This is a genomic window from Pluralibacter sp. (assembly GCF_019237635.1).
Lineage (GTDB): Bacteria > Pseudomonadota > Gammaproteobacteria > Enterobacterales > Enterobacteriaceae > Enterobacter_B.
Map to the genome: position 1 here is coordinate 1 of NZ_JAFAGS010000106.1, position 50742 is coordinate 50742.

General features: G+C 54.4%; 53 protein-coding genes, 2 pseudogenes and 1 riboswitch. Of the genes and pseudogenes, 25 read left to right on the top strand and 30 right to left on the bottom strand.

The window, feature by feature from the left end:
• Positions 1–157: 157 nt before the first annotated feature.
• Together nhaB and dsbB are read left to right on the top strand one after the other, a co-directional pair.
• Positions 158–1714 (top strand): Na(+)/H(+) antiporter NhaB, encoded by a 1557-nt coding sequence (gene nhaB / locus JO226_RS12190; protein ID WP_293586007.1) that lies wholly within the window; start codon positions 158–160, stop codon positions 1712–1714.
• Positions 1715–1849: 135 nt separating this feature from the next.
• Positions 1850–2380: a disulfide bond formation protein DsbB gene (gene dsbB, locus JO226_RS12195; protein ID WP_293586008.1), complete on the top strand. Its 531-nt coding sequence runs from the start codon at positions 1850–1852 to the stop codon at positions 2378–2380.
• A gap of 72 nt (positions 2381–2452) precedes the next feature.
• Here dsbB and JO226_RS12200 read toward each other — a convergent pair whose 3' ends face one another.
• From JO226_RS12200 to JO226_RS12210, 3 genes are all read right to left on the bottom strand, one after another.
• Positions 2453–2899, bottom strand: coding sequence for a YcgN family cysteine cluster protein (locus JO226_RS12200; protein ID WP_013365989.1), 447 nt, complete (start codon positions 2897–2899; stop codon positions 2453–2455).
• Between the two features lie 94 nt (positions 2900–2993).
• Positions 2994–3653: a fumarylacetoacetate hydrolase family protein gene (locus JO226_RS12205; protein ID WP_293586009.1), complete on the bottom strand. Its 660-nt coding sequence runs from the start codon at positions 3651–3653 to the stop codon at positions 2994–2996.
• Between the two features lie 19 nt (positions 3654–3672).
• The gene (locus tag JO226_RS12210; protein WP_293586010.1) at positions 3673–3948 is read right to left on the bottom strand and encodes a YcgL domain-containing protein; all 276 of its coding nucleotides are present in this window, start codon (positions 3946–3948) and stop codon (positions 3673–3675) included.
• A 125-nt stretch (positions 3949–4073) separates the two neighbouring features.
• Between JO226_RS12210 and minC the strand changes: the two genes are divergently transcribed.
• Genes minC through minE form a run of 3 tightly spaced genes read left to right on the top strand, consistent with a single transcriptional unit; the run spans position 4074 to position 5881 of the window.
• Positions 4074–4772: a septum site-determining protein MinC gene (gene minC, locus JO226_RS12215; protein ID WP_293586011.1), complete on the top strand. Its 699-nt coding sequence runs from the start codon at positions 4074–4076 to the stop codon at positions 4770–4772.
• A gap of 23 nt (positions 4773–4795) precedes the next feature.
• Positions 4796–5608, top strand: a complete 813-nt coding sequence (gene minD, locus JO226_RS12220) for a septum site-determining protein MinD (RefSeq protein WP_293586012.1) — start codon at positions 4796–4798, stop codon at positions 5606–5608.
• Between the two features lie 3 nt (positions 5609–5611).
• A complete protein-coding gene (gene minE / locus JO226_RS12225) occupies positions 5612–5881 on the top strand; it encodes a cell division topological specificity factor MinE (RefSeq protein WP_013365984.1) in 270 nt (89 codons plus the stop codon).
• Positions 5882–5931: 50 nt separating this feature from the next.
• Here minE and rnd read toward each other — a convergent pair whose 3' ends face one another.
• From rnd to JO226_RS12250, 5 genes are all read right to left on the bottom strand, one after another.
• A complete protein-coding gene (gene rnd, locus JO226_RS12230; RefSeq protein WP_293586013.1) occupies positions 5932–7068 on the bottom strand; it encodes a ribonuclease D in 1137 nt (378 codons plus the stop codon).
• Between the two features lie 73 nt (positions 7069–7141).
• On the bottom strand, positions 7142–8827 hold the full coding sequence (gene fadD / locus JO226_RS12235; RefSeq protein ID WP_293592515.1) for a long-chain-fatty-acid--CoA ligase FadD: 1686 nt from the start codon (positions 8825–8827) through the stop codon (positions 7142–7144).
• Positions 8828–9032: 205 nt separating this feature from the next.
• Positions 9033–9620, bottom strand: coding sequence for a Slp/YeaY family lipoprotein (locus JO226_RS12240; RefSeq protein WP_293586014.1), 588 nt, complete (start codon positions 9618–9620; stop codon positions 9033–9035).
• A gap of 40 nt (positions 9621–9660) precedes the next feature.
• Positions 9661–10356: a tRNA (adenosine(37)-N6)-threonylcarbamoyltransferase complex dimerization subunit type 1 TsaB gene (gene tsaB, locus JO226_RS12245; RefSeq protein ID WP_293586015.1), complete on the bottom strand. Its 696-nt coding sequence runs from the start codon at positions 10354–10356 to the stop codon at positions 9661–9663.
• A gap of 67 nt (positions 10357–10423) precedes the next feature.
• Positions 10424–12334: an ATP-dependent DNA helicase gene (locus JO226_RS12250; protein ID WP_293586016.1), complete on the bottom strand. Its 1911-nt coding sequence runs from the start codon at positions 12332–12334 to the stop codon at positions 10424–10426.
• Between the two features lie 131 nt (positions 12335–12465).
• Between JO226_RS12250 and JO226_RS12255 the strand changes: the two genes are divergently transcribed.
• Positions 12466–12810, top strand: coding sequence for a RidA family protein (locus tag JO226_RS12255; RefSeq protein ID WP_293586017.1), 345 nt, complete (start codon positions 12466–12468; stop codon positions 12808–12810).
• 6 nt (positions 12811–12816) lie between these two features.
• Here the strand turns inward: JO226_RS12255 and JO226_RS12260 are convergent, their stop codons facing one another.
• Positions 12817–12996 (bottom strand): YoaH family protein, encoded by a 180-nt coding sequence (locus tag JO226_RS12260; RefSeq protein WP_293586018.1) that lies wholly within the window; start codon positions 12994–12996, stop codon positions 12817–12819.
• Between the two features lie 86 nt (positions 12997–13082).
• Between JO226_RS12260 and pabB the strand changes: the two genes are divergently transcribed.
• The 3 genes from pabB (at position 13083) to sdaA (ending at position 16561) form a co-directional block, all read left to right on the top strand.
• Complete coding sequence (gene pabB / locus JO226_RS12265; protein ID WP_293586019.1) at positions 13083–14438, top strand: aminodeoxychorismate synthase component 1; 1356 nt, start codon at positions 13083–13085, stop codon at positions 14436–14438.
• Positions 14439–14441: 3 nt separating this feature from the next.
• Positions 14442–15020: a CoA pyrophosphatase gene (locus tag JO226_RS12270; protein ID WP_293586020.1), complete on the top strand. Its 579-nt coding sequence runs from the start codon at positions 14442–14444 to the stop codon at positions 15018–15020.
• A gap of 176 nt (positions 15021–15196) precedes the next feature.
• Positions 15197–16561 carry an L-serine ammonia-lyase gene (gene sdaA, locus JO226_RS12275; RefSeq protein ID WP_293586021.1) on the top strand — a complete coding sequence of 455 codons (1365 nt, stop codon included), beginning with the start codon at positions 15197–15199 and terminating at the stop codon, positions 16559–16561.
• An 85-nt stretch (positions 16562–16646) separates the two neighbouring features.
• Here sdaA and yoaE read toward each other — a convergent pair whose 3' ends face one another.
• Positions 16647–18206 carry a CNNM family cation transport protein YoaE gene (gene yoaE / locus JO226_RS12280; protein WP_293586022.1) on the bottom strand — a complete coding sequence of 520 codons (1560 nt, stop codon included), beginning with the start codon at positions 18204–18206 and terminating at the stop codon, positions 16647–16649.
• Positions 18207–18657: 451 nt separating this feature from the next.
• On the opposite strand from yoaE, the gene manX reads away from it, so the two are divergent.
• The 5 genes from manX to mntP all read left to right on the top strand — a co-directional run bounded on the left by manX (position 18658) and on the right by mntP (position 22812).
• Positions 18658–19620, top strand: a complete 963-nt coding sequence (gene manX / locus JO226_RS12285) for a PTS mannose transporter subunit IIAB (protein WP_293586023.1) — start codon at positions 18658–18660, stop codon at positions 19618–19620.
• 60 nt (positions 19621–19680) lie between these two features.
• On the top strand, positions 19681–20481 hold the full coding sequence (locus JO226_RS12290; protein WP_013365971.1) for a PTS mannose/fructose/sorbose transporter subunit IIC: 801 nt from the start codon (positions 19681–19683) through the stop codon (positions 20479–20481).
• Positions 20482–20493: 12 nt separating this feature from the next.
• Positions 20494–21345 carry a PTS mannose transporter subunit IID gene (locus JO226_RS12295; protein WP_293586024.1) on the top strand — a complete coding sequence of 284 codons (852 nt, stop codon included), beginning with the start codon at positions 20494–20496 and terminating at the stop codon, positions 21343–21345.
• A gap of 54 nt (positions 21346–21399) precedes the next feature.
• Positions 21400–21858 (top strand): DUF986 family protein, encoded by a 459-nt coding sequence (locus JO226_RS12300; RefSeq protein WP_293586025.1) that lies wholly within the window; start codon positions 21400–21402, stop codon positions 21856–21858.
• Positions 21859–22056: 198 nt separating this feature from the next.
• Positions 22057–22248: riboswitch (yybP-ykoY riboswitch) on the top strand.
• Positions 22249–22251: 3 nt separating this feature from the next.
• Positions 22252–22812, top strand: a complete 561-nt coding sequence (mntP, locus tag JO226_RS12305; protein ID WP_293586026.1) for a manganese efflux pump MntP — start codon at positions 22252–22254, stop codon at positions 22810–22812.
• Here mntP and rlmA read toward each other — a convergent pair.
• The 6 genes and pseudogenes from rlmA to mgrB form a co-directional block, all read right to left on the bottom strand.
• On the bottom strand, positions 22809–23603 hold the full coding sequence (gene rlmA, locus JO226_RS12310; RefSeq protein WP_293586027.1) for a 23S rRNA (guanine(745)-N(1))-methyltransferase: 795 nt from the start codon (positions 23601–23603) through the stop codon (positions 22809–22811). The genes mntP and rlmA overlap by 4 nt on opposite strands.
• Before the next feature lie 61 nt (positions 23604–23664).
• A complete protein-coding gene (ftsI, locus tag JO226_RS12315; protein ID WP_293586028.1) occupies positions 23665–25398 on the bottom strand; it encodes a peptidoglycan glycosyltransferase FtsI in 1734 nt (577 codons plus the stop codon).
• A gap of 206 nt (positions 25399–25604) precedes the next feature.
• A complete protein-coding gene (cspE, locus tag JO226_RS12320; RefSeq protein WP_001062678.1) occupies positions 25605–25814 on the bottom strand; it encodes a transcription antiterminator/RNA stability regulator CspE in 210 nt (69 codons plus the stop codon).
• A gap of 12 nt (positions 25815–25826) precedes the next feature.
• Positions 25827–25971 (bottom strand): annotated as a pseudogene (locus JO226_RS12325) (DUF2627 domain-containing protein).
• Positions 25972–26559: 588 nt separating this feature from the next.
• Positions 26560–26850, bottom strand: a complete 291-nt coding sequence (locus JO226_RS12330; RefSeq protein ID WP_293592470.1) for a YebO family protein — start codon at positions 26848–26850, stop codon at positions 26560–26562.
• 73 nt (positions 26851–26923) lie between these two features.
• Complete coding sequence (gene mgrB / locus JO226_RS12335; protein WP_293592472.1) at positions 26924–27070, bottom strand: PhoP/PhoQ regulator MgrB; 147 nt, start codon at positions 27068–27070, stop codon at positions 26924–26926.
• 159 nt (positions 27071–27229) lie between these two features.
• Between mgrB and JO226_RS12340 the strand changes: the two genes are divergently transcribed.
• Positions 27230–27469, top strand: coding sequence for a YobH family protein (locus JO226_RS12340; protein WP_293592474.1), 240 nt, complete (start codon positions 27230–27232; stop codon positions 27467–27469).
• A 43-nt stretch (positions 27470–27512) separates the two neighbouring features.
• Here the strand turns inward: JO226_RS12340 and kdgR are convergent, their stop codons facing one another.
• Positions 27513–28304 (bottom strand): DNA-binding transcriptional regulator KdgR, encoded by a 792-nt coding sequence (kdgR, locus tag JO226_RS12345; RefSeq protein ID WP_293592476.1) that lies wholly within the window; start codon positions 28302–28304, stop codon positions 27513–27515.
• A 177-nt stretch (positions 28305–28481) separates the two neighbouring features.
• Between kdgR and JO226_RS12350 the strand changes: the two genes are divergently transcribed.
• Entirely contained in the window at positions 28482–29855 is a 1374-nt protein-coding gene (locus JO226_RS12350; RefSeq protein WP_293592477.1) for an MFS transporter, read from the top strand.
• A gap of 44 nt (positions 29856–29899) precedes the next feature.
• Here JO226_RS12350 and htpX read toward each other — a convergent pair whose 3' ends face one another.
• The 4 genes from htpX to JO226_RS12370 form a co-directional block, all read right to left on the bottom strand.
• On the bottom strand, positions 29900–30781 hold the full coding sequence (htpX, locus tag JO226_RS12355; RefSeq protein WP_293592479.1) for a protease HtpX: 882 nt from the start codon (positions 30779–30781) through the stop codon (positions 29900–29902).
• A gap of 194 nt (positions 30782–30975) precedes the next feature.
• Positions 30976–33024, bottom strand: a complete 2049-nt coding sequence (prc, locus tag JO226_RS12360; protein WP_293592481.1) for a carboxy terminal-processing peptidase — start codon at positions 33022–33024, stop codon at positions 30976–30978.
• 19 nt (positions 33025–33043) lie between these two features.
• Positions 33044–33742: an RNA chaperone ProQ gene (proQ, locus tag JO226_RS12365; RefSeq protein WP_293592483.1), complete on the bottom strand. Its 699-nt coding sequence runs from the start codon at positions 33740–33742 to the stop codon at positions 33044–33046.
• A 97-nt stretch (positions 33743–33839) separates the two neighbouring features.
• Complete coding sequence (locus tag JO226_RS12370; protein WP_293592485.1) at positions 33840–34337, bottom strand: GAF domain-containing protein; 498 nt, start codon at positions 34335–34337, stop codon at positions 33840–33842.
• A 143-nt stretch (positions 34338–34480) separates the two neighbouring features.
• Between JO226_RS12370 and yebS the strand changes: the two genes are divergently transcribed.
• The 4 genes from yebS to JO226_RS12390 all read left to right on the top strand — a co-directional run bounded on the left by yebS (position 34481) and on the right by JO226_RS12390 (position 40227).
• The gene (gene yebS, locus JO226_RS12375) at positions 34481–35764 is read left to right on the top strand and encodes a membrane integrity lipid transport subunit YebS (RefSeq protein WP_293592487.1); all 1284 of its coding nucleotides are present in this window, start codon (positions 34481–34483) and stop codon (positions 35762–35764) included.
• The gene (locus tag JO226_RS12380) at positions 35733–38369 is read left to right on the top strand and encodes a PqiB family protein (protein ID WP_293592489.1); all 2637 of its coding nucleotides are present in this window, start codon (positions 35733–35735) and stop codon (positions 38367–38369) included. The genes yebS and JO226_RS12380 overlap by 32 nt, the downstream gene beginning before the upstream one ends.
• An 84-nt stretch (positions 38370–38453) precedes the next feature.
• Positions 38454–39878, top strand: coding sequence for a 16S rRNA (cytosine(1407)-C(5))-methyltransferase RsmF (rsmF, locus tag JO226_RS12385; RefSeq protein ID WP_293592491.1), 1425 nt, complete (start codon positions 38454–38456; stop codon positions 39876–39878).
• 112 nt (positions 39879–39990) lie between these two features.
• On the top strand, positions 39991–40227 hold the full coding sequence (locus JO226_RS12390) for a YebV family protein (protein WP_293592517.1): 237 nt from the start codon (positions 39991–39993) through the stop codon (positions 40225–40227).
• 53 nt (positions 40228–40280) lie between these two features.
• On the opposite strand, the gene pphA is transcribed toward JO226_RS12390, so the two are convergent.
• Entirely contained in the window at positions 40281–40925 is a 645-nt protein-coding gene (gene pphA, locus JO226_RS12395; protein ID WP_293592493.1) for a protein-serine/threonine phosphatase, read from the bottom strand.
• 165 nt (positions 40926–41090) lie between these two features.
• Between pphA and JO226_RS12400 the strand changes: the two genes are divergently transcribed.
• The 4 genes from JO226_RS12400 to yahO all read left to right on the top strand — a co-directional run bounded on the left by JO226_RS12400 (position 41091) and on the right by yahO (position 43492).
• The gene (locus tag JO226_RS12400) at positions 41091–42050 is read left to right on the top strand and encodes a VirK/YbjX family protein (protein WP_293592495.1); all 960 of its coding nucleotides are present in this window, start codon (positions 41091–41093) and stop codon (positions 42048–42050) included.
• Between the two features lie 125 nt (positions 42051–42175).
• Positions 42176–42319 carry an Ecr family regulatory small membrane protein gene (locus tag JO226_RS12405; protein WP_293592497.1) on the top strand — a complete coding sequence of 48 codons (144 nt, stop codon included), beginning with the start codon at positions 42176–42178 and terminating at the stop codon, positions 42317–42319.
• A gap of 409 nt (positions 42320–42728) precedes the next feature.
• Positions 42729–42971: a DUF2545 family protein gene (locus JO226_RS12410; protein ID WP_293592499.1), complete on the top strand. Its 243-nt coding sequence runs from the start codon at positions 42729–42731 to the stop codon at positions 42969–42971.
• A gap of 242 nt (positions 42972–43213) precedes the next feature.
• Positions 43214–43492 carry a DUF1471 family periplasmic protein YahO gene (gene yahO / locus JO226_RS12415; protein ID WP_293592501.1) on the top strand — a complete coding sequence of 93 codons (279 nt, stop codon included), beginning with the start codon at positions 43214–43216 and terminating at the stop codon, positions 43490–43492.
• 60 nt (positions 43493–43552) lie between these two features.
• On the opposite strand, the gene JO226_RS12420 is transcribed toward yahO, so the two are convergent.
• The 3 genes and pseudogenes from JO226_RS12420 to JO226_RS12430 all read right to left on the bottom strand — a co-directional run.
• Positions 43553–45133 carry a cyclic diguanylate phosphodiesterase gene (locus tag JO226_RS12420; protein ID WP_293592503.1) on the bottom strand — a complete coding sequence of 527 codons (1581 nt, stop codon included), beginning with the start codon at positions 45131–45133 and terminating at the stop codon, positions 43553–43555.
• 178 nt (positions 45134–45311) lie between these two features.
• A complete protein-coding gene (locus tag JO226_RS12425) occupies positions 45312–45527 on the bottom strand; it encodes a DUF6500 family protein (RefSeq protein ID WP_293592519.1) in 216 nt (71 codons plus the stop codon).
• An 863-nt stretch (positions 45528–46390) separates the two neighbouring features.
• Positions 46391–46633, bottom strand: a pseudogene (locus tag JO226_RS12430) (helix-turn-helix domain-containing protein); the annotation flags it as partial.
• Positions 46634–46879: 246 nt separating this feature from the next.
• On the opposite strand from JO226_RS12430, the gene JO226_RS12435 reads away from it, so the two are divergent.
• Positions 46880–47962 (top strand): acyltransferase, encoded by a 1083-nt coding sequence (locus tag JO226_RS12435; protein WP_293592505.1) that lies wholly within the window; start codon positions 46880–46882, stop codon positions 47960–47962.
• 52 nt (positions 47963–48014) lie between these two features.
• Here JO226_RS12435 and JO226_RS23325 read toward each other — a convergent pair whose 3' ends face one another.
• The 5 genes from JO226_RS23325 to JO226_RS12455 all read right to left on the bottom strand — a co-directional run.
• The gene (locus tag JO226_RS23325) at positions 48015–48200 is read right to left on the bottom strand and encodes a tail fiber assembly protein (RefSeq protein WP_367273557.1); all 186 of its coding nucleotides are present in this window, start codon (positions 48198–48200) and stop codon (positions 48015–48017) included.
• Positions 48201–48428, bottom strand: coding sequence for a hypothetical protein (locus tag JO226_RS12440; protein ID WP_293592507.1), 228 nt, complete (start codon positions 48426–48428; stop codon positions 48201–48203).
• 1 nt (position 48429) lies between these two features.
• Complete coding sequence (locus tag JO226_RS12445) at positions 48430–49365, bottom strand: hypothetical protein (protein ID WP_293592509.1); 936 nt, start codon at positions 49363–49365, stop codon at positions 48430–48432.
• Positions 49352–49939 carry a putative phage tail protein gene (locus JO226_RS12450; protein ID WP_293592511.1) on the bottom strand — a complete coding sequence of 196 codons (588 nt, stop codon included), beginning with the start codon at positions 49937–49939 and terminating at the stop codon, positions 49352–49354. The genes JO226_RS12445 and JO226_RS12450 overlap by 14 nt, the downstream gene beginning before the upstream one ends.
• A 2-nt stretch (positions 49940–49941) precedes the next feature.
• The coding region (locus JO226_RS12455; protein WP_293592513.1) for a baseplate J/gp47 family protein at positions 49942–50742 on the bottom strand (801 nt) is incomplete at its 5' end.

Sequence of the window (50742 nt, forward strand, 5' to 3'; positions counted from 1 at the left end):
ATAGCACGCAACGTTAATTAAAAAGGGATCGCCGTTTCATTTTACCAAATTTGTTATTCCACTTTCTTGGGTTGATCCTGAAAGGTTCAGGCCTGATACTTACACGCTCATTTATCAGGAACGTTTGTTATACCGCCGACGGGATCGGAATACTGTCATGGAAATGTCTTACTCTCGTGCGCTGTGGCGCAATTTTCTCGGCCAGTCACCGGACTGGTACAAACTGGCATTACTGCTCTTCTTAATCATCAATCCGGTCGTTTTCGCCTTCAGCCCCTTTACCGCTGGGTGGCTGCTGGTGATTGAGTTCATTTTTACGTTAGCGATGGCGCTCAAGTGCTACCCGCTGCTTCCTGGCGGCCTGCTGGCTATCGAGGCGGTGCTTATCGGTATGACCAGCGCCGGGCATGTGCGTGAAGAGATTGCCAATAACCTGGAAGTCCTGCTGCTGCTGATCTTCATGGTGGCCGGGATTTACTTTATGAAACAGCTCCTGCTGTTCATCTTTACCCGCCTGCTGCTGACTATCCGCAGCAAGATGCTGCTGTCGATGTCGTTTTGCCTCGCTGCCGCCTTCTTATCCGCGTTCCTGGATGCCCTGACGGTGGTCGCCGTCATCATCAGCGTCGCCGTCGGTTTTTACGGTATTTACCACCGTGCGGCCTCGGCGCGCCCTGACGATAGCGACCTGCAGGACGACAGCCATATCGATAAGCACTACCGCGAAGTGCTGGAGAAATTCCGCGCCTTTTTGCGCAGCCTGATGATGCATGCCGGGGTAGGCACCGCGCTGGGCGGCGTGATGACGATGGTCGGCGAGCCGCAAAACCTGATCATCGCCAAAACGGCGGGATGGCATTTCGGCGAGTTTTTCCTGCGCATGATGCCCGTTACCCTGCCGGTATTTGTCTGCGGCCTGCTGACCTGCCTGCTGGTCGAGAAGTTCAAAGTGTTCGGCTACGGGGAGCCGCTGCCGGAGAGTGTGCGCGCGGTACTAGAGGATTTTGACACCCGCAGCCGCCAGCAGCGCAGCCGTCAGGAGGTCCTGCGTCTGGCGGTGCAGGGCGTGATCGGCGTTTGGCTTATCGTCGCGCTGGCCCTCCATCTTGCCGAAGTGGGGCTTATCGGCCTGTCGGTGATTATCCTTGCCACATCGCTCACCGGCGTGACCGATGAGCACGCCATCGGTAAAGCCTTTACCGAAGCGCTGCCCTTTACGGCTTTGCTGACCGTGTTCTTCGCCATCGTCGCGGTGATTATCGAGCAGCAGCTGTTTGCGCCGGTCATTGACTTTGTGCTGCAAGCCTCGCCGCATGCGCAGCTGTCGCTGTTTTACCTGTTCAACGGCCTGCTCTCGTCAATTTCCGATAACGTCTTCGTCGGAACGGTGTACATCAACGAGGCCAAAACGGCGCTGGAAAACGGCGCAATCTCCTTGTCGCAGTTTGAGATGCTGGCAGTGGCGATTAATACCGGGACAAACCTGCCATCGGTGGCGACGCCGAACGGCCAGGCGGCGTTTCTGTTCTTACTCACCTCCGCGCTGGCGCCGCTTATCCGTCTGTCGTACGGGCGTATGGTCTGGATGGCGCTGCCGTATACGCTGGTGCTGACGCTGGTTGGGTTGCTGTGCGTCGAGTTTACGCTGATCCCCGCCACCGACTGGCTGACAGCCCATGGCGTGATCGTCAGTACCCCGCTGGCAGCCCATTAAACGTTGCAAAATTGGCACCCGGTGGTTATCACCGGGTGAAAATTATACGCAGGCATAATATTTTCACCCTGGGTAGTGGCGCTGCTATGGTTTTCGTTTACACTGCCTTGTCTTAGCATGTTCCGGGAAATGATTATGTTGCGATTCTTAAACCAGTGCTCCAGAGGTCGCGGAGCGTGGTTACTGATGGCGTTTACCGCTCTTGCGCTGGAGGCGGTGGCACTCTGGTTCCAGCATGTCATGCTGCTGAAACCCTGTGTGTTATGCATCTATGAGCGCTGCGCGCTGTTTGGCGTGTTGGGCGCCGGACTGGTTGGGGCGATTGCGCCAAAATCTCCGCTGCGCTATGCCGCGATCCTTATCTGGATTTACAGCGCCTGGCGCGGGCTGCAGCTGGCATGGGAACACACTATGATCCAGCTCCACCCTTCCCCGTTTATGACCTGTGATTTCGCCGCGCGTTTCCCGAGCTGGCTGCCGCTCGACAAATGGCTGCCGCAGGTGTTTTTAGCCAGCGGTGACTGTTCTGTGCGCCAGTGGGAATTCCTCACGCTGGAAATGCCGCAGTGGCTGGTGGGTATTTTTGCCGCTTATCTGATTGTCGCGGTGCTGGTATTGCTTGCTCAGCCGTTCAAGCCGAAAAAACGCGATCTCTTTGGGCGTTAAATAAACGACAAAATAATAAAGGCTCCTGCGGGAGCCTTTATTATTTCATGCACCGGCAATTCAACGCGATGATTAACGCGCCCAGTCCGGTTTATTTAAAATATGATCCTGCCAGTCTCTGACTTCGGACTCTTTTACCGCGATATGGCGCACTGAGATCCGTTCGCCGTGCATCGCCGCTTTTGACCCGGTAAGCAGCGGGTGCCAGGCGGGCAGCGGTTTCCCCTCCGCCAGCAGTCGATAGGCGCAGGTATGCGGCAGCCACTCGAAGGTAGGCAGGTTGTCGCGGGTAAGCTTGATGCAGTCCGGCTCGTACTCGAAGCGGCGTTCATAGTTGCGGCACTGGCAGGTTTTAATGTTCAGTTGGCGGCAGGCGACGTTGGTGAAATAGATTTCATCGGTATCGTCATCCATCAGCTTGTGCAGGCAGCACTGTCCGCAGCCATCGCACAACGACTCCCACTCGGCGTCAGTCATTTGCTCAAGCGTTTTACGCTGCCAGAAAGGTGTGTCGCTCATCAGGATATCCGCCATTAAAAACCAGGGTGCACCTTATAACCAGTCTGGCCTGCGGATGCAAGTTTTGCCGCCTTTCTCAGGCGGCAATTCGTCGTTACAGCACGCGGGTGGTCAGCGAGTGGCCGTTGAAGCTGACCTCCAGCTCATCGCCGCTGTGCAGCGGGCCGACGCCTTCCGGCGTCCCGGTCAGGATAACGTCACCGCTCTTCAGGGTGAAGAAACGGCTCATATAGGCGATAAGGGGCACGATTTTGTGGATCATATCCGCCGTAGAGCCCTGCTGGCGCATATCGCCATTGATTTTTAGCGATAGCGGGGTGTTCTGCGGATCGCCCTGAAACTCGGCGGCAGGAATAAAGCCGGAAATCGGACACGAGTAGTCAAAACCTTTCGCCTTTTCCCACGGCTGACCAGCCTTTTTCATCTTGCCCTGGATGTCACGCAGCGTGAGATCGAGCGCCACGCCGTAACCGGCAATCGCTTTGCGCACATGCTCTTCGGTCGCCTGACGTAACGTGCTGCCAATCAGTATCGCCAACTCCACCTCATGATGTACCGAGCCCAGCCCCTGCGGCAGCACCAGCGGCTGGCGAATATCGCACAATGCCGTTTCAGGTTTGATAAACAACACCGGCTCATCCGGCACGGCGCTTCCCATCTCCTGAATGTGCTTAGCGTAGTTGCTGCCCACACAAACCACTTTGCTGACCGGGTAATCCAGCAGCGCTCCCTGCCAGTTATGATGCTGATACATAATGCCCCCTAATCGAACGTTATTTTTTCCCGTTCTCCGCCAGATATTGCTTCAGCAGGTTTTCCGGCGGAGGCGGAAGCTGCAGATAGTAGCCCTGATCGGCCAGCGCCTGCTTCACTTTATCAAGACTGGCATTGACCAGCTTTTTGCGGCCATCAAGCGGCAGGATCATCGCCAGCTTCGGCTGACCGAACCCCTGCATTAATTCTTCAGGTACGCGCGAAAAATCGTCTTTTTTTTCGACATACAGATAGGTCTGGTCGCGTTTGGTACTCCGGTAGATCACACAAAACATACTTTTACTCTGAATTAGTCCGTGGTTACTTGCCTCTGTATATTTGTGACTATAACATGCCTGATAGTCTTCGGAATATCACCGCATATCGGCGGGCGATAGAGAATAAATTGAGTAAGGCCAGGATGTCATATACGCCAATCGAACTTAAAGGCAGTAGCTTTACCTTATCAGTGGTTCATTTGCATGAGGCAAAACCCGAGGTTATTCGTCAGGCGTTAGAAGACAAAATCGCCCAGGCACCGGCTTTCCTACGCCACGCCCCTGTGGTGGTGAATATCAGCAGTCTTGTCGATGCCGTGAGCTGGCAACCGTTACAGCAAGCTATTACCGCAACGGGCCTGCGCATTATGGGCGTCAGCGGCTGTAAAAATCCGCAATTAAAAGCGGAAATAGACAGTGCGGGTATTCCCTTATTAACTGAAGGGAAAGAAAAAATTGCCCGTTCGGCTCCGCCAGCACCTCCGACTCCTGCCCCAATTGCTACCCCGGTCACAAAAACGCGATTGATTGATATGCCGGTTCGTTCCGGTCAGCGCATTTATGCACCACACTGTGATCTGATTGTGACAAGTCACGTCAGCGCCGGTGCAGAACTTATCGCTGACGGCAATATTCACGTTTACGGCATGATGCGGGGACGCGCGCTTGCTGGCGCCAGTGGCGACAGAGACGCACAAATATTTTGTACTCACCTTGCAGCGGAACTGGTGTCCATCGCAGGGGAATACTGGCTGAGCGATAAAATCCCGGCCGAATTTTATGGCAAAGCGACCCGTCTGCGTCTGGACGCCACCGCTTTGACAATTGAACCGTTAAACTAATCCCTTTTTAACAAGGAATTTCTATGGCACGCATTATTGTAGTTACTTCGGGTAAAGGGGGCGTTGGCAAGACCACCTCCAGCGCGGCCATCGCTACTGGTTTGGCCCAGAAGGGAAAGAAAACTGTCGTTATCGATTTTGATATTGGCCTGCGTAACCTTGACCTGATCATGGGTTGCGAGCGCCGTGTCGTGTATGACTTCGTTAACGTCATCCAGGGTGATGCCACGCTTAATCAGGCACTGATTAAAGACAAACGTACTGAAAATCTCTTTATCCTCCCGGCATCGCAGACGCGCGACAAAGATGCGCTGACCCGTGAAGGTGTGGAGAAAGTGCTTGATGAACTCAAGAAAATGGATTTTGACTTCATCGTGTGCGACTCACCGGCCGGTATCGAAACCGGTGCGCTGATGGCGCTCTATTTCGCCGATGAAGCCATTATCACCACCAACCCGGAAGTCTCTTCCGTGCGCGACTCTGACCGTATCCTCGGCATTCTGGCATCGAAATCCCGCCGCGCCGAAAACGGTGACGATGCGATTAGAGAACACTTGCTGCTGACCCGTTACAACCCGAGCCGGGTGAACAACGGCGATATGCTGAGCATGGAAGATGTGCTGGAAATTCTGCGCATTAAACTGGTTGGCGTGATCCCGGAAGATCAATCTGTTCTGCGCGCCTCTAACCAGGGTGAACCCGTTATTCTGGATACCATATCTGACGCAGGCAAAGCCTATGCAGATACGGTTGAACGTCTGCTGGGAGAAGAACGTCCTTTCCGCTTCATCGAAGAAGAGAAGAAAGGTTTCCTCAAACGCCTGTTCGGAGGATAAATTATGGCATTACTCGACTTTTTTCTCTCACGAAAAAAGAACACCGCCAACATCGCTAAAGAGCGTCTGCAAATTATCGTGGCTGAGCGTCGCCGCAGCGATGCGGAGCCGCACTATTTGCCGCAGCTTCGCAAGGACATTCTGGAGGTGATTTGTAAATACGTGCAGATCGACCCGGAAATGGTCACCGTGCAGTTGGAGCAAAAAGACGGCGACATCTCCATTCTGGAGCTCAACGTGACGCTTCCTGAAGCGGAAGAGTCGAGAACGTAAAACGTCTTTTCCTGTTGTCAGCCGGGCAGGCTTTACCCCGCCCGGCTTCCTCACTCGCTCTGACGCGGGTACGCTTTCAGCAGCGTATTAAGCCTCCCGGCCATCATTTCACCTCGCCATCCCGCCAGCATTTCCGGTACGCCGTTTGGCGCCTTAAGGCCCCAGTGCGCATTCAACAACTGGTTGATTTGACGACGCGAGGCCAACAGCTCCGCGCTGACGCCCTTCTCTTTACTGACATCCTGCACCAGCGTTTTAATCTCTTTAAAAACTTTGCGGTATCCCGGCATATCCATCAGGTTCAGCAGAGGCGCTGGCAGCGCCTCTTCCGGTAGCGCCTGCGCGGTGCTGACCAGCCCCAGCAACGTCTTGCCGTGGAAACGAATTTCACTACCGGAAAGCCCGAGGCTGTCCAGCTCGCCCATACTGCCCGGCATATAACGTGCGACGCTCCACAGATGCTCTTCACGCACCACGAAGTTGACCGCCAAATCGCGCTCACGCGCTTTACGCAGTCGCCAGTCGGCAAGCAGTTGCAGACAGGCAAGCTGGCGCGTGCGCAGTTGCCAGGCGTTGGAGATATCGCGCCAGGCCTCGGACGGCGACACCACCTCGCGTCGGCGCTGCTGCATCAGACGGCACTCATCCAGCGCGGCAGGAAGCCAGCCGCTGCTCTGCGTTTCCGCCATCAGCTTCTGGGCGATAGGCAGCAGGTACCAGACATCGGCGGCGGCGTAATCGCACTGCCGCTCGGTGAGCGGACGCGCCAGCCAGTCGGTACGTGACTCGCTTTTATCCAGCGCAATCCCGGTGTACTCCTCCACCATCGAGGCAAATCCCCATGACATCGGGCGGCCGCAAAACGCGGCCAGGATTTGCGTATCAATCAGCGGTTCAGGCAGTACGCCGAAAGCATTAAGGAACACTTCCAGGTCTTCACTGCCCGCGTGCAGGTACTTGGTCACCGCGCTGTCCAGCAGCAGGTCGCGAAACGGCGTCCAGTCGGTAATACTCAGCGGGTCAATGAGCACAACGTTTTCGCCGTCATACATCTGAATCAGGCCAAGCTGCGGATAATAGGTACGGGTGCGAACAAATTCGGTATCCAGCGCAATGGCAGGCACGTTGCGCGCGGCGTCACAGGCGGCTTTTAACGCATCGTCCTGAGTTATCATTTGGTAGTTCAATCTGCTTTCTCTATGGTTTGCGCCCATAAAAAACGCCGGCTTAGCCGGCGTCTTCGGGCGACTTACACGTAGCTCAGGCTTTATTTTCCACTTTAGCACGCGCTTCGTCACGAAGTTCTCGTCGCAAAATTTTGCCGACGTTGGATTTCGGCAGTTCGCTGCGAAACTCGACCAGTTTCGGCACCTTATAGCCGGTCAACTGGCGGCGGCAGAAGGTGATCAGCGCCTCCTCGTTGAGGGACGCGTCCTTTTTCACCACAAAAATTTTAACCGCTTCACCGCTGCTGCCGGAAGGTACACCGACTGCCGCCACTTCCTGTACTCCAGGATGCTGCATGACCACATCTTCGATTTCATTCGGGTAGACGTTGAAGCCGGAGACCAGAATCATATCTTTCTTGCGATCGACAATGCGCAGGAACCCTTCTTCATCGACAACGGCAATGTCGCCGGTATGCAGCCAGCCATCTTTGATTATTTCGGCGGTGGCGTCCGGCCGCTGCCAGTAGCCCAGCATCACCTGCGGTCCGCGTATGCACAGCTCCCCGGCTTCACCTGGCGCGACCTCGTTGTCGTCGTCGTCCACCAGCTTTGCATCGGTGGACGGCACCGGCAGGCCAATGCTGCCGCTGTGATTATCAATATCATGCGGATTGACGCTCACTAGCGGCGAGCACTCTGTCAGGCCGTAACCTTCCAGCAGATAGCGCCCGGTCAGCTTTACCCAACGCTCGGCCACCACATTCTGCACCGGCATTCCGCCGCCAGCGGACAGGCGCAGGGTGGAGAAATCCAGTTGCTGAAACTCTTTATTGTTTAACAGCGCGTTGAACAGCGTGTTGACCCCGGTTATCGCGGTAAACGGATACTTCGCCATCTCCTTCACCAGCCCTGGAATATCGCGCGGGTTGGTAATAAGTAGGTTTTGCCCACCCAGTTCGATAAACAGCAGGCAGTTCATGGTCAGGGCGAAAATGTGATAAAGCGGCAGCGCGGTGACCACCAGCTCTTTCCCCGGCCTGAACAGCGGGCCATAAGTGGCGTGCACCTGTTCGAGATTGGCGAGCATATTGCGGTGCGTCAGCATCGCGCCCTTCGCAACGCCGGTAGTGCCGCCGGTATACTGCAGGAAGGCCAGGTCTTCAGACACCACTTCCGGCTTGATGTACTGCATCCGGTATCCGTGATGCAGCGCGCTACGAAACGAGATAGCGTCCGGCAGATGGTACTTCGGCACCAGGCGTTTGATGTATTTGACGACAAAGTTAACCAGCGTCCCTTTGGCGGTAGAGAGCTGATCGCCCATCCGCGTCAGGATCACATGTTTCACCTGTGTTTTGTCGACGACCTTTTCCAGCGTGTGAGCGAAGTTGGAAACGATGACGATCGCCGCCGCGCCGCTGTCGTTAAGCTGATGTTCCAGCTCGCGGGGCGTGTACAGCGGGTTAACGTTCACCACGATCATCCCGGCACGCAGGATACCGAACAGCGCTACCGGGTATTGCAGCAGGTTAGGCATCATCAACGCCACGCGGTCGCCCTTATTCAGGCCGAGCCCCTGCTGGAGGTAAGCGGAAAACGCACGGCTGCGTTCCTCCAGCTTACGGAATGTCATCACTTCGCCCATATTCACAAACGCGGGCTGATCGGCGTAGCGCGTCGCCGCTTGCTCGAACAGGTCTACCAGGGATTGATAACGGTCGGGATTGATCTCCGCAGGGACATCTGCGGGATAGCGTTTAAGCCAAACCTTCTTCAATGCATCACCTCTGAAATGAGAATTCGTCGTCATCGCAACCCCTGTTAATAAACAAGCCGTTAACATTATATTAACTCAGCGTACCAGTTTATTAATTAATCGAATTTCAGGTTGCGAAGCGCGTCACTATTTATTTTTCTTATGACGTTACTCATAAAGAAACAGCGGACGGGCCGCTGTTTCTTTTCACTCTAAGAACAACAACTTATTCGGTTACAATGGTCTGTACCGTGGCAGGTCCCGGGTTATACCATCCCCAGCCGCCGTAGCCATAGCGGCGCGGGTACGGCCCCGGTCCCCAGTACCAGGGGTCGACAGGTTGCGGTGGCATGACCACTTGCTGCGTCACATTCCAGCGTTTGTAACCTGTCACCTGCATCAGCATAAAGGTGTACGGCGATTCGCCAATTTTACCTTTTACCGTTCCGGTGATCGGTCCGACAACGGTCACCAGTTGATTGCGGTAATCGACCGGGTCAAGGAACCCGGCGATGTCAGCATAAATGCGTCCCCGGGAGGGAACGCCCAGTTCCGGGCGGGCGCCGTCATCTAACGGTACGGTGGCAATTTCCAGCCGCGTTTTGCCGTTTTCATTCAGCACATTCACGACCTTGCCGCCAAAGCGGGCTTCCTGGCCGACATACAGCTGTGGCGCCGCCATAACGCGCACCAGATCCTGCTGCGGCGTCGGGCTCGTTCCTTTAATCGCATCCGGTACGGATACACAACCGCTTAACGCTGCGGCAATAACGCCAGCCAGCAGCCAGCGTCCCCACTGATTTTTACCCGCCATGATGCAGCTCCTAAAATGCTGAGTCCTCATCCACTAAGATTCATTCACGGCCCGGAAGTTTCTTCCACGCGACTTCATTACGTAAATAAACCGGCTCAGCGAGCTCAACAGCGACCGTCTTACCTTCCGCCAGCAGGTGAACCGCGATAGGCAACATGTCTTCTGCCGCTGGCAACAGGACTTCGCCGTCGATAAGCGTTACCGCTGCGCCCTGTATCATGTCAGGCCAGGCTTTCCAGCCAGTGCCCACCATCGCCCATTCGCCCGTAAGCTGTGTTAAGCGTTCGCTGACTGCTTCTGGCTTCAGTACCGCCTCGCTGGCCTCACCCTGCCAGACGCCCTGTTCATCACGCACGTACTCCGCCCAATAGACTTCGCCCATACGGGCATCAATCGCCGCCAGTACGCGGGTTGCGCCCGTTTTACGCCAGGCGCCCTGCGCCATGGTCATCAGCGTCGATACGCCGATCATTGGCAGGCTGGCGCCCAGCGCCAACCCCTGGGCAATACCGATACCAATACGCACGCCGGTAAAACTGCCGGGGCCGCGGCCAAAGGCCAGCGCGTTAAGTTCCGTCAGCATCACGCCGCTCTCGCTCAGGATGTCCTGAACCAGGGGCAGAATGCGCTGGGTGTGTTCACGGGGGCAAAGCTCAAAATGAGCAGAAGTGTTACCGTCGTTCCACAGAGCCGCAGAGCAGGCCTCGGTCGCGGTATCAATAGCCAGGATTCGCATAGGATGTTGCGCTCTCGCAATAGCTTATCAACAAAATGGCGCGCATCTTACCACAGTTCATCACAGATTACCGCGCCAATGGCACCGCCAGGAAGCGCACCGCCCGGCTGATGTCGCGCGTGCGCGGCGTCGGCGGCAGGCTGGCGAGGAACACCGCGCCGTAAGGACGCATCACCAGTCGGTTGTCGCATATCACCAGCACGCCGCGATCGTCGACGTCGCGGATTAGCCGCCCGACGCCCTGCTTAAGGGTGATCACCGCATCCGGCAGTTGGACCTCGTCAAAGGGATCGCCGCCGCGCAAACGGCAGTCCTCCATGCGCGCTTTAAGCAGCGGATCGTCCGGCGAAGTAAACGGCAGTTTGTCGATAATCACCAGCGACAGCGCGTCGCCGCGTACGTCCACCCCTTCCCAGAAACTGCTGGTCGCCACCAGCAGCGCATTGCCCGCGCTGACGAACTGCCGCAGCAGTTGCCCTTTGCTGGTTTCTCCTTGCATCAGTACCGGCAGCGTCAGCGTTGCGCGAAACTGTTCGGCGAGATCGCGCATCATGGCGTGCGAGGTACACAGCATAAAGCAACGGCCGTTATTGGCCTCAATCATCGGGCGCAGCATCGCCGCCAGTTGACGCGCCGCCCCCGGCTGGTTCGGCGAAGGAAGATTGCGCGGTACGCACAACAGCGCCTGCCGGGCATAGTCAAACGGGCTTGGCAGCAGCAGGGATTGCGCTTCGTCGATACCGAGACGCGCCGTAAAGTGGTGGAGATCGTCATTTACCGAGAGCGTTGCGGAGGTAAAAATCCAGCTACCGGGCTTTTGCGCCATCACCTCTTTGAACTTGTCGGCGACCGTCAGAGGCGTCAGCGCCAACGTGAAGTGACGCGAGGTGCATTCATACCAGTAGCTGTAACCCGGCTGGTTAATCTCCTTCAGACGCTTCAGACGGCTGCGGTACAGCGTGGCGCGTTCAAAGGCGGCGTCCAGCAGCGCGGAACGGCCCAGCGAAAGTTTGGCGACGTCATAGCACAGCTCAAGCGCATCATCGAGCAGCACCAGCGCCCGGCTGATGCCGCTGTCGGCCAGCAGCTCGCGCAGGTTGCCGCGATACCCCGGCTCGCCAAGCTGCAGGCGAAAATCCTGGGTGGCCTGCGCCAGACGGTCGGCGCATTTTTGCAACTGCTGGGTATCTTTTAATTCGGTGCGGTAGGAAATGGTGATGTCTTTGGCCAGATCGAGCAACTGCCGGCTCGAGAGCGACTGGCCGAAATACTGGCTGGCGATATCCGGAAGCTGGTGCGCTTCATCGAATATCATCACTTCCGCTTCGGGGATAAGCTCAGCAAAACCGCTCTCTTTGACCACCATGTCGGCCAGAAACAGGTGATGGTTGACCACCACCACATCGGCATCCATCGCTTTTTTACGCGCTTTCACGACAAAGCAGTCTTTATAAAGCGGGCAGTCGCTGCCAAGGCAGTTATCGTTGGTACTGGTCACCAGCGGCCAGGCCTGAGAGTCTTCCGCCACGCTTGCGCAGGTGCTGATATCGCCGTCGAGCGTTTGCGTCGCCCAACTGCGCAGCAAAATGACATCGCTCAGGGTTTGCACCGGCAGGTCGCCGCCCGCCAGCGCCTGTTGCTCAAGACGCTCAAGGCACAAGTAATTGGAGCGCCCTTTCAGCAGCGCCGTTTTGCCGCGAAAATCCAGCGCCCGGGCGACAGTTGGCAGGTCACGGCTATAAAGCTGGTCCTGCAGCGCCTTTGACCCGGTCGAGATAATCACTTTCTTTCCGGCGCGCAGCGCAGGCGCCAGGTAGGCGTAGGTTTTACCGGTACCGGTCCCAGCTTCAACCACCAGCGGTCGGGTTTCGTCGATGGCCTCCGTCACCGCTCGCGCCATCTGACGCTGCGGCTCGCGCGGCTTGAATCCCGGTATCGCTTTCGCCAGCTGGCCGTCTGTTGCAAAATCGTCTGTCACGCTGCCCCCTGTGTTTTTACACAGGGGATTATGTCAGGGAGCCCAGGCAAACGCCAGCCAAACGGATGACAGCGCCCGGACAATATGGCAGTCTTGCGACGAAATGATGGAATAACACAAAGGAAACTGAAATGACGATTACGCGTATTGATGCTGAAGCCCGCTGGTCTGATGTAGTCATCCACAACCAGACACTCTATTACACTGGCGTGCCGGAAAACCTGGAGGCGGATGCGTTTGAACAGACGGCGAATACGCTGGCGCAGATCGATGCGGTGTTGCAAAAACAGGGCAGCGACAAGACCCGAATTCTCGATGCGACCATTTTCCTCGCCGATAAAAGCGATTTCGCCGCCATGAACAACGCCTGGGATGCGTGGGTGGTGGCCGGTCATGCGCCGGTGCGCTGCACCGTGCAGGCAGGCCTGATGAAGCCGCAATACAAAGTCGAGATCAAAATCATCGCTGCCGTCTAAGGCAGACTACTCGTCTTCGTCCTCAAAGCGCGCCACGATCCGCTCACCGGTATGGCTGGCGCGCAACTCTTCTGCGACAAGGGCGATCGCCTGGCCGCTGCTCATTCCCTGGGTCATTAACGTCTGAATACGCTCGACCGCTTTTTGCTGCTGATCGTGGCTCAGTGAAGGTAAACCTGCAAACATGGTGAACTCCTGCTACATTGTGGGCGCTTATTATTTCATGCCGTCCCGGGGTTCGCCAGAGGATGGTACTATCTAAATTGAGGTCGATGTTGTCCCCTTCTGTCATTACACTGCCCTGGCGCGCTGATGCCGCTGAACACTATTTTACCCCGCTGCACGCCACACCGTGGGCGATGCTGCTGCACTCCGGCAACGCCCGGCATCCGCACAACCGTTTCGATATTCTGGTCGCCGACCCGGCAATAACGCTCACCACCTGCGGCGAGGTCACCACGATAGACGACGCAGGCTCAAGCCGCGCCTCGACGGACGACCCGCTGCAGCTGTTACAGCAGGCGCTGGACGCCTGCGGCATTCAGCCGTTCCCCCATGACAGTCTGCCGTTTCAGGGCGGCGCGCTGGGGCTGTTCGGCTATGATTTAGGTCGCCGCTTTGAAACGCTACCTGCTCTCGCGCACGCCGACATCGCCGCACCCGATATGGCTATCGGCATCTATCGCTGGGCGTTGATTGTCGACAACGCGCGCCAGACGGTCTCGTTGCTAAGTTACGATGACCCGCAACAACGCCTGACATGGCTGGAAAACCTGAACACCTCCACCGGTGATGACTTTGCCCTGACCTCACCCTGGCGTTCAAACATGTCGCGGGCGGTATACGGCGAGAAGTTTCGCCAGGTGCAGGCGTACCTGCAAAGCGGGGACTGCTATCAGGTCAACCTTGCTCAGCGTTTCCAGGCAAGCTACTGCGGCGATGAGTGGCAGGCGTTTTGCCAGCTAAACCGTGTTAACCGCGCCCCATTCAGCGCCTTTCTTCGCCTGCCCGACAGCGCGATCCTGAGCCTGTCGCCGGAGCGGTTTATCCACCTTGCGCAAGGGCATATCCAGACCCGGCCTATCAAGGGCACCCTGCCCCGGCTCGCCGACCCGCAGCGCGATGCAGAGCAGGCGGAGAAGCTGCGCACCTCGGCCAAAGACCGGGCAGAGAACCTGATGATCGTCGATTTAATGCGTAACGATATTGGCCGTGTGGCCGTCCCTGGCAGCGTCAGGGTGCCGGAATTGTTCGTTGTTGAACCCTTTCCGGCCGTGCATCATCTGGTCAGCACCATCAGCGCGCAGTTGCCTGCGTCGTTGCGTGCCACCGACCTGCTGCGTGCTGCGTTCCCCGGCGGCTCTATCACTGGCGCGCCGAAGATCCGCGCCATGGAGATAATCGATGAGCTGGAACCGCAGCGGCGTAACGCCTGGTGCGGCAGTATCGGCTATGTAAGCTTCTGCGGGACGATGGACACCAGTATCACTATCCGTACTCTGACGGCGACCGACGGACAGATTTACTGCTCGGCGGGCGGCGGCATTGTGGCCGACAGCGAGGAAGAGGCGGAATATCAGGAAACTTTTGATAAAGTTAATCGTATTCTGCAACAACTGGAGCGTTAACCGATGGACAGCCTGGCCCTGAGTTTTGATGATTTTATCTCCCGTTTTCAGCTGTTACGCCCGCAACCCGCGCGCGCCACGCTGAATCAACGCAAGGCGGCAGTGCTGATCCCCATCGTGCGGCGCGAGCAGCCGGGACTGTTGCTGACCCAGCGTTCGCCGCTGCTGCGCAAGCACGCGGGCCAGGTGGCGTTTCCGGGAGGGGCTGTCGACAGTAGCGACGCGTCGCTGATTGCCGCTGCGCTGCGCGAAGCGCAGGAAGAAGTGGCTATTCCGCCCTCGGTGGTCGAGGTGATAGGTGTATTACCGCCCATCGACAGCGTTACCGGTTTCCAGGTAACGCCGGTCGTCGGCATTATCCCGCCCAATCTGCACTACCACGCCAGCGTTGACGAAGTCTCCGCCGTCTTTGAAATGCCGCTTGCCGAAGCATTAAGACTGGGGCGTTACCACCCGCTGGATATTCACCGACGCGGCAACGCGCACCGGGTCTGGCTCTCCTGGTATCAGCACTATTTTGTCTGGGGAATGACCGCAGGCATTATTCGTGAACTGGCGTTACAAATCGGCGTGAAGCCTTAACTATACTGTGGGCACAGACGAAGCCTGTGTATGCTCCGACATTAGTAAAATCGGGGTAAGGCATTAGTTTAATTCATGTGAATAGTTAAGCTGCCCGCAGTGTTCCCTCTTACACTATGCGCAGTTATTACATCGTTACCGGAACCTTTCGGTAACCCTGCAGGAGTGTTGCCAGCGTGATAAGTATATTCGACATGTTTAAGGTGGGGATTGGTCCCTCATCTTCCCATACTGTAGGCCCGATGAAGGCCGGGAAGCAATTCGTCGATGACCTGGTCGAAAAGGGACTGATTGATGACGTCACCCGAGTGATCGTTGACGTCTACGGTTCGTTGTCTTTAACCGGTAAAGGCCACCATACCGATATCGCGATTATCATGGGTCTGGCGGGCAACATGCCGGATACCGTTGATATCGACGCTATCCCGGCGTTTATTCGCGATGTTGAAACCCGCGGCAAACTGTTGCTGGCGCACGGTCGTCGGGAAGTCGATTTCCCGCTGAACGACGGTATGCGTTTTCACAACGACAACCTGTCCCTGCACGAGAACGGCATGCAGATCCATGCCCTCGTCGGCGATAAAGTGGTCTACAGCAAAACCTACTACTCAATCGGCGGCGGGTTTATCGTCGACGAAGAGCATTTCGGCAAGGACAGCAGCAGCGAGCAGCGCGTTCCATATCCGTTCAAATCGGCCACGGAGATGCTGGGCTACTGCAAAGAAACCGGCCTGTCGCTGTCCGGCATGGTGATGCAAAACGAGCTGGCGCTGCACAGCAAAGAAGATATTGAAGCGTATTTCGCCAACGTCTGGCAGACCATGCAGGCCTGCATCGACCGTGGAATGAATACCGAAGGCGTCCTGCCGGGTCCGCTGCGCGTACCGCGTCGCGCCTCAGCTCTGCGCCGTATGCTGGTCGCCAGCGACAAGCTCTCTACCGATCCGATGAATGTCATCGACTGGGTGAACATGTTCGCCCTGGCGGTTAACGAAGAAAACGCCGCTGGCGGCCGCGTCGTCACGGCGCCAACCAACGGCGCGTGCGGCATCGTCCCTGCGGTGCTGGCCTATTACGATCACTTTATCGAACCTGCCAGCCCGGATATCTACATCCGCTACTTTATGGCGGCGGGCGCTATCGGCGCGCTGTACAAGATGAACGCCTCGATTTCTGGTGCCGAAGTCGGCTGCCAGGGCGAAGTCGGCGTGGCCTGCTCGATGGCGGCGGCGGGACTGGCTGAACTGCTTGGCGCCAGCCCGGAGCAGGTTTGCGTGGCGGCGGAAATCGGCATGGAGCACAACCTGGGGCTGACCTGCGACCCGGTCGCCGGACAGGTTCAGGTTCCCTGTATCGAGCGTAACGCTATCGCCTCGGTGAAAGCGATCAACGCCGCCCGTATGGCGATGCGTCGCACCAGCGAACCGCGTGTTTCGCTGGATAAGGTGATTGAGACCATGTACGAGACGGGGAAAGACATGAACGCCAAATACCGTGAGACCTCTCGCGGCGGTCTGGCGATCAAAGTTCAGTGTGACTAAAATCTTATCGCCCATCCTTCCCGGATGGGCGATTTATTTCATAGCGTAGCTTAAATGCGCCACGCGATGTTCCATACCAGAAACGTTATTCCTCTTCCTCGTCTTTTGGCCGTTCTTTCACGATACGCACCATATCGACGCGATAGTTATTCGCTTCCACCACGGTTATCTGCAGCGTTCCGACGGTAAAGATATCGCCCGCACGCGGGATCTGCCCGTTAACGGCAATCACAAGCCCTGCGACGGTGGCAATATCTTCATCATCGTTCACCAGGTCATCAATGCCCAGCGCCTGCTGCAGGGCGTGCAGGTCGGTCGTCCCCTTCACTAACCAGCCTTCGCCATCCATCACGATTTCCGGCGTTTCATCAGCATCCGGGAACTCGCCAGCAATCGCTTCAAGCACGTCCAGCGGCGTTACCAGCCCCTGCACTACGCCAAATTCGTTGGTGACAATGACGAAGCTGCCGCGAGCGCGGCGCAGCACGCCCAGCAGGTTAATCGGATCCAGGGTTTCTGGGACGATGATTGCCGGGGAGCCCGCCGCAATAGCCGCAACATCTTCTCCCGCCTCAAGCGCCACCAGCATCTCTTTCGCCCGTACGATACCGATAATTTCGTCCAGTTCCCCACGGCACACCGGGAACAGGCTGTGCGGTGAAGAAAGCAACTGCTCGCGGATTTCATCCACGTTCAGGGAGGCGTCAACCCAGCTAATTTCGCCGCGCGGCGTCATGATGGTGCGCAGCGAACGGGATGCCAGGGTCAATACGCCGTTGATCATATAGCGCTCCTCGTCAGCAAACGCGCCTTCCGGGACCGGTATCGCCTTGACGTTTCCGCCATCGTGCTGAACCGTGACCTGGTTACGTCCGCCCATCAGGCGCAGAATTGCGTCAGCGGTACGCGCGCGCAGCGGCTGCGCGGACTGGTGACGAATAAAGTTACGCCGTGCAATCTGGTTAAACAGCTCAATGATGATGGAGAAACCAATCGCCGCGTACAGGTAACCTTTCGGAATATGGAAACCGAAACCTTCTGCGATGAGGCTCAGGCCAATCATCAGCAGGAAGCTCAGACAGAGCACCACCACCGTCGGATGCTGGTTGACGAATCGCGTCAACGGCTTAGACGCCAGCAGCATGACCGCCATGGCGATCACCACCGCCGTCATCATCACCGGAAGATGGTTCACCATCCCCACCGCCGTGATGACCGCATCCAGGGAGAACACCGCATCCAGCACCACTATCTGCAGTACCACGACCCAGAAGCTTGCGTAGCCTTTGCCGTGCCCGGAATCATGCTGGCGGTTTTCGAGCCGCTCGTGCAGTTCCGTCGTTGCCTTAAACAGCAGAAACAAGCCGCCCAGCAGCATGATCAAATCACGCCCGGAGAAGGCGTAATCCCACAAGGTGAACAGCGGACTGGTCAGCGTAACCAACCACGAGATAACCGACAGCAGGCCAAGACGCATGACAAGCGCCAGTGACAACCCCAGCAGACGTGCTTTATCACGCTGTTTTGGCGGAAGTTTATCCGCAAGAATAGCGATAAACACCAGGTTATCGATACCCAATACGATCTCAAGGACAACCAGCGTCAGCAGGCCAGCCCAGACTGACGGATCCATTAAGAATTCCATGTCTGGCTCCTGAGATAAGCATGGGTTGTCATCCTGGTGACATTCTCAGGCATAACAATCATGTAAGAAAAATCAGCGTGGCGCGGCGAGCCGGTATGACAGGCACTATACTGCCTGTGGGTGAATTGACGTCGGTGACGGTCCATATGGTGGGTTAAACCCTGTACTCCTGTGTTATTAAACAGGCGCTCAACATAACAAATAATGGTGGTTGAGCGCAAAAATTTACCTGCATTTGCAAAAAGAGCGTTTTTTCGCGCTTCAAAATAGTTGTTCGTCTATAACTAAATTACGGATCTTCATCACATTAAATATTTTTTCACTATCTAAAATAATTCGCGGAAGTCATTAGTTTTCATTCTCTAACCCTTATCTGAATCGATTCGGTTACAGCCAACGGTTCATATGCATCAGTGATAATGATGCATCTCGATAATAAAGGAGGTAGCAAGTGACGATTGCTATTGTAATAGGCACACATGGTTGGGCTGCAGAACAACTGCTTAAAACAGCAGAGATGTTGTTAGGTGAGCAGGAAAACGTCGGCTGGATCGATTTCGTACCAGGCGAAAATGCTGAAACGATTATTGAGAAATACAACGCCCAGTTGGCAAAACTTGATACCAGCAAAGGCGTGCTGTTTCTCGTCGATACATGGGGGGGAAGCCCGTTCAACGCGGCAAGCCGTATTGTTGTCGATAAAGAACAGCATGAAGTCATTGCTGGCGTAAACATCCCAATGCTGGTTGAAACGCTGATGGCGCGTGACGATAACCCAGCCTTTGACGAACTGGTGGCGATTGCGGTTGAAACCGGTCGCGACGGCGTGAAAGCGCTGAAAGCGAAGCCGGCAGAAAAAGTGGCCCCCGTTGTTGCTGCGCCGAAAGCCGCCGCGCCAGCAAAACCGATGGGTCCAAATGATTACATGGTTATCGGCCTCGCACGTATCGATGACCGTCTGATTCACGGACAAGTCGCCACCCGCTGGACCAAAGAGACCAACGTTTCCCGCATTATTGTGGTCAGTGACGAAGTCGCGGCGGATACCGTTCGTAAAACGCTGCTGACGCAGGTTGCTCCTCCGGGCGTCACCGCGCATGTGGTTGATGTCGAGAAAATGATCCGCGTCTACAACAACCCGAAATACGCGGGCGATCGCGTCATGCTGCTATTTACCAACCCAACCGACGTTGAGCGTATCGTCGAGGGCGGCGTGAAGATCACCTCCGTCAATATCGGCGGTATGGCGTTCCGTCAGGGGAAAACCCAGGTGAATAACGCCGTTTCTGTCGATGAAAAAGATATTGAAGCATTTAAGAAACTCAACGATCGCGGTATCGAACTGGAAGTCCGTAAGGTTTCCAACGATCCGAGACTGAAAATGATGGAGTTGATCAGCAAGGTGAACAAATAACGCCAGCGCTGGCTCTTAACCAATTTTCACACTTAAGGCTTATGTTATAGGAGAAGTACAATGGAGATTACCACTCTTCAGATTGTGCTGGTGTTCATCGTCGCGTGTATTGCGGGTATGGAATCCGTACTTGATGAATTTCAGTTCCACCGTCCGTTGGTGGCCTGTACCCTGATCGGTCTGGTCCTGGGCGATATGAAAACCGGTATTATCATCGGTGGTACCCTTGAGATGATCGCGCTGGGCTGGATGAACATCGGTGCGGCGGTTGCCCCTGATGCGGCGCTGGCTTCCATCATTTCGACTGTTCTGGTTATCGCGGGTCACCAAAGCATCGGCGCCGGTATCGCGCTGGCTATCCCGCTGGCGGCAGCAGGCCAGGTATTGACCATCATCGTTCGTACTATCACCGTGGCATTCCAGCACGCAGCGGACAAAGCGGCCGATACCGGGAACCTGACGGCGCTCTCCTGGATCCACGTCTCTTCCCTGTTCCTGCAGGCAATGCGTATCGCGATTCCGGCAGTTATCGTTGCGGTTTCCGTCGGCACCAGCGAAGTTCAGGGCATGCTGAACGCGATTCCTGAAGTTGTCACCAGCGGTCTGAACATCGCGGGCGGCATGATCGTGGTCGTTGGTTACGCGATGGTTATCAACATGATGCGCGCGGGCTACCTGATGCCGTTCTTCTACCTCGGCTTCGTCACCGCGGCATTCACCAACTTCAACCTGGTTGCTCTGGGCGTCATTGGCGCGGTCATGGCAATCCTCTACATCCAGCTGAGCCCGAAATACAACCGTTCTGCTGGTGCGCCAGCGCAGGCAGCTGGTGATAACTCCCTCGATAACGAACTGGACTAACAGGTGAGCGAAATGGTTGATATGACTAAAACTACCACCGAGAAAAAACTCACCCCGGGTGATATTCGTGGCGTGTTCCTCCGTTCTAACCTGTTCCAGGGGTCATGGAACTTCGAACGTATGCAGGCGCTCGGTTTCTGTTTCTCCATGGTACCGGCCATCAAACGCCTGTATCCGGAAAACAACGATGAACGCAAACAGGCGATTAAACGCCACCTTGAGTTCTTTAACACCCACCCGTATGTCGCAGCGCCGGTACTCGGCGTTACGCTGGCGATGGAAGAACAACGTGCGAACGGTGCAGAGATCGACGACGGCGCCATCAACGGTATTAAAGTCGGTTTGATGGGGCCGCTGGCAGGCGTCGGAGACCCGATCTTCTGGGGCACCGTTCGTCCGGTATTCGCTGCGCTGGGCGCAGGCATCGCGATGAGCGGCAGCCTGCTGGGTCCGTTGTTGTTCTTCTTCCTGTTCAACATCGTTCGTCTGGCGACCCTCTACTACGGCATCGCCTATGGCTACCGTAAAGGTGTGGACATCGTTAAAGATATGGGCGGCGGCTTCCTGCAGAAACTGACTGAGGGGGCGTCAATCCTCGGCCTGTTTGTCATGGGGGCATTGGTTAACAAGTGGACGCACGTGAATATCCCGCTGGTGGTTTCAAAAATCACCGGCTCTGACGGCCAGGTTCACGTGACCACGGTGCAGACCATTCTTGACCAGTTGATGCCAGGTCTGGTGCCTCTGCTGCTGACCTTCGCCTGTATGTGGCTGCTGCGTAAGAAAGTGAACCCACTGTGGATCATCGTTGGCTTCTTCGTCATCGGTATCGTAGGTTACGCTATCGGCGTGCTGGGTCTGTAATAACACGGCTATACACCGGGGGCTTGCCCCCGGTTTTTTTATTTCGGAGGCTTAATGACAATCACGGATTTGGTGCTGGTGCTGTTTATCATCGCTCTGATGGCCTATGCCGTTTATGACCAATTCATCATGCCGCGCCGTAACGGCTCCGTCCTGCTCTCGATCCCCCTGCTCCGCCGTGGGCGCGCTGACGGTCTGATCTTCGTCGGTCTGGTTGCCATCCTGATTTATAACAACATCAACAGCCATGGTGAATTAACGACCACATGGTTATTAAGTGCTCTGGCCCTGATGGGGTTATATCTGTTCTGGATACGCGTTCCCCACATTATCTTTAAATCACGCGGATTCTTCTTTAATAATGTGTGGATAGAATATAACCGCATTAAAGAGATGAATTTATCAGAGGACGGCGTGCTGGTGATGCAATTAGAGCAACGGCGCCTGCTTATCCGCGTTAAAAACATTGACGACCTCGAAAAGATCTATCAACTTCTCATTAAAACTCAATGAGTTAAAATATAGCCAAAGCTATATATGCGTTTATTTTACGCAGCCTAAATTATAGCTCTGGCTATATCTCCAGCCAGAATCACTCGGTTATTTTTAACGTTTTCATTACCAATCCACTCAAATGAAAAGCGTTATCAACTAGTCGCAAAAATATTAACGCACCATTGTTGTTTTAGTTTCTTAAATTATGTTATGGTTGCGCCCGTCGTTGGGGAGTAGCCGATTTCCTTTCCCGGGAAATGTATACGTCAACATACTCGTTAAAAAAAACGTGGTGTATACGGACCCTCTTTTGCATTGCATGAGGTGCTCAGGCGAGACCATTGATACATCAGCTGCTGTTTACTGGGGGCGGCGATGTGTCATATGGATTTTCCCCGGTCAGGACTCGCGATGAATCTCTCAGCCACTATCCTACTTGCCTTCGGTATGTCGATGGACGCCTTTGCGGCCTCCATCGGTAAAGGCGCCACCCTGCATAAACCCAAATTTTCTGAAGCGCTGCGTACTGGTCTTATCTTCGGCACGATTGAAACGCTGACCCCGCTTATCGGCTGGGGCCTGGGGATGCTTGCCAGCCAGTTCGTGCTGGAGTGGAACCACTGGATAGCATTTGTCCTGCTGGTGTTTCTCGGCGGACGAATGATCATCGAAGGGTTTCGCGGCGCTGATGAGGAGGAGACGCTGCATCGTCACGGCTTCTGGCTGCTGGTGACCACCGCCATCGCCACCAGCCTTGATGCAATGGCCGTCGGCGTGGGTCTGGCCTTCCTGCAGGCGAACATCCTGCTGACCGCGCTGGCGATCGGCGGAGCTACCTTCGTGATGTCCACCCTCGGTATTATGGTCGGTCGCTATATCGGCCCGCTGCTCGGCAAACGGGCCGAAATTCTCGGCGGTATCGTACTTATCGGCATCGGCAGCCAGATCCTCTGGAGCCACTTCGCCGGTTAATCTTCCCGACGCCAGACCTGAATAACAAAATCGGTCTGGCAGTCAAAGCGTTCTTTCTGCGCAAGCTGCTCCCACACCGGCGGTTTTGCCCGCCAGGCGAACGGCGTCATCTGCAGCAATGCGACCGCCTCAGCGCCGCTCAGCGTCATCGGGTAGGCAAGCGTGACTTCCTGAACCAGCGAAAAACCGGGCAACTGCTCAGCGTTCGGCGCGTGCAGGCGCACCTCATCGTAAATCAGCCCTTTAAGCTCCATCAGATGCCGCGGCCCTGGCGTCGCGGTGATCACCACACCGCCTGCTTTTACCACTCGGGTCAGCTCCTGAGGGTTGCAGGGGGCGTAGATACGCACCACGGCATCCATACACGCATCGACAAACGGCAGTCGCTGGCTCGACGCGACGCAAAATTCAACCTGCGGATAGCGTTTAGCGCCAGCGCGTACGGCAGATTTTGACACGTCCAGCCCCCACGTCCGCTGCGCCAGCGCGGCGAACGCATGGGTGTAATACCCCTCCCCACAGCCGATATCGAGGATCTGCGCAGGCGACGCGCTTTGCAGCAGCGTGCTGATGGCGTCCCGCAGCGGCTGATAGTGCCCGGCATCAAGAAACGCCCGACGCGCCTGCATCATTTCTGCGCTATCGCCCGGGTCGCGCGAGCGTTTATGCTGCACCGGCAACAGATTAACGTACCCCTCTTTCGCCCGATCAAACTGGTGGCGTTGTGGGCAGACGTAGCTGTTTTGCTGGCGGGTCAGCGGCGCATGACAAAGCGGGCAACTCCAGGACATGGGAACTCCGGTATCAGGGAAAGGGCGCAAGTGTACCGCTATACGCCCCCGGGATGAAGTATTACAGCGTCGGCGCCTGATTATCGCTGTGGTGCATCACGATAAGATTCTCCGACCCTGGCGCCATACCGTCCGGCATAACGTTTTCCAGGCGCAGAACATCGCCCATGATCTGGCTGAACACTGGCGCCGAAACGGCGCCGCCGTAGTAGTCGCCATTTTGCGGATCGTTTATTACCACCGCCAGCGCAAACTGTGGACGACTGGCTGGCGCCACGCCTGCCGTGTAGGCGATATACTTATCCACGTATTTACCGTCAGGACCAATTTTCTTAGCCGTGCCGGTTTTCACCGCCACCCGGTAGTCGCGAACCGCCGCCTTGATCCCACCGCCCCCCGGTAGCGCCACGCTCTCCATCATGTGTTCTACCTGATGCACAATCTCTTCCGGCATCACCTGATGCCCGATAACCGGCGGGTCGATACGGGTAATCGACAGCGGCCGCTCCATGCCAAAACCGCCGATGGTCGCGTACACGTGGGCCAGCTGTAGCGGCGTCACCATCAACCCATAGCCGAAAGCGAAGGTTGCCCGGTCAAGCTGGCTCCAGAAACGGCGCTGGGGTAACAATCCCTGACTTTCACCGGTCAGCCCCAACCCGGTGGGCTGACCAAAGCCGAAGGCGCTGTAGGTATCGAGCAGCCGCTGAATCGGCATCGCCAGCGACAAGCGCGACACGCCAGTATCGCTCGATTTCTGCAAAATGCCAGTAAGGCTAAGCTCAGGGTAGTAACCCACGTCGCGGATACGGTGACCGTCCAGCATATAGGGATGGGTGTCCACCACGCTGTCCGGCTGTACAATGCCCTGACGTAGCGCCGTCATCAGCACCAGCGGTTTCACCGTCGAACCCGGTTCAAAGGTGTCGCTGATGGCGCGGTTGCGGAAATCATCCAGCGTCGCGCTGTCGCGGTTATTGGGGTTAAAGTCCGGGAAGCTCGCCATCGACAGGATTTCGCCGGTATCAATTTTGATAAGCACCGCCGTACCAGACTCCGCTTTGTTCCAGCGCACCGCGTTATCCAGCGCATCTTCGGTCACGGTCTGCAGACGCTCGTCAATGCTGAGCTGCAAATTGTGCGCCGGTACCGGTGTGACTTCCGTCAGGTTTTCGATAACTTTGCCGTGTTTATCTTCTCGCACCCGACGCAGTCCCGGTTTGCCCTGCAACTGCGCGTTGAAGCTCTTCTCCACCCCCTCAATACCCTGGTCATCGATATTGGTAAACCCGAGCAGGTTTGCCGCCACGTGTCCTGCCGGATAGAACCTGCGCGACTCGTCGCGCAGGTTAATCCCTGGCAAATGCAACTTATCAATCCAGTCCGCCTGCTGCGGGTCAACCTGACGCGCCAGATACAAAAAGCGTGAATGCGGGTGCTGCAAAATACGGGAGGACAGCTCAGCAAGCGACAGATGCAGCGCATTGGCAAGCGCCTGCCAGCGCGCGTTATAGCCAACGCCGCCTTTTTCCAGCACCGTCTGCGGGTCCGCCCAGATAGCGCTCACCGGCACGCTCACCGCCAGCGGCCGCCCTTCCCTGTCGGTTATCATCCCGCGAGGTACGTCGACAGCCTCTTCGCGCAGTGAGCGCAAGTCTTCTTGTTTAACGAGGTTGTCCGGCGAAATGATTTGCAGCCAGCCGATACGCGCCAGCAAGAGTCCTAAACAACAGAGGATCCCCACGCACAGCAGTCCAAAACGAAAAGGGGGGATGGTAAAGCGATGGTTTTGCACTCCGGCTCCTGATTCTTAGTTGCAACGCCATGATTTAACGCGAAACACACGGCAGATGACCGATAAACAGTGCTAATAACCACAGGATTTTGCAACAAAGCGCGACAGAACGAGAGATGCAGATACAATTTGCAATATGAAAATAAAAAGCCCCGCATGACGCGAGGCTTTATGGCTGATTTCAATTGAGATCAGTGGATTCGTAATCAGATAGCAGTTACGTTAACAGCTGCCGGGCCTTTCTGGCCGTCCTGAATTTCGAACTCAACGTTCTGGCCTTCAGCCAGAGTTTTGAAGCCGTTACCCTGGATTGCAGAGAAGTGTACGAACACGTCTTTGCTGCCATCAGCCGGAGTAATGAACCCAAAACCTTTGGACTCGTTGAACCACTTAACTTGACCTTTAATCTTTGCCATTTGCAAAATTCCTTAAAATGTTTTCTTCGCCCGTGGGCACTTACATAGATAAAACTGAGACATTACTGCATGAGGCACTAATATAAGGTTCGGCAGAGAAGCGGTATTCAACGACAACGTGTTTACTCAGGACTTCTTTACTGAAAATGCCACACATAGACAGAACTGTACCTCGTTTAACCCAAAACGTGTTATCACACACAACGTAAATTATGGCAAGCCATTTTTAAACGTGTCTGGATCGGTCGCACAAATTAGAGCACTAAGCGTTGATCGCCTGCACAGTTATGCGTGCCCGACAACGCTTAGCGGATCGCTATGCCTGCCCATAACATCCGCCAAACTCTCGGTTTTCTGCGACTTTTCAACCATAGCTCGACAACTTTGCGCCGTCCAGATCACAAGCACGGAAACGTGAATTTTTCTAAAGTCAGGAAAATTTTTGCATAATTATGTCGCACAAAAAAGAGACTATGTTAAAAAATTCCCGCGCCGCTTCCATTGGTAAATATTATAGATAATGCATCGCAATAATGAAAATTTGATGACAGCGACGAAATAGCACAATAAAAACGTTTCGCTGAAGCGAAACCGCCGTCAGGGTTAAACAAAGTCAGCAAGGATTCACAAAATAATGTACGTCGCGTCGATTAATACAATATCGCAATAATTTATGACAGGCGGGTATATGAATCTTTGGGGAGGATTTCCCGGTAGCGGATTGATACCGGGAATGTTCAGGGCTTCAGCGTTCAGCGACAAGGCGAATAAAACCGTCGTCCTCATCTTCCTGCGCAGACTCTTCCTGCTTTGCCGGTTCTTCCTTTTCCGGTTCGTTAGCTTCGCAAAGACGGCGCAACAGCGCAGTCTGACGCTTCTGCTGATCTAACAAGGCTTCCAGTAGCTCGATTTGCTCATTGCTGCGAGCGCTTGCGCGATGAACAAAAAACCACAAAATCAACCCTACGACAACAACCAGAAGAGACATGACCAGCGGGGCCAAGCCCATTACTCCGGAACTGATTACTTCCATCATCTCACCACCTCAAAAAGAAGCCATCATTCTACCACTCAGGCTGAGGAAGAAAATCACCTGTGAGAAAAATGACCTACCAGGGAATGAACTTGTTGATGGTGCAAATCCCGCTGAAAAACTGCACATCTTGATCGCATAATACGTTGATTGTCTGCGTCCACAACAGCAGGCAGGCAATCAACAGAATAACGACCAAAATGATCCAGCGTAATTTTTTCACTCCACTCTCCGGGTAACTGCAACCTGCGAACAGGTTAGCATGCTAATCTTAAACCGCGGCTAACTGTAATGGGTTCTGATCATTTTAGGAATCATCGACTTGTATCAGAGCGTGAACCTGCCAGGATTATCGTCAGGAAGAAATAATAATGAGGCAACAATGCGCTTACTGATACGTTCCATTCTTGTGCTGGCCATTGCGTGGATAGCCCTGCTGCTCAGCGGTTACGGGGTGCTCATCGGCAGCAGTGAAAATGTCGGCGGGCTGGGGTTACAGTGTAAATACCTGACCGCTCGCGGCACCAGTACCGCACAATATGTACATTCCAGCAGCGGAATCATCGGCATGACTAACTGCCCTGTGCTGCGTAAAAGCGACATCGTCGTCGATAAAGGATAAAAAAACGCCGCAATTGCGGCGTTTTACACAGCAACGGCGTTACTTAGAAAGGATAGTCGTTGTAACCCATCTGCTCCGAAATTTTACGTGCCGCCGTATGCAGCATGCTGACATACTCCTGCAGACGATCTTCAGAGAAACGCAGCGTCGGGAAAGAGATACTCAGGCCCGCGATAACCACACCAAAGCGGTCAAATACCGGCACGCCGATGCAGCGTAATCCCTCTTCCTGCTCTTCGTTATCCTCGCCATAACCCTGCTCGCGCACCTGCGCCAGTACCGGTATCAGCGCTTCCGTCGAGGTTATCGTACGGCTGGTGCTGCGCTTGTATTCAACGCCCTCCAGAATCTGCTGAACCTCATCGGCATCACGCCAGGCCAGCAGGACCTTACCGATCGCAGTGCTGTACAGCGGGTTACGGCGCCCGATGCGGGAGTACATGCGCAGGTTGTACATAGAATCGATTTTATGGATGTAAACGATGCTGTCTTCATCCAGCGCGCCAAGGTGGATGGTCTCTTTCGTCAGACGAGACAGTTCACGCATTTGGATATCTGCGCTGCGAACCAGATCCACGTTTTGCAGCGCACGGGCGCCGAGTTCAAACAGTTTCAGCGTCAGCGAATACTTTTCGGACTCCCCTTCCTGCGCCACATATCCTAAGGACTTCATGGTCTGCAAAAAGCGATAGACCGTGCTTTTTGACATCATAACGCGCTGCGAAAGTTCGGTAATACCGATCTCACGCTCTTCTCCAAGCGCCTGGAGGATGCCAAAAACCTTCAATACTGAAGAGACTGAATCTGGCTGCTTATCCAAATCCGCGACTGCCATTTATCACCTCATTGCCACTGTTTTATAAAAAATAGAACTAGTTTTTATTATAATTTCACCGAACCGCCATCGCAATCGTTCTTCGATAACTTCGTTACAAATCTGCGACATACTGCCTGATAATCAATGCTAAAATCATTATCTGTATAATGATTTCACTAAAGACCTATTTTCAACATGGAAAAAACCGCTTCTGATGGTTTGCCTTTGCCGCAGCGTTATGGCGCCATCCTGACCATCGTTCTTGGGATCTCCATGGCCGTGCTGGACGGCGCTATCGCCAACGTCGCCCTCCCGACTATCGCCAGCGATCTCAATGCCTCCCCCGCTGCTTCAATCTGGATTGTGAACGCTTATCAGATAGCGATTGTTATCTCCTTGCTGTCACTGTCCTATCTTGGCGATATGTTCGGCTATCGCCGTGTCTATAAGTGCGGTCTGGTGGTATTTACCTGCACTTCGCTTATCTGCGCGCTTTCCCACACTCTGGAAATGCTCACGCTCGCGCGCGTGGCGCAGGGTCTCGGCGGAGCAGCGCTGATGAGCGTCAACACGGCGCTGATCCGACTTATCTATCCCCAGCGTTTCCTCGGCCGCGGAATGGGGATTAACTCCTTTATTGTCGCAGTCTCTTCCGCCGCAGGCCCAACCATTGCCGCGGCGATTCTGTCAGTGGCCTCCTGGCAGTGGCTGTTCCTGATAAACGTCCCGCTCGGCATCATTTCATTGCTGCTGGCCATACGCTATTTGCCGCCCAACGGCGCCCGTAGTCAGGCCCCGCGCTTTGACCTCCCCAGCGCCGTCATGAACGCGCTCACCTTCGGGCTGCTGATTACCGCGCTCGGCGGATTCGCACAAGGGCAATCGGTACAACTGGTGCTGACGGAAGTGGCGGTTATGCTGGTCGTTGGCGTCTTCTTCGTCCGCCGCCAGCTCCGCCTGCCAGTACCGCTGCTGCCCGTTGACCTGCTGCGAATTCCGCTGTTCTCGCTCTCTATCTGCACCTCTATCTGCTCGTTTTGCGCGCAGATGCTGGCGTTAGTCTCCCTGCCTTTCTTTTTGCAAACCATGATGGGCCGCAGCGAAGTCGAAACCGGGCTGCTGCTGACGCCGTGGCCGCTGGCGACCATGGTGATGGCGCCGCTGGCAGGCTACCTGATCGAAAAAGTGCATGCGGGACTGCTGGGCGCACTGGGGCTGGCGATTATGGCCTGCGGGCTGTTCGCACTGGCGCTACTGCCTTCGGCGCCGAACGATATCGACATCATCTGGCGCATGGTGCTGTGCGGCGCCGGGTTTGGCCTCTTCCAGTCACCGAACAACCATACGATTGTCTCCTCTGCCCCCCGCCACCGTAGCGGCGGCGCCAGCGGCATGCTGGGCACCGCCCGCCTGCTCGGCCAGAGCACCGGAGCGGCGCTGGTCGCACTGATGTTTAACCTGCTGGGAAATCAGGGAACCCACACCTCGCTGCTGCTGGCGGGTTCTCTGGCGGTCATTGCGGCTATCATCAGCGGGTTGCGAATCACCCAGCCCCGCGGCCAGGCGTAAAAAAGGCGCCTGCGAAGAGGCGCCTGTTGGCTGCTGTGAACACGTTACTTGAGATACTCGCCGCTGCGCAGCGCTTCGATACGCTTATCCAGCGGCGGGTGAGTCATAAACAGCTCGCTGAGCGATTTCGACTTTCCGTTAATGCAGAACGCCATCATGCTGCTGGCTTCCTGCGGCTCATAGCTGGTTTTAAGACGCTGCAGGGCGGCAATCATTTTTTCCCGCCCGACCAGTTTGGCGGAACCGGCATCAGCATGGAACTCACGGTAGCGTGAGAACCACATGGTGATGATGCTCGCCAGAATACCAAATACCAGTTCCAGCACCGTTGCGACGGCGAAATAGATAAGCGGGTTGCCGTTGCTCTCTTCGCCCTCGTCGCGGTTGCCGCCAAGGAAACCTGCCGCCACCTGCGCGATCACGCGGGAGATGAAGATAACGAAGGTGTTCACCACGCCCTGGATCAGGGTCATGGTCACCATGTCGCCGTTTGCGATATGGCTGATTTCGTGCGCAATGACGGCTTCGGCTTCATCACGGCTCATGTTCTGCAACAGGCCGGTACTGACCGCGACCAGCGAGGCGTCGCGACGCGCGCCGGTCGCAAACGCGTTGATATCCGGCGCGTGATAAATCGCCACCTGCGGCATTGCGATCCCCGCCTGGCGGGACTGCTGTGCAACGGTATTCATGAGCCAATGCTCAGTCTCGTTGCGCGGCTGTTCAATCACTTCGCCGCCGACCGACTTCAGCGCCATCCATTTAGACATCATCAACGACACAATCGAGCCGCCAAAACCAAACAGCAGCGCCATGATAAGGAGCCCTGTCATGCTGCTCGACTGAATTCCTGTCAGGCTTAGCACCAGCCCAAACACAACCATGACGGCCAGGTTGGTTATCAGGAAGAGCGCGATTCGCATCATAATTTACTTTTAACCTCGTTCTAACAAAACGCACTATGCGATTACCCACATCGTATGGGTCTTATGAGAATTTTCAACTATCGGAGGGCGCTAAGTCACGAGAAAAACACAACTTTACATTCTGTCGCATCTCGTTGACGCAGAACAACGAGAGATAAGAAAACAGGCACAATTTCTTGTGCCTGTCGAGGAGGTTACTTCGTTGGTGCCGGGGTCACGGCCGGAGACTCTTTCTCCATATGCGCCAGGTCGAGCGCGATATGGACCGTTTCATCCAGGTACGGGTCCGGTTCCTGGTAATCCTTGGGCAGATCGTCCAGCTTCTTCAGCGGCGGCTTACCTTCACGCTTATAGCGATCGTTAATACGCGCAAGGCGGGTCGCATCATCTTCTTCATTTTCTTTTTCACGCTGGGCGTAATTAAGAGAAACGATGTTACGGCGATCCTTCATGGCATTAAAGCGCGCAATATCCTTCATGATGTACTGGAACTCAGGATCTTTCGCAATACGCTCATCGTGAAGTTTCAGCAGTTCAGGACCGAACGGCGCCATATCGCCTGACTTCACGTAGGTCGCCGCATTAATGCTGTCCCATGGCAGCGCGTTATCTTCGAACTTCTCGCCGGTTTCGGTCTCTTCGCTACCGGTCGGCATCATGATGTCCGGGGTGACGCCTTTACGCTGCGTACTACCGCCGTTAATACGGTAGAACTTCTGAATCGTATACTGCACAGAGCCCAGCGCCGGCCACTCCGGACGCAGCATCTGGTCGTAGATACGGTTCAAAGAGCGATACTGCTGGACGGTGCCTTTACCAAACGTCGGCTCGCCGACGATCAGCGCACGGCCGTAATCCTGCATCGCGGCGGCAAAAATCTCCGACGCCGAGGCGCTGAAGCGGTCGACCATGACCACTAACGGGCCTTTGTAATAGACCATACCATCGCTGTCGCTGTCTTCACGCACCTTACCGTTGTTATCACGCACCTGCACGACCGGACCGGACGGAATGAACAGACCGGAAAGCGATACCGCCTCGGTCAGCGCGCCGCCGCCGTTGCTGCGCAGGTCAATGATAATGCTGCTGACATTCTGTTTTTCCAGCTTCTGCAGCTGCGCTTTGACATCGTCCGTTAAGCCAACGTAGAAGCCCGGAATATCCAGCACGCCGACTTTTTCTTTACCGACGGTTTTCACCGACATCTTCACGGCGCGATCTTCAAGACGAATGCGTTCGCGCGTTAAGGTCACGACTCGCGTTTTCGCCCCTTTGCCCGCTGGCAAAATTTCCAGGCGGACTTTACTGCCTTTCGGCCCTTTAATCAGCGCCACAACGTCATCAAGACGCCAGCCGATAACGTCAACCATGCCTTTGCCGGTCTGACCGACGCCGACAATACGGTCGCCAACGCTAATCGCTTTGCTCTTCGCCGCAGGACCGCCCGCCACCATAGAGTTGATGACCGTGTAGTCGTCATCCATCTGCAGCACCGCGCCAATCCCTTCCAGAGACAGGCTCATCTCGGTATTGAATTGCTCCGTGTTACGCGGAGACAGGTAGTTGGTGTGCGGATCGATTTCGTGAGCAAACGCCGTCATCGCCAACGAGAACACGTCTTCGCTGTTGGTTTGCGCCAGACGGCGAATGGCAAATTTATAACGACGCGTCAGGGTATCGCGGATCTCCTGATCGTTTTTCCCGGCGAGCTTGAGGCTGAGTTCGTCAAATTTGACTTTCGCATCCCACAGCGCGTTCAGCTCCGCCTCGTCCTTCGGCCACGGCGTTTTGCTGCGGTCGAGGTTGAACGTGTCGTTGCCGGTGAAATCCATCGGGCGCGCAAGCACCTTTAGCGCGTACTGATAGCGCTCAAACCGGCGCTTTTGCGCCAGATTGTAGAGATCGTAAAATACGTCGAGCTTGCCGCTGCGCAGCTCGTCGCCAACCTGCGTTTTACGCGGTTCAAATTTCGCAATGTCGCTGGCCAACAACACGTTATGGCTGTAGTCCAGCAGATTCAGGTAGCGATCGAAGATTTTCGCGGAAAAGGCATTATCCAGATCGAACTGGCGGTAATGCGACCGGGTGAAGCGTGACGTAACACGCTCACTGACCGTCGCATGCTGCGGCTCTTCCTTCAGAACAGGAATCTGGTCAATACGGGTGATATCGTCCACAGCAAACGACTGGCCTGCCAGTAACAGCATGCCAGCGAGCGCGGTGACCTTAAAAAATGTGTTCATGCCAGGCCCGGCCTCCGTTTCAGAACACCAGATGTTCTGCGCGTACAATCATTGACATACCAGAAGTCAGCTGTACACGAACGCCATCTTTGGTGATCTCCAGTACAGTGGCATCCATTGCGTTATTGCCCGCTTTGACCTTCAGGGACTGGCCCACGGTCAGCGCAGACAGGTCTGATACAGGCGTGTGGTGCTCTTCACGCACAGCGCGAGGCGCTTTGTTCACGTTCGCGGCAGGCTTCGCCGTGTTACGCGGCTTACGCTCGCCACCCTCTTTACGGCGTACCGGAGGACGCGGCTTGCGCTCACGACGCGGCGCATCTTCCTGCTCGCCTGCAGCAGCAGCGGCTTCACGTTTTTTCGCCTGCTGTTCGGCACGCTGTGCCTGAACGCGCGCTTTGGCTTCTTCCAGTTGCTGACGCGCATGCGTCACGTGCTGCTCGTCCAGCTCGCCGCAGGCGTTGCCGTCAAGATCAACGCGGATAGCGCCAGCTTTGATACCGTACAGGTAGCGCCAGCTGGAGGTATAGAGACGTAAAGCGGAACGAAGTTGGGTTTTACTGAGATTCATCTCACCCTCAACACGCTCGACCAGATCCTGAAAAATACCAATTTTCAGGGGACGAGCTTCGCCTTCTGCACTGAAACAGTGAGGAAAACGTTCGGCCAGAAAAGCGATGACTTCTTTGCTGCTATTCAACTTAGGTTGATTTTCCATGAAATTTCCTGATTACAACGGACGTAGCCAATAAACCACAGGCATGAACAGGCGTCATTATAATGACGTCATCGGTAAATGCTACGTTATCCGTTGATTATCCTGCCACAGGCTGAAAGAATTTATGATAGTCGGTCGCCACAAGCACCTGCTCAAGGCGGCCGACAAGCTCACGCAGCCCCTGCTCATCCTCAGCGGAGAAGCGGGCAAGCGCCGGGCTGTCGATATCCAGTACGCCGATAATGTGTCCGTTAACGGTCAGCGGCAGAACAATTTCAGAATTGCTCGCCGCGTCACAGGCGATATGGCCGTCGAACGCATGCACATCCTCTACGCGCTGAACGCGGTTTTCTGCAACAGCGCTACCGCAAACGCCGCGGCCGACCGGAATACGTACGCAGGCAATTTTGCCCTGAAACGGACCCAGTACCAGGGTTTCGCCCTCCAGAAGATAGAAACCGGCCCAGTTCACCGACGCCAGACGCTCAAAAAGCAGCGCGCTGGTATTAGAGAGTGTGGCTAAGAAACTGGTTTCACCTGCCATTAATGCCTGAAAATCGCGGTTCAGATCCGCGTAAAACTCTATTTTGCTCATTATATAGTCACTTGGTTTGTCTTACTTCAATTGCCGAAAGGCGACGCATAGCATAATAAAATAAGCATTAAATGCGCTTAGGCTCAAGATGATTCCATTCATAGGTTAAGATAGCGTTATACATTCATTTGCGAATCTAATAAATGGCACTGAGAGCGACGCAAAATTCATTAGGGAAAAAGCTGACTATCTACAAAGTCAGCAACCTACAACTTCCCGCCAATTACCATCGCTGCCCGCAGTGCGACATGATGTTTAGCCTGCCGGTGGTAAAAAAGCATCAAAGCGCGTACTGCCCCTGCTGCAACGCCAAAATCCGCGATGGTCGCGACTGGTCGCTGACGCGGCTTGCGGCGATGGCGATTACGATGATCATGCTGATGCCGTTTGCCTGGAGCGAACCGCTGCTGCGCCTGCACCTTCTCGGCGTGCGGATAGACGCGAACCTGATGCAGGGCATCTGGCAAATGACCGAACAGGGCGACCCTGTTCCCGCCGCCATGGTCCTGTTCTGTACCGTCGCCGCGCCGCTGCTGCTGGTGACGTCGATTGCCTACCTGTGGTTTGGAAATATTCTGGGGATGAATCTTCGCCCGGTGTTGCTGATGCTCGAAAAGCTCAAAGAGTGGGTCATGCTGGATATCTATCTGGTCGGTATCGGCGTCGCCTCCATTAAAGTGAAAGACTACGCTTTTTTGCAGCCCGGCATTGGCCTGGTGGCTTTTGTAGCGCTGGTGCTGCTCAGCATTCTGACGCTGATTCACCTTAACGTAGAACAGCTTTGGGACCGTTTTTATCCTCAGCGCCCCGCGACCCGCCCCGACCCCGGTCTGCAGGTCTGCCTTGGCTGCCAGCACACCGGGTTTGCCGATGCGCGCGGACGCTGTCGCCGCTGCCATGTGCCGCTTCGTCATCGCCGTCCATACAGCCTGCAAAAAAGCTGGGCTGCGCTTATCGCTTCACTGGTATTATTGTTCCCGGCGAACCTGCTGCCTATCTCCATCATCTACGTTAACGGCGCGCGGCAGGAGGATACGATTATGTCAGGTATCATGTCGCTTGCGCACAGCAATGTCGCCGTTGCGGCGGTGGTGTTTATCGCCAGCATCCTGGTCCCCTTTACCAAGGTGATTGTGCTGTTCACACTGCTGGTCAGCATCCATTTCAAGTGCGAACAGGGGCTACGCACCCGCCTCCTGCTGTTACGCTTCGTGACCTGGATTGGCCGCTGGTCGATGCTCGATCTGTTTGTGATTTCGCTGACGATGTCGCTGATAAACCGCGACCAGCTACTTGCTTTTACAATGGGACCCGCTGCGTTTTATTTCGGCTCGGCGGTAATATTGACTATTCTTGCTGTTGAATGGCTGGACAGCCGCTTACTTTGGGACGCACATGAGTCAGGAAACGCCCGCTTCACCGACTGAAGCGAGAATTAAAACAAAACGCCGTATCTCGCCTTTCTGGCTCTTGCCGGTGATCGCATTCATGATAGCCGGGTGGCTTATCTGGAACAGCTATGACGATCGCGGCACGACGATCACCATCGACTTTGTCTCCGCCGACGGCATTGTGCCGGGGCGTACGCCTGTGCGCTATCAGGGGGTTGAGGTCGGTACCGTCGAAGATATCACCCTGAGTAAAGATCTGAACAAAATTGAGGTCAAGGCCAGCATTAAAGGCGATCTAAAAGATGCCCTGCGTACCGACACCCAGTTCTGGCTCGTGACGCCAAAAGCATCCCTGGCCGGGGTTTCCGGTCTTGATGCGCTGGTCGGCGGGAACTACATCGGCATGATGCCGGGGAAAGGCAGCCCGCAAAGCCATTTTACAGCGCTGGATACCCAGCCCCGCTACCGGCTGAACAACGGCGAGCTGATGATTCATTTGCATGCCCCGGACCTCGGCTCGCTTAACAGCGGCTCGCTAGTCTACTTTCGTAAAATTCCGGTTGGTAAGGTCTATGACTACACCATCAACGACAATAAGCAGGGCGTGACGGTGGATATCCTGATTGACCGACGTTTCACCAGTCTGGTCAAAAAGGGCAGCCGCTTCTGGAACGTGTCGGGGATCAAAGCCGATGTCGGCCTCAGCGGCGCCAAAGTGCAGCTGGAGAGCCTGGCCGCGCTGGTCAACGGCGCCATTGCCTTTGATTCGCCGGAGAACTCAGAACCCGCCCAACAAAACGACGAATTTGGCTTGTATGAAGACCTCGCGCACAGCCAGCGCGGCGTGCTGGTGAAACTCGATCTTCCGGATGGGGCCGGTCTCAAAGCGGGTTCGACCCCGTTGATGTACCAGGGGCTGGAAGTCGGCCAGCTCACCAAACTGACGCTTAACCCGGGCGGCGCAGTGAGCGGCGAAATGACCGTCGACCCAAGCGTAGTGAACCTGCTGCGGGCAAACACCCGCATTGAACTGCGTAACCCAAAACTGTCGCTGGAAAACACCAACCTCAGCGCGCTGCTGACCGGCAGTACCTTTGAGCTGGTGCCCGGCGAGGGCGAGCCGCGCGACCGCTTCGTGGTTCTCCCGGCCGATAAAACGCTGCTGCAGGAGCCCGGCGTTGAAACCCTGACCCTCACCGCGCCGGAAAGCTACGGCATCGACGCCGGACAGCCGCTTATCCTGCACGGCATCAAGGTCGGACAGGTGCTGGAGCGTACGCTGTCAAACCAGGGGATCTCGTTTGCTGTCGCCATCGACCCGCAATACCGTAACCTGATGCACGGCGACAGTAAGTTCGTGGTTAACAGCCGGATGGACGTCAAGGTGGGGCTGGACGGCGTTCAGTTCCTCGGCGCCAGCGCCAGCGAGTGGATCAACGGCGGGATCCGTATTCTGCCCGGAACCAACGGGGCAATGAAGAGCAGCTATCCGCTGTACGCCAACCTGGAAAAAGCACAGGAAAACAGCATCAGCGACCTGCCGACCACCACGCTAACCCTGACCGCCGACACACTACCGGACGTCCAGGCAGGCTCCGTGGTGCTGTACCGTAAATTCGAAGTGGGTGAAGTGATTACCGTACGCCCGAAAGCGAACGCCTTCGATATCAGCCTGCATATCAAGCCGGAGTACCGTAATCTGCTGACATCAAACAGCGTGTTCTGGGCGGAGGGCGGCGCGAAGGTACAGCTCAACGGCAACGGTCTGACGGTTCAGGCTGCCCCGCTTTCCCGCGCGCTCAAAGGCGCTATCAGTTTCGATAACCTGAGCGGCGCCAGCGCGAATGCGCGTAAAGGCGGCAAGCAGATCCTCTATCCGTCGGAGACCGCGGCCCGCGCGGTGGGGGGGCAGATTATGCTCCACGCCTTCGACGCCGGTAAGCTCTCGCCGGGTATGCCGATCCGCTATCTCGGTATCGACATCGGGCAGATTCAGTCGCTGAATCTGGTCACCGAGAGTAACGAAGTGCAGGTCACAGCCGTCCTTTATCCGGAATATGTCGACAACTTCGCCCGCAACGGTACGCGCTTCTCGGTGATCACGCCGCAGATTTCCGCTGCCGGGGTTGAACATCTGGATACCCTCCTCCAGCCGTATATCAACGTTGAGCCCGGACGCGGGGGTAACCCACGGCGCGATTTTGAGCTGCAGGAAGCGACCATCACCGACTCGCGCTATCTGGACGGCCTGAGCATTGTGGTCGAGGTCCCGGAGGCGGGCTCTCTGAATATCGGCACGCCGGTGCTGTTCCGCGGCATTGAGGTGGGTACCGTCACCGGGATGCAGCTGGGTTCGCTTTCCGACAGGGTGATGGTGGCGCTGCGCATCAGCAAACGCTACCAGCACCTGGTGCGCAACAACTCCGTGTTCTGGCTCGCCTCCGGGTACAGCCTCAACTTCGGTCTGGTGGGCGGCGTCGTGAAGACCGGCACCTTCAACCAGTTCATTCGCGGCGGCATTGCGTTTGCGACCCCGCCGGGGATCCCGCTGGCGCCGAAAGCGCAGGAAGGCAAGCACTTCCTGTTGCAGGAGACAGAGCCCAAAGAGTGGCGCGACTGGGGCACCGCCCTGCCGCGTTAACCCCTGACGGTGTTCCGGCAGCCCATCGCCGGAACACCGATTTATGGTACACTGCGCTCCCGTTTTTTCTTTTTGGTATACCCCGTGGCCTATCTTCCCGACGCCTTTCTCGCCGCGATGCGCGCAGCAATGCCTGCCCATCTCGCCTTCGATGACTTTATCGCCGCCTGCCAGCGCCCGCTGCGTCGCAGCATCCGCGTCAATACGCTGAAAATCACCGTGGCTGATTTTCTTGAGCGGGTTGCGTCCTATGGCTGGCAACTGACGCCAGTGCCCTGGTGTGAGGAAGGCTTCTGGATTGAGCGTGACGACGAAGAGGCAGTGCCGCTTGGCAGCACCGCAGAGCATCTGAGCGGCCTGTTTTATATTCAGGAAGCCAGTTCAATGCTGCCGGTGGCAGCGCTTTTTGCCGAGGGCAATCAGCCGCAGCGCGTCATGGATGTCGCGGCGGCGCCAGGCTCCAAAACGACGCAAATCGCTGCGCGGATGGGGAATCGGGGGGCAATCCTCGCCAACGAATACTCCGCCAGTCGGGTCAAAGTACTGCATGCCAACATCAGCCGCTGCGGTATCAGTAATGTCGCGCTGACCCATTTCGATGGCCGCGTTTTCGGTGCCGCCCTGCCCGAGTCTTTTGACGCCATCCTCCTGGACGCCCCCTGTTCCGGCGAAGGCGTCGTGCGCAAAGACCCCGATGCGCTGAAAAACTGGTCGCCAGAGAGCAACCTGGAGATTGCCGCTACCCAGCGCGAGCTTATCGACAGCGCGTTCCACGCCCTGCGCCCTGGCGGCACGCTGGTTTACTCCACCTGTACCCTGAACCGTGAAGAAAATGAAGACGTGCTGGCATGGCTGATGGCGCGTTTCCCGCAGTCGCTGGAGATCCTGCCGCTGGATACCCTCTTCCCGGACGCAGGAAAAGCGCTCACCGGGGAGGGATTTCTTCACGTATTCCCACAAATTTATGACTGCGAGGGCTTTTTCGTCGCCCGTCTGCGTAAAACAGCGAGTGTTGAACCCCTGCCGGCGCCGGGCTATAAAGTCGGCAAGTTCCCCTTCACGCCGATGAAAGGTCGGGATGCGGACGCCGTGACTCGCGCTGCCAGCGCGGTGGGTCTGCACTGGCATGACGCGCTGCATCTGTGGCAGCGCGATAAGGAAATTTGGCTGTTCCCGGCGGGTATCGAACCGCTGATAGGCCAGGTTCGCTTTTCGCGTATCGGCCTTCGTCTGGCGGAAGCCTTCAACAAGGGTTATCGCTGGCAGCATGAGGCGGTGATTGCACTGACGGACGAGCGCAGCCCGTACGTCGAGCTTACCCAGCAGGAAGCCGAGGAGTGGTATCGGGGTCGCGACGTCTGGCCGCAAACGCCGCCGTCTGCGAATGAAGTGGTCGTGACGTTTCAGGGGCATCCGCTGGGGCTTGCCAAAAAAGTGGGGTCACGGCTGAAAAACAGCTATCCGCGCGAACTGGTGCGTGATGGCAAGCTGTTTGCCGGTAAAGTGTAGCGAATCACAAAAAAGTAGCACATTCTGACTGGCGATTTTCTCTCCATTGTCTACGCTGAAAAATACGGCCTAACTGGTCGTACCACAACAACAGACACTGGAGAGCACTATGATGAAAACCTGCGTACGCATAGGCGCATTCGAAATTGATGACGCCGAGTTGCATAGTGAACAGCACGGGGAGCGAACGTTAATCATCCCCTGTAAATCCGACCCTGACTTATGCATGCAACTGGATGCCTGGGACGCCGACACCAGCGTTCCGGCCATTCTCAATGGCAAACACTCCGTCCTTTATCGTCATCGTTACGACCGTCATTCTGACGCCTGGGTCATGCGCCTTGCATGATGCCAAAGGAACCCGCCCTAAGGCGGGTTATTTATTTCCAGACCTCTGCCTTATTACTGCAACTGTACCAGCGTTAATACCCCGCCAAATACCGCACCGGTATCAATATAATGTTGATTTTCAAAATCATAACGTTGCTTCAGCGGCGTATGGCCAAACCAGAAGTGATCGGCGCCGTGAAGCCCGGTATGCCGCCCGGCAAGATGATCGGTTAACCGCTGCCGGTCCCACAGCACGCGCTCCCGATCAACCGCCTGCTGCCAGCGGTAGACCTCCGCCGGATAGTCCGCATGCGCCACCACGTTCACTCCGGACTGACAGCGAACTTCGAGTATATAAGGCAGGAGCCGACACGCCTCCAGCAACGCGACGATACGCAATTTTTCCGCCGACGAGCTACGGGTAAACCAGTCGCCGCCGTTGAGCGCCCACAGCGCAAGTTGCCGCGAGCTCAGCGCATCCATCGCCATCTGCTCATGATTCCCGCGGATTGCGGCAAACCATTTTTGCTCGATAAGCGCCAGGCACTTCAGGCTTTCCGGCCCACGGTCTATCAGATCGCCGACCGAAAGCAGGAGATCCTCATAAGGATTGAATTTCAGCGACTTCAGTTGCGCCATCAGACGTGCATAGCAACCATGCACATCGCCGGTAAGCCAGATATGTCGCCACTGGTCCCCCTCAATGCGTTGGTACATAGGCGCCTCCTCTTATATTCAGTATAGGCAACCCACTGTCACGACCCGTTACAAATCCACAAACTTAAACAAAAACTAAACGAACGACTAATATAACCGGGTAGCCCTTATGATGATGAAGCGAGGTCTCTAGAATACCTGCGCAACTACAAAGAGGTTTTTATCGTGTCGGACAACCCCCAGTATTCCACTCACGCCGCAGCAGTGCGTACCCACCTTATTTCCGAACTGGTCAGAGGGAATATTACACCAGCCCCGATCTGGCGGAAGTTTGACTACCGGTTGAAGTTTTTCCTGCGTACGCTGCTCTTTTATTCCTCCACGCGGCGGATGCTGGACAGCCTCTCACAGCGCGAGGACTTTGACTCCCTGCTGGGCGCCCAGGTGACGCTGCCAAGCAAGACGCATCGCCAGTATCTGGCACTGGGGCTCTCTTCCGGCCAGCGCGCTGACGCCATCATCAGCCACTATCAGTTCATTGATTCCTTAAAAAGCCCTCGTCTGGCGGCGGCATTGACGGCCCCTGACCCGGTTGCCGTCCTGGAGATTGAAGGCAAAGACGAAAGCCGGTTTACGCTGTGCCTCTCTTGCGCACGAAAAGCCGAGCGCGAGGGCGAAAGTACCGTCTGGCTGTTTGACGGGGAACAGACGTTGCTGGCCAGCGCCACATTTAGCGTGGTGAAAATCGCCGACGGTTGGGAACTGGTGATCGGCGGTTTGCAGGGCCCGCGCCGCAGCGTGTCGCATGAGGTGATTAAGGTCGCAACCCGCGCCTGCCACGGCCTGTTCCCTAAACGTATTCTGATTGAGTTTTTCGGGCTGCTGGCCGCAGAGTGCGGAATTACCCGGATAACCGGCGTCAGCGACAACGGTCACGTATTCCGCGCGCTGCGCTATCGTCTAAGTAAAGGGCGCCATTTCCACGCCAGCTATGACGAGTTCTGGGCTTCCATCGAAGGTAAACAGCTGAACAAGTACCGCTGGCAAATGCCGCTACAGCAGGAACGTAAAACGCTGGAGAGTATCGCTAGTAAGAAGCGGGCTGAGTACCGCCGCCGCTTTGCGCTGCTCGATGAAATGGCGCAACAGTTCAACCAACTGTTCCCCCATCACGGCGATCAATAACCCCTTTACCCCCATTTCATGGGGGTTCTCCCTCTCCTGTTTGCAATCCGCCCCCCGGTTTCGCTACTATCCTATCCTCTCCTTTCCACTTGAACCTGACTGCACGTCTGCGAAACGTTCCGACCATGGGCAAAACAGAAGTAGTAATGATAGTCATGATCCTGCTCATCCTTTGCTGCAGCATCTGGTTCGTCTTTAGCGATCAACTTTGGACAATGGTCAGTTATCTGGAAACCCTGCTCTATCCCGGTATTGTCACACCGGAATAACCGCCCCCTACATCCAGAAATTCAGATTTAAACAACTTGTCGTTTGAGCTAAACCGACCCGATCTCTATTATTTCGGCCATGACGTCACGCAGCGTTCTTGTACATCCCGGCAAAACGCGGCGCGCTTCATAGGTCTGCTGATATCCATGCACTGGACGCGCAATCATTCAGACCAACCCAGACGGCACTGCATATCCCTGTGAATGCCGTCAAATGAGTCCGAAAACATATAATATTCATTGCAAGCTTTCCCCTTTACTGTGCGAGGTAAAGGGGATTTTTTTATCAAGGCTTGAAACCCAACGCTTTGATAATTTCCGCGCTCAGTATCAATGACCAACACCTGCTTATCCCGACTCATCAGCTTCACAATATGTCAGCCAGATTTACATAAAAGGAGTGATATCAATGAATTATGCTTTGATTTTTCTTGCAATATGTCTTCTGGGAATCAGCGGTTACGTAAAGCAGACTCTGGGAATGGCGCGTGCTGTAATCTCTTTTATCACCATGGTCATGATTGCGGGATTAATATACGTTCTGACCATGAAACTGACTGGAGGAGATAAGTTGGTGACAATGTTATATCTTTTCCTCTCTCCTGTATGCGGTTTGATATTCACACTCATGGTCATTCCCAGCAAGCGCTAAGCCCTGCTGGCATCAACCACTGCGCCAGCTTGTTTATTTTTAAACAAAAAACAGCCAAATTTAACGCATAACCATACTCATTATAGGCCATACTCTAAAGGCGTAGAGAAAATAGTGTAGATATTAATATTACGCAACGCAACAATTCCACACTGGTTGTTTACTGTCCTGTTTCTGATATTTCGCTAGATTAAGCACTTAATATCAAAATAACCTCCATAAACAATGCTAAGGATGACATCATGCGTATACTTCCCAACCTGATGATTGCAATGACTGCGTTCTCTTTTATCACCAGTGTCAGCGCGGCTGAGCTAATGACCCATGAGGCATTTAACAAAGTTGCTTCTCAGTATAATAAAATAGGCACTATTTCTGTCTCTAACGAGGCTGCAGCATCTGACGCCAAAGCGGCGCTTATTAAAAAGGCGGATGAACAAGGGGCTGATGTGCTGATACTCACATCAGGTAATACCAACAATAAAATTCATGCCTCCGCAAATATTTATAAGAAGAAGTAATGGTCATTTTCAGCCAATGCCTGCAGCAGGCGTTGGCTGGAACTTTCCGGAAACATACCCTTATAACTCATCGATTTCCGCCTTGCTTTTTGAAAGCAATATTTTGATTAAGTCGATATAAGAAACAGGTTTCCAGAAATAATATCCCTGCACCAACGTAATGTCATTTCGGTTCAAATAATCCAGTTGCTCTTTCGTCTCAACCCCCTCAGCGACAATGCGTAATGACAGTTTTTTCGCCATCTCGATAACGCAATCGAGTAACCGGGTGGAATCCGTGACCTGGCTTACGCGGCTGACGAAGCTTTTATCAATCTTTATATAATCAATAAGTAAATCATTTAGATACGACAACCCCGAATACCCGGTACCAAAATCATCCAGCGCAATGGCAAACCCTTTTTCATGCAGGGTATTGAGGTTGTTAATCAGGTCGGCATTGATAAGCAGCGGTTCACGCTCTGTCACTTCAAGCACCAGCTTCACTTTCTTCCCCGAAAACCCCTCCTGGTACTGCATGCAGTCCCGCATAAAACAGGGGGCGTTAATGTGTGATGCGCTAAAGTTGATGCCAATGTGGAATCCATCCGGCAGTTTGTTCAGTATCGGTTTGAGTTGCGCGACAACCTGCCGCATCAGGCTTTGCGTCAGAGGCACAATCAGCCCGGTTTTTTCCGCCGTCGGGATAAAAATAGCCGGAGAGATAAACCCGGCTTTAGGGTGCTTCCATCGCGCAAGCACTTCTACACCATACAATGCGCCGGTTTTTCCGTTCACCACCGGCTGATAGAACGGGATAATTTCCCCCTTTTCGATCGCCCGACGTAAATTCTCCTCGGGTGTGGTGTATTTATTCCTATACTGGCGGAGCAAAAACACAACCGCGAACGAAAGCAAGAAGACTATCAGTAAAGACCCCGCGCCTTGCTGCGCAAGTCTTGAGAGACTGAAAAAAGAGGGATGGTGGTATTCAATACGGAAAGGATAGCGGGTGGACGAATAGGCTGCCCGCGTGGAATTTGCCATCGGCAGAGTTTTCAGGGCAATCACGTTTCCCTCGCGGTCGAAAACTCGATTGCTAACAACCAATGAGAAAGCGGTTTTCTCAATAGAGCTGTTAAGCGCATCGCGAATATGCGCATCGCTGATACTCACGATAACCTTGCCTGCCGGAGTCGGCGTCTGAAAAAGCAGCACCGGTAACTCGTTCACCATATTTTGTGGCATCATGAGCAGCAGGTTGTCATCGGAAATGGCCTCAGGCTTCACGATAAGCACCCTGTTGCCGGGCAGTGATGAACACCAGACGTTGCCGTTTTTGAGGATGATGATAGTGCGCAGATGGGGTTTCAGCGCCGCTTCCGTCCCGAGCTCGAACTCCCCCTCTGCTGAGCAACCATTGAGGGCGACACGCATCGCCGTTTTCGTTGCGCTACTCGCCTCGTCAAGGATGGCATCGATTCGTTGCGCAATATGCATGGCTGTCGCCGCCCTTTCTGTATCGGCGGAGTGCCACAATTGCCAGTTGATCACCAGCGTGCCGACCAGCAATAACAATGCCGCTATTGATAAGGAAAATAACGTATGGCGCACAATGATTTCCTTTGGGTTAGAGGCTGAATCATTCTGTAAAAACGGCATCCTTTTCAGGCTTTCTGTGGGTTAATGTGCGCCTGATTGGATAGCCTCATTTTAGTGCAGAACCGCCGTATTTTCATGCCGTCAGCAAACTCACCCACCGATTTATCAGCTATATACAGGAAAGAGCGCGCATCGTTGATGATGGAAGTCACCATAGCCAAAACGCTATTCTCTTCCTTTACAGTTGTGAAACGAGAGACTTAATTTTCTCGGCTTTCTCAAAGTGATCCAGTTTCATCTCCATAATCCACCACTGGGCTACCTCCATAAGCGCCTCTGGATCTTCATTTTTGTTCGAAAAAAAAGCATAAAAGGAGAGGCCGACATTGCTTCCTTTAGAAGCTATCTTTTCATTACAGATTTTAATGATTCTAGCTTTCATGCTTACTTGCATTATATTTTCCTTGTTAGACTGCACATGATTCAATGCATTGGATACCGCCGCTACAGACTCGTGTTTTACTAACAACTGCCAATGAGCACAGCACAACAGTTCTGAATACGGGCTGAACGTCATCTTCACCGGGCATGATCCGCCCTAACCAATACTGATTATATACACAGTATATAGTGGCTGACTATCTAGGTCGGTGGGAAACTCGTACCGCTCAAGTGTTGGGCCGAGCTTCGTTATGAAGATCCGCCATCACCTGGCGCTCCGAGAAAATGGGCGAGAGCCGGCAACACATCCCGTGCTGCAATCGGCAGGTCCCGTCTGTCCCTGTGATTGACGCGCCAACAGGTGAGCCGCACAAATGTCTGGAGCACCGGAAAAAGAGTACCTGATGATTTAACTTTTATTTGTAAATGAATTGTGAACACTCAACGCTATATGATATAACAAGGAACACCGAATATGGGATTTCGGGTGATTTTCGGACATTTTCGGATACGTATCCGTAGGTTGCTGAAAAGAAAGACAGATAAAAAGAGACCGAATACGATTCCTGTTTTTACCTGAAATTAAAATTCCATATATATCTCAATAAGCTACGCCGCTTACAGTACAAAAATCACTCACCGAAAGGTGTGTTTTCGGTCACTAAAAATCATGTAGTTACTGAAAATTTCGGACATATTCGGACGAAGTTCGGACACGCACCAACCTTGCAGCAGCTCTTTTGTACATCACTGGGTAGTCGTCAAATTAACCAGAACATGTGTCATTAATGAGATAGAATACGCGCTGGCTGCCAACGGCATGAACACCAGGCAGCCAGCCGCAGCCCCTCTTGCATACGGGAGCTGCGGCACCCATTAGCAACTCACCGGGAACTTCTTATACAGCGTTGATATTCCAGCGCCATAAATGCTCGCCACGTTCTGCCGTGACTCGCCAGCCGCAAGCATTGCCCTCATTTCCCGCCACTACTCATTAGTGAATTTAGGCCGACGGCCACCACCCCTTCCCTTCGCACGCGCAACAGCCAGACCTGCTTGGGTACGTTCAACAATCAACTATCGCTCCATCTCCGCCAGAGCACCCATAACATGCAAGAACCCATCTATGAGAACTTCGTTTTGCTGATGATAAAACAGATTGTCTATGAGGAAATGGAGAGCAGACAACTTGACGAGAAAGCATGAAACATTAGCGCAAGATGAATCGTTCATCGACGTTTTTCGGCGGTTTTGTTACGTAAATCCCGAAGCGATGTTAAAAATTAGGATTTTCGCCACTTGAATTTGAGTTGTGTTTAGAATGCATATAAAATTCACTTTTACGCACGCTTTTCGGACCCACAGATGCAACAGAAAAATATAAATTCACTCCAGATATTAAGAGCTTTTGCTGCGATATCCGTTGTTATCACTCACTCGGGAATGAAAATACCCGGTATAAATATTGGTGATCTTGGCGTGATCGGGGTTGACCTGTTTTTTGTGTTGAGTGGATTCTTAATGACGTATACATTTAAGGATTCAAGGGTTGGGTTGTCGTTTCTAAAGGCAAGAGTAATGAGGATATATCCTATTTATTTGGTTATATCCGCGCCTCTGATTTTATCATCTTTTATGCAATGGAATGATGCAGATAAACTTTATAACTTATTTCACAATACAACGCTAATTCCACCATTACATGGAAGCTATGATAGAGCTAACTATGTTAACTGGACGTTAGCATATGAAATGTATTTCTATGTAATTTTCGCGATAATCTCATTCTTTTTTAGAAATAAAATAAAATCTTCAATAGCTTGCTCAGTTGCCATTGTGTCCATAATGACAATTATCAAATATAAATATGAAATTGGTTATGTGGGCTGGTACGATACATCACTTAAGAACGTCCTTGGGAACACTATTGTTCTCGATTTTATTGCGGGATCTTTGTGGGCTTGCATTTATAATAAAATACAGGTAAGACCTTCCAAACTCATTTCATACGTGGTGTGCGCATGCATCGTTATATTTTCACTAGAAATGATTGGTAATAACATGAAAGGTGGCCTTGACTACCAATCAAGCCTTTTAATTAACTCATCAATCCCCTCATTTCTAGTTTTGTGTATTATATCTCTAACCAAGTGCGGTACCTCAAAGATAGAAAAATCACTTGTCTATCTTGGTGAGGCTTCATACTCAATTTACCTAAGTCACCTGTATATTTTTTCAACACAAAGTGTCGAGCCAATTGGGTATTTCTTGAGATTTATTCTACTGAAGTTTAATGTGGAAAATATTTACACATCTAATGTAATACTTATATTTTCTGCGATACTACTGGGAATCTTCGCACATGAAATCATAGAGAAACCATTAGCTAATTGGGTTTTGAAGAAGAGAGCATCTATCAACAACACCGAATTTGTGCAGAAAGCATAGTTCTTTTTCTGGCGGTGGTATCTAAAAAATGACACCACCGCTTTTATAGCACTTACGCAGGAACTGGCGGAAACTCTTGATTCGAGGAAGTAACGCGCATTAACATTATTCTGTAATTTCTCCATCCTGCTAATTCTGACAACTCATTGTCAGTAGCTTCCCCCGATTTCTCTGCGTCTTGTCTCCAATCTATTTCATAATCCGCCACTTTTCGCAGGTTTATCTTGCGCTGCTCTATCTACTGCTCAATTGTTATCTGAGGAACCTCATGAATAATAACGTCGCCGGATAAACTGACATCAAATGTTTCTCCCGGCTTTCTATTCATGGCCTTCATGAACTCGTCTTCACGTACTTCTATAGCATCGTTTGGTATCTCTTTGTACTGTTCATTGCTTGGATAAAAAAGACCATTGGCAAATAAATACACTACCGGACTGTCTTGCAGTTTTGCTTCTTTCATCACATTAGTATCCTATAGCAATCCATGAGCAATTTTCACTGGCTCCACTCGGTGCCCAGTTTTGAATTGTAATCTGCTGCGTACCGGTGGGATTGACGTTCATTGACGCGTTAGAACCATTTGCCCATCGGTTACCCACTGCAAATAAAATGGTGTTCGGAAATGCAATGTTAACGTTGTACGAATTAGAGCTATTGGGCGCCACTTGAGTGACTCCCCATTGTAAGAACACCTTCAAGTTATTGCCAGTGGTTGCAATGGATGGGATCTGAATGTAGCCATTTCCGCCCATTAACGACCTGATGCTGTCCATATCCACGAGGTTAGAAGCGCTGCCGATCCCTACATTACGCAGTGCCGCGCCCCCAAGTTGCAGGGCCGTTCTGAACGCTGCCACGTTCGGAATATCACTGCCGTTGGCGCTTTTCTGCATGGCTCCGGCAGCCTTATTTATCGTTTCCTCCAATTGAAGGTATTGGAGAACGTCCGCAACAGAGCTTTTTCCGATGATGTCTCGGCCTGTCTGAGTGAGATCGGTTTGCGCGGCGGTATCAGTACCGGTGAAATAAGGGAGCTTATTAGCACCAGTAGCCAGGCCTGCAAGAGCAGTCAGCGTGGCATCAAGCGCCTGAGCCCCCAGCGTCGACCGCGCCAGTGCCTTGTCTGGTACATCAGAGAGATTATTTTTCCGCAAAAGCGCATCAGGCACAGCGTCAGTAATCAGGCCGACAATCGCCTTATACAGCTGATCGTGCTGTGCCTTATCCAGCGCAACGCCTGTTTTTTCAATAACGGTACAAATCTCCTCCTGCACCGCATCCCACATGTCACTGTTAAGATCGGTGGCGCGGCGCCCTGTGGTCGGGTCACCGTTGATAAAACCGTTCTTCCCCTGCCCGAACTTATCTTTCATGGCTGTGGGCGTGTCAATTCGGTGCATCTTCATCTCCTTCCGGGTAAGCAAAAAGCACCACCGTATGCGACGGCGCCAGCTTCTCAATCACACACTCTGCAACCACATCCCCCCATGTTCTGATGGCGGAGTCGCAGGTACTGCAGCAGGTCTGCCAGTTGATACCGGCATCAGCGGGAATATTCACCCGCCAGTAATAACGCCAGTCCTCTCCCCATTCCGGGTCCGGCGAACTGTCGAGGTGCTGGAACTGTTCAATCGTGGCCGTGGTATAGCCCAGCGCATTCAGCTGGTTCCGGTAAAACTGCTCGTTAATCCCCCCGGCCACGTTGGCTTTCGCATCCAGACGCTGCTGGCGCTGGCGCAGTGTCTGAACACCATCAGGTGCGCAGGCGTCCGGCAGACCATACAACGGTTCATATCTGTCAATCAGTTCGGTCGTCTGCGCCGGGTCAATCTCCCGCATCAGGTCACCGCTGCGCTGGTGCACCCGCGTAAGAGACGGGGCCAGCCCTTCAATCAGCGGATTATCCCCTTCCCACGCAGGCCCGTGCGGCAGCAGGTTGTACAGCAACTGCGTATATTCATCATTCAGCGCCATCACTACACGCCCTCCTGATAGGTAACCCAGGTAATGTCACCCAGCACGGGCAGTTCCGTCTGCCCCAGGGGAATATCCTTTGCCGGTACACGGAGCTGGTGCGCCACTTCACCGGATGCCAGGCTAATCGCCTCCTCAATACGTGATTTGCGCAGTTTTCCGGATGGTTCACCGTCACGCAGCATCATCGCATTCAGCTCCCGGACCACTTCCGCCCTGATTTCCACCGTATCCTTCAGCAGGGCAATGGTCATCGGAATGATTTTCTCCGTCGCCGGAAACACAAACAGCCCGCTGCCGGCGATCGGCGCCCGCGGCAAAATATGGTCCCGGACGGTTTGTACCAGATCATCAGCCGGAGCCGGGTTCACCGGGTCACCGGTCGCCACCATCACGCCCACAGAACCCTTCCCCTTCCAGTGACGAAATGGCCAGGCGCGGGTTATGCCGGGAATTTCCTTTGCCCAGATAACATAGTCAGAGTCAGCACCGCCCTGCGGGGTCCAGTAGTAACGCTCCATCACGCGCGCCCGCCAGGTTTCCAGTGCCTCCACATCCGTACCACCTGTCAGGGTGTCCGCATACCCCGTGGAAGGAATGCCACTCACAGGTGTTCCCAGCCTCAGGGCGGTACCGTCATCCGTATTGCCTGCCGCACCGGCCACATCCGCCGTAACAGGCGCCCGCAGGACACCACCGGACGCCCTGACCGCCTGCGTGGTGGTAAACGACACCTGGTCGTCACGATAAACCGGCGTACCGGCGGGAAGCTCCGGTGTGCCGCTGATACCGTCCCAGCGAAT

What these genes read in the sequence shown, in the direction of transcription:
- JO226_RS12425 (WP_293592519.1), bottom strand. Translation starts at nt 45,527, where the DNA reads ATGCAAGTAAGCATGAAAGCTAGAATCATTAAAATCTGTAATGAAAAG.
- JO226_RS12240 (WP_293586014.1), bottom strand. Translation starts at nt 9,620, where the DNA reads ATGGCGGGTAAAAATCAGTGGGGACGCTGGCTGCTGGCTGGCGTTATT.
- JO226_RS12370 (WP_293592485.1), bottom strand. Translation starts at nt 34,337, where the DNA reads ATGAGCAAAATAGAGTTTTACGCGGATCTGAACCGCGATTTTCAGGCA.
- JO226_RS12435 (WP_293592505.1), top strand. Translation starts at nt 46,880, where the DNA reads ATGCAACAGAAAAATATAAATTCACTCCAGATATTAAGAGCTTTTGCT.
- JO226_RS12210 (WP_293586010.1), bottom strand. Translation starts at nt 3,948, where the DNA reads ATGTTTTGTGTGATCTACCGGAGTACCAAACGCGACCAGACCTATCTG.
- JO226_RS12205 (WP_293586009.1), bottom strand. Translation starts at nt 3,653, where the DNA reads ATGTATCAGCATCATAACTGGCAGGGAGCGCTGCTGGATTACCCGGTC.
- JO226_RS12290 (WP_013365971.1), top strand. Translation starts at nt 19,681, where the DNA reads ATGGAGATTACCACTCTTCAGATTGTGCTGGTGTTCATCGTCGCGTGT.
- prc (WP_293592481.1), bottom strand. Translation starts at nt 33,024, where the DNA reads ATGAACACATTTTTTAAGGTCACCGCGCTCGCTGGCATGCTGTTACTG.
- dsbB (WP_293586008.1), top strand. Translation starts at nt 1,850, where the DNA reads ATGTTGCGATTCTTAAACCAGTGCTCCAGAGGTCGCGGAGCGTGGTTA.
- JO226_RS12350 (WP_293592477.1), top strand. Translation starts at nt 28,482, where the DNA reads ATGGAAAAAACCGCTTCTGATGGTTTGCCTTTGCCGCAGCGTTATGGC.
- JO226_RS12380 (WP_293592489.1), top strand. Translation starts at nt 35,733, where the DNA reads ATGAGTCAGGAAACGCCCGCTTCACCGACTGAAGCGAGAATTAAAACA.
- kdgR (WP_293592476.1), bottom strand. Translation starts at nt 28,304, where the DNA reads ATGGCAGTCGCGGATTTGGATAAGCAGCCAGATTCAGTCTCTTCAGTA.
- pabB (WP_293586019.1), top strand. Translation starts at nt 13,083, where the DNA reads ATGTTGTCCCCTTCTGTCATTACACTGCCCTGGCGCGCTGATGCCGCT.
- minC (WP_293586011.1), top strand. Translation starts at nt 4,074, where the DNA reads ATGTCATATACGCCAATCGAACTTAAAGGCAGTAGCTTTACCTTATCA.
- JO226_RS12270 (WP_293586020.1), top strand. Translation starts at nt 14,442, where the DNA reads ATGGACAGCCTGGCCCTGAGTTTTGATGATTTTATCTCCCGTTTTCAG.
- JO226_RS12390 (WP_293592517.1), top strand. Translation starts at nt 39,991, where the DNA reads ATGAAAACCTGCGTACGCATAGGCGCATTCGAAATTGATGACGCCGAG.
- tsaB (WP_293586015.1), bottom strand. Translation starts at nt 10,356, where the DNA reads ATGCGAATCCTGGCTATTGATACCGCGACCGAGGCCTGCTCTGCGGCT.
- htpX (WP_293592479.1), bottom strand. Translation starts at nt 30,781, where the DNA reads ATGATGCGAATCGCGCTCTTCCTGATAACCAACCTGGCCGTCATGGTT.
- nhaB (WP_293586007.1), top strand. Translation starts at nt 158, where the DNA reads ATGGAAATGTCTTACTCTCGTGCGCTGTGGCGCAATTTTCTCGGCCAG.
- JO226_RS12300 (WP_293586025.1), top strand. Translation starts at nt 21,400, where the DNA reads ATGACAATCACGGATTTGGTGCTGGTGCTGTTTATCATCGCTCTGATG.
- JO226_RS12255 (WP_293586017.1), top strand. Translation starts at nt 12,466, where the DNA reads ATGACGATTACGCGTATTGATGCTGAAGCCCGCTGGTCTGATGTAGTC.
- minD (WP_293586012.1), top strand. Translation starts at nt 4,796, where the DNA reads ATGGCACGCATTATTGTAGTTACTTCGGGTAAAGGGGGCGTTGGCAAG.
- pphA (WP_293592493.1), bottom strand. Translation starts at nt 40,925, where the DNA reads ATGTACCAACGCATTGAGGGGGACCAGTGGCGACATATCTGGCTTACC.
- minE (WP_013365984.1), top strand. Translation starts at nt 5,612, where the DNA reads ATGGCATTACTCGACTTTTTTCTCTCACGAAAAAAGAACACCGCCAAC.
- proQ (WP_293592483.1), bottom strand. Translation starts at nt 33,742, where the DNA reads ATGGAAAATCAACCTAAGTTGAATAGCAGCAAAGAAGTCATCGCTTTT.
- yoaE (WP_293586022.1), bottom strand. Translation starts at nt 18,206, where the DNA reads ATGGAATTCTTAATGGATCCGTCAGTCTGGGCTGGCCTGCTGACGCTG.
- JO226_RS12450 (WP_293592511.1), bottom strand. Translation starts at nt 49,939, where the DNA reads ATGGCGCTGAATGATGAATATACGCAGTTGCTGTACAACCTGCTGCCG.
- JO226_RS12340 (WP_293592474.1), top strand. Translation starts at nt 27,230, where the DNA reads ATGCGCTTACTGATACGTTCCATTCTTGTGCTGGCCATTGCGTGGATA.
- JO226_RS12200 (WP_013365989.1), bottom strand. Translation starts at nt 2,899, where the DNA reads ATGAGCGACACACCTTTCTGGCAGCGTAAAACGCTTGAGCAAATGACT.
- yebS (WP_293592487.1), top strand. Translation starts at nt 34,481, where the DNA reads ATGGCACTGAGAGCGACGCAAAATTCATTAGGGAAAAAGCTGACTATC.
- JO226_RS12260 (WP_293586018.1), bottom strand. Translation starts at nt 12,996, where the DNA reads ATGTTTGCAGGTTTACCTTCACTGAGCCACGATCAGCAGCAAAAAGCG.
- rlmA (WP_293586027.1), bottom strand. Translation starts at nt 23,603, where the DNA reads ATGTCCTGGAGTTGCCCGCTTTGTCATGCGCCGCTGACCCGCCAGCAA.
- JO226_RS12330 (WP_293592470.1), bottom strand. Translation starts at nt 26,850, where the DNA reads ATGATGGAAGTAATCAGTTCCGGAGTAATGGGCTTGGCCCCGCTGGTC.
- JO226_RS12420 (WP_293592503.1), bottom strand. Translation starts at nt 45,133, where the DNA reads ATGCCGTTTTTACAGAATGATTCAGCCTCTAACCCAAAGGAAATCATT.
- JO226_RS12405 (WP_293592497.1), top strand. Translation starts at nt 42,176, where the DNA reads ATGGGCAAAACAGAAGTAGTAATGATAGTCATGATCCTGCTCATCCTT.
- cspE (WP_001062678.1), bottom strand. Translation starts at nt 25,814, where the DNA reads ATGGCAAAGATTAAAGGTCAAGTTAAGTGGTTCAACGAGTCCAAAGGT.
- mntP (WP_293586026.1), top strand. Translation starts at nt 22,252, where the DNA reads ATGAATCTCTCAGCCACTATCCTACTTGCCTTCGGTATGTCGATGGAC.
- JO226_RS12410 (WP_293592499.1), top strand. Translation starts at nt 42,729, where the DNA reads ATGAATTATGCTTTGATTTTTCTTGCAATATGTCTTCTGGGAATCAGC.
- yahO (WP_293592501.1), top strand. Translation starts at nt 43,214, where the DNA reads ATGCGTATACTTCCCAACCTGATGATTGCAATGACTGCGTTCTCTTTT.
- JO226_RS12295 (WP_293586024.1), top strand. Translation starts at nt 20,494, where the DNA reads ATGGTTGATATGACTAAAACTACCACCGAGAAAAAACTCACCCCGGGT.
- JO226_RS12445 (WP_293592509.1), bottom strand. Translation starts at nt 49,365, where the DNA reads ATGCACCGAATTGACACGCCCACAGCCATGAAAGATAAGTTCGGGCAG.